Raw genomic sequence first — 56,270 nt, forward strand, 5'->3', positions numbered from 1 at the left:
GGTTACATTCCGAACCCGGAAGCTAAGCCTCACAGCGCCGATGGTACTGCAGGGGGGACCCTGTGGGAGAGTAGGACACCGCCGGACTTCTTTTATCGAAATGGCCACCCAATGTTGGGTGGCCATTTCGCGTTAACAGGAAGTGGGAGAGAGCAGAGGATCATGCCGGAAGAGGAAGAGCGCCGTCCGCGGCGCAATGACGACCGTTCGAGTTCGCGAGAGGGACGTCAGGATCGCCCGCGCAACGATCGTTCCGGCTCCTCCGATCGCTCTCGTCCCAACTACCGTGACAGCAGCTCTCGTCGTGAGGGCGGCTACCAGCGTCGTGACGGCGAGCGTGGCTATCAGCCGCGTGAGGGTGGTCAGCGCCGCGAGGGCGGCTATCAGCGTCGTGATGGTGACCGTGGGTTGCCGTCCCGTGACGGTGGTCAGCGTCGTGAAGGCGGCTACCAGTCCCGCGAGGGCGGTCAGCGCCGTGAAGGTGGCTACCAGCGTCGTGACGGTGACCGTGGGTTCCAGTCCCGTGACGGTGGTCAACGTCGTGAAGGCGGCTACCAGCCGCGCGACGGTGGTCAACGTCGTGAAGGCGGCTACCAGCCGCGTGATGGTGGTCAGCGCCGTGAAGGCGGCTACCAGCCGCGTGATGGTGGTCAGCGCCGTGAAGGTGGCTACCAGCGTCGTGATGGTGACCGTGGCGGCCAGCCCCGCGAAGGCGGCCAGCGCCGTGAAGGCGGATATCGACGGGATGATCGCGACGACCGTCAACGGAAGTCCTACCCGCAGCGGGGCGGCAGCGACCGCATCCGCGACCCGCGTGCCACGGACGATCGACCGCGCCATGACGCGCCCTTCATCCCCGAGGACATCACCGCGAAGTCTCTGCACCCCGCCGCTCGCAACGAGCTCAAGACCCTCAGCAAGGAGAACGCCGAGCAGGTGGCCCGCCACCTCGCGATGGCCTCTCAGCTGATCGACGAGGATCCGGCCCTCGCGCACGAACACGCGCTTGCTGCCTCCCGGCGGGCCGGCCGCATCGCCGTCGTCCGCGAGACCCTCGGAATCACGGCGTATGCGATCGGCGACTTCGCGCTCGCGCTGCGTGAGCTGCGCACCTATCGTCGCATCTCCGGTAACGAAGACCAGATCGCGCTGATGGTGGACAGCGAGCGGGGCATCGGGCGTCCGGACCGTGCGCTCGAGACCGGCCGATCCGTCGACCGCGCGGCCCTGGACACCGAGGTGCGCGTCGCACTGGCGATCGCGATGTCCGGCGCGCGTCTCGATCTCGGCGAGACGGAGCTCGCGCTCGGTGAGCTCCAGATCCCCGAGCTCGATCCGGATCGTGCGTTCAGCTGGAGCCCAGCACTTTTCGCGGCGCGAGCCGCAGTCCTCGAAGACCTCGGACGTGACGACGAGGCCGAGTTCTGGGCGCGTCGTGCAGAGGTCGCCTTGGAGGCCCTCGGACTGGATGAAGCCGGCGACGAGGAGATCCTCATCGAGGACGCCCTGATCGAGGACGAGACGGATGCTGAGCACGTCGTCGCGTCGGTGGAGTCGACGTCGACATCGGTCGACGAGGCCGTGACCGATGATGCATCCGCGGAGGATGAGATCGCAGCCGAGGTCGCAGAGCTCCTCGGTGAAGGCGAGGAGAAGGACGAACAGGAGCGCACCGACTGATGGGTCTGTTCTCGAAGAAGCGCCCCACGCCCCTGGACGGGATCGACGTGGTCCTCGCCGACCTCGACGGCGTCGTGTATGCGGGACCGGGTGCGCTCCCGCACGCGGTCGAGAGCTTGAACAGGATCGCGGAGACGCGTCGACTGGGATACATCACCAACAACGCCTCCCGCACGGATGCCTCCGTCGCCGCCCACCTCACGGAGCTCGGTCTCACCGTCGCACCGCACGAGGTCGTGACCAGCCCGCAGGCGGCCATGCGTCTGCTCGCGTCCGTCGTCCCTGCCCCGGCCACCCTGCTGATCGTCGGGGGAGAGGGCCTTGTCGTCGAGGCCGAGAAGGCCGGATACACCGTAACCAGGAGCGCAGAGGACGACCCTGCCGCCGTCGTCCAGGGCTTCGCGCCCGAGGTCGCCTGGACCGATCTCGCAGAGGCTGCGTTCGCTCTCAAGGTGCCGCAGGAAGAAGGCGGGATCCCCTGGATCGCGACGAACAGCGACTGGACCATCCCGCGTGAGCGCGGCGTGGCGCCGGGCAACGGCACGCTCGTCTCCGCGGTGCACACCGCCGTAGGACGCCTGGCCACGGTGGCGGGCAAGCCGGAGGTGCCGATCTTCGAGGAGGCGATCGCCCGCTTCGGGGGTGCGCAGACGCTGTTCATCGGCGACCGGCTCGACACCGACATCCTCGGCGCGAACCGCGCCGGCATCGCCTCGGCTCTCGTGCTCACCGGCATCGATCGTCCCAAGCACGTGCTGGCGGCGCCGGAGGGGTCGCGTCCGACCTTCGTCGTCGGCGACCTGCGCGAGCTCCACGAGCCGTATCCTGAGGCGACCCGCAAGGACGGTGCCGTCACCGTCGGCGATGCGACCGTACGCGTGAACGGCGGCGACGTCGAGATCCTCGCGGAGGGAACACGACAGATCGACCTGCTGCGCGCCGGCGCGCAGGCCGTCTGGGAGTCTGGAACGCCGATCTTCGTCCTGCGCGTGCCAGAGCGCCTCTACGAGGATCCGTTCCACCGCCCGTAGGCTTGAGGATGTGAGCGACGAGAGCACGAGCAGCCCCGAGGACGGTCTCTGGAGCCGTCTGCGCCTGATCGAAGGGCAGCCCCTCTCCGCACGGGCGGATGCCTATGCGTCGCTGCACGACGATCTCTCGCGCCGCCTCGAAGCGGGTGCGAGGCTCGAACATCGAGAGAAGACCACGGAACGGTGACGCGCCTCGACGCCGCTCTCGCCGCTCGCGGGCTGGCACGCTCTCGCACCCACGCCGCCTCCCTCATCGCGGACGGTCTCGTCTGCGTCGATGGACGGCCGGTCGTGAAGGCATCCTTCGCCGTGGACGATGCGGCGGAGATCACCGTCGCCGGAACGGACCACTACGTCAGCCGAGCGGCGCACAAGCTGATCGCGGGCCTCGATGGATTCGAGATCGCGGTGGACGGACGCCTCGCCCTTGACCTGGGCGCATCCACCGGCGGGTTCACCCAGGTGCTGCGCGAGCGCGGTGCGGCGAAGGTGCTCGCCGTCGATGTGGGGCATGATCAGCTCTCGCCGTCGATCTCCGCCGATCCGGGGGTCGTCGCTGTCGAGGGCTTCAACGTCCGCTACATGACGCCTGCGAATCTCGCGGAGGCGACCGGCGTCGACACAGCCCCCGATCTCGTGGTCGGCGACCTCTCGTTCATCTCGCTCGACCTCGTGATCCCCTCGATCGTCGCGGTGGCGGCATCCGACGCGGATATCGTGCTCCTCGTCAAGCCTCAGTTCGAGGTCGGACGCACGGCCGTCCGCGGGGGGCTGGTCACGGATCCTGCGACGAGGGCGGATGCCGTCGCCCGCATCGCGTGGACCGGCTGGGACAACGGCCTGGGCATGCACGGCATCCTGCCGTCCCCGATCCTCGGCACGCACGGCAACGCCGAGTACCTCATCCACATGTCGCCCGGGCGGGGGAGGTCTCCGGCAGAATGGACGAGACGGATCGACGAGCTGGCAGGAGGACGATGAACGAGCGCAGCATCCTGGTCGTCGCGCACGCCGGCCGGGACGATACGGTCGCCGCCGCCCGAAGGGTCATCGACTCCCTTCGCGATGCCGGAGCGCGTCCGGTGCTGGCGCACGACGATCTCGTCGAGCTCTCCGCCGTCGACGGCCACTTCAGCGATGTCGACGAGCTGGGCGGCGCCGTCCCCGTGGACGCCCTCGAGCTCGCCATCGTCCTCGGCGGCGACGGCACGATCCTGCGCGCCGCCGAGCTGGTGCGCGACAGCGGCGTCCCCGTGCTGGGCATCAACATGGGGCACGTCGGCTTCCTCGCGGAGATCGAGCGTGACGACATGGACGACGCGGTGCGCCGTGTGATCGACCGCGACTACGAGGTCGAGGAGCGCCTCGCGTTGGCGGTGCGCGTCAAGGACGCGGCAGGCGAGGTCGTCTACGAGACGTGGGCGCTCAACGAGGCGACGGTCGAGAAGGCCAGCCGAGAGCGCATGATCGAGGTGGTCGTCGAGATCGATGGACGACCTCTCACCAGTTATGGTTGCGACGGCATGGTCGTGTCCACGCCCACGGGATCCACCGCCTACAACTTCTCCGCCGGCGGCCCGGTCATCTGGCCGGGTGTGGAAGCGATCTCCGTGATTCCGCTGTCGGCCCATGCCCTCTTCGCGCGTCCGCTGGTCGTCAGCCCCGGAGCGTCAGTGGCGATCGAGATGATGGAGCGCACCTCGGGCACGGGGATCCTCTGGTGCGACGGACGCCGCTCGCACGAGCTGCCGCCCGGTGCGCGGGTGGTCGTACGCCGCTCGTCCCGCCCCGTGCGCCTGGCACGTCTGCATCCCGCCGCGTTCACCGACCGGCTCGTACGGAAGTTCCGTCTTCCCGTCGACGGGTGGCGCGGCGGCGCCGGGGGAGGTGCATCATGATCGAGGAGATCCGGATGCAGCAGCTCGGCGTGATCGCGGATGCCGTCCTGCCGCTCGGCCCCGGATTCACGGCCATCACGGGCGAGACAGGCGCGGGCAAGACGATGGTGGTGACCGGTCTCGGATTGCTCCTCGGGCAGCGAGCGGACTCGGGAGCGGTCAGGGCCGGCGCCGCGCAGGCCGCGGTCGCGGGCGTCTGGATCGTCCCCGACGAGGGCGCGGTCGCCGAGATCGTGACCGATGCCGGCGGCGAGCTCGAACCCGCCGGAGCAGGCATGGCCGAGCTGTACGTGTCGCGGTCGCTGAGCTCGGAAGGGCGTAGCAGGGCGAGCGTCGGAGGCCGCGCGGCCCCGGCCGGGGTGCTCTCCGCCCTGGCGGACGAGCTCGTCGTCGTGCACGGGCAGTCCGAGCAGCTGCGTCTGAAGTCGTCGGCCGCCCAGCGCGACGCGCTCGATCGCTTCGGTGGCACCGTGGTCGCGGACGCGCTGGAGCGCTATTCGATCGCCTACGAGCGTTGGCGCGCACTCGACACGCAGCTCGGCGAGCTGATCGGCAACCGCGATCGCCGCGCGGAAGAGGCTGTGCGCCTGCGCGAGGCGCTCGCGTTGATCGAGGGCACCGCACCGGAGCCCGGCGAGGATCAGGTCCTCGCGGAGCGCGCGGAGCGCCTGGCCAACGCCGAGGAGCTGCGCCAGGCCGCGGCACTCGCCCATGGTGCGCTGTCGGACGAGGACGGCGGTGCTGATGCATCCTCGCTCCTGGCCGAGGCGCGTCGCGTGCTGGAACGGGTGCCGGACCCGCAGCTCACCGGAATCGCGGACGCCCTCGCAGAAGTCGGCTACCGCGTGAGCGATCTGGCCGGTCAACTCGCCGGGTATCTCGCCGACCTCGATGAGACGGGGCCGCACGAGCTCGCGGCCGTCGAGGAACGCCGCGCAGCGCTCGGCACACTGGTCCGCGCCCACGGGTCTCTTGATGAGGCGCTCGCGCTCTGGGAGACGGGATCCGCGCGTCTTGCGGAGCTCGAGGACGACGGCGACCGCGTGGAGCGGTTGGAGGCCGAGCGCTCCGAGGCGCGCGAGGCGCTCGATGCCGCAGCCGATGCGCTGACCGAGGCGCGCGCCGAAGCGGCGTCCCGTCTGGGAGCCGCGGTCTCCGAGGAGCTTCACGCCCTCGCGATGCCGGACGCCAGGATCGAGGTCGCCGTCTCGCCGGGAGCGGAAAGCGCCCACGGGCGGGACGACGTCGCCATCCTGCTGGCACCGCATCCCGGTGCCGAACCGCGCTCCGTCGCGAAGGGGGCCTCCGGTGGCGAGCTCTCGCGCGTCATGCTCGCCATCGAGGTGGTCATCGCCGGGACCGATCCCGTCCCCACCTTCGTCTTCGACGAGGTGGACGCCGGCATCGGCGGGGCCGCGGCGATCGAGGTCGGGCGGCGACTCGCCCGGCTTGCGGAGAACGCCCAGGTGATCGCGGTGACGCATCTCGCGCAGGTGGCCGCCTTCGCGAACAATCACCTGTCCGTCGTGAAGTCCCATGACGGCGCGGTGACCGCCTCGAGCGTGCGCCGCCTCGACGGCTCCGAACGCGAGGCGGAGATGGCAAGACTGCTGTCCGGACTCGCGGATTCGGATGCCGCTCTCACCCACGCCCGCGAACTCCTCGCCCTCGGCGCCTGATCGAACTGTTAGGATAGAAGCCCGTGATGAACTCTTCTTCCGCGGGGCCCAAGAACGACACGACCAAGCACATCTTCGTGACAGGTGGTGTCGTTTCGTCGTTGGGCAAGGGGCTCACGGCCGCGAGCCTGGGCAACCTCCTCACCGCCCGCGGACTGCGCGTCGTCATGCAGAAGCTCGATCCGTATCTGAACGTCGATCCGGGCACGATGAACCCGTTCCAGCACGGCGAGGTGTTCGTCACCGACGACGGCGCGGAGACCGACCTCGACATCGGGCACTACGAGCGCTTCCTCGACATCAACCTCTCGCAGGCGGCCAACGTCACCACCGGTCAGATCTACTCGCAGGTGATCGCGCGAGAGCGCCGCGGCGAGTACCTCGGAGACACCGTGCAGGTGATCCCGCACATCACCGACGAGATCAAGCGGCGCATGCGCCTCCAGGCGCACGAAGAGCCCCGCCCCGACGTCATCATCACCGAGGTCGGCGGCACCGTCGGCGACATCGAGTCGCAGCCCTTCCTCGAGGCCGCGAGGCAGCTGCGGCACGAGCTCAGTCGCGACAACGTCTTCTTCGTGCACGTCTCGCTGGTCCCCTTCATGGGCGCCTCCGGCGAGCAGAAGACCAAGCCGACGCAGCACTCCGTCGCGGCGCTGCGTCAGGTCGGCATCCAGCCCGACGCCCTCGTGCTCCGCAGCGACCGCCCGGTCAGCGAGTCGAACCGCAACAAGATCGCGCTGATGTGCGACGTCGACGCCGAGGGCGTCATCAACACCGTCGATCTGCCCAGCATCTACGACATCCCCTCGACCCTCAACGAGCAGGGCCTGGACAGCTACATCGTGCGCCGGCTCGGGCTCGATGCCAAGGCGGCCGACGTCGACTGGACGCGCTGGAACAAGGTGCTGCACGCAGTGCACAACCCGAAGCACGAGGTCACCATCGGCCTCGTCGGCAAGTACATCGATCTTCCGGACGCCTACCTGTCGGTGACCGAGGCGCTCAAGGCCGGCGGCTTCGCCCAGGAGACCAAGGTCAACATCCGCTGGATCCCCTCCGACCTCTGCGAGACGCCGGAGGGAGCGAAGGCGCAGCTCGGCGCCCTGGACGGCATCTGCGTGCCCGGCGGCTTCGGCATCCGCGGCATCGAGGGCAAGCTCGGTGCACTGCGGTTCGCCAGAGAGCAGGGCATCCCGACGCTCGGCCTGTGCCTCGGTCTGCAGTGCATGGTCATCGAGTACTCCCGCAACGTCGCGGGCATCGCGGATGCGTCTTCCAGCGAGTTCGACCCCGAGACGACGGCTCCCGTCATCGCGACGATGGCCGAGCAGGTCGACATCATCGACCACGGCGACATGGGCGGCACCATGCGTCTCGGGCTGTATCCCGCCAGGCTCGCAGAAGGATCCATCGCGGCAGAGGTCTACGGATCCACCGAGGTCCAGGAGCGTCACCGCCACCGCTACGAGGTGAACAACGCGTACCGCGCGCAGATCGCCGACGCGGGCATGCTGTTCTCGGGCCTGAACCCGGAGCTCGACCTCGTCGAGTTCGTCGAGCTCCCGCGCGAGGTGCACCCGTACTACATCGCCACCCAGGCGCATCCCGAGCTTCGCTCGCGTCCCACCGATCCGCACCCGCTGTTCCGCGGTCTCGTCGGCGCGGCCATCGAACGGCACCGCTCCAGCGAGCTGTTCGACGTCGAGTCCGATGACTGACCTGCGCGACGAGCCGTTCGAACCCGAGATCCTCGACAGCGCCTTGGCGTTCGAGGGCGCTGTCTGGGATATCCGCGACGATCGCGTCCGGTACGGCGAGGGGGAGATCCGACGCCAGTACACGGATCACACCGGCGCCGTCGCGGTGGTGGCCCTCGACGATGACGACCGCGTGCTGCTGATCCAGCAGTACCGGCATCCGATCAGGCACCGCGACTGGGAGCTGCCCGCCGGCCTGCTCGATGTCGAGGGGGAGGAGCCCCTGGACGCAGCACGGCGAGAGCTCGCGGAAGAGGCGGACCTCGTGGCGGATGCCTGGGAGCCGCTGCTCTCCACCTTCACCACCCCGGGTGGCAGCAACGAGATCGTGCACTTCTTCCTCGCCACCGGGCTCTCGTCCGCGCCCGTCGTGCACGCGCGGGAAGACGAAGAGGCGGACATCCGCGTGGAATGGGTGCCGCTCGATGAGGTCGTCGCGGCGGTGCTCGCCGGTCGCATGCGCAACGCCCTGCTCGCGAACGGTGTGCTCGCGGCGGCCGTGAGGCGCACCGGAGTCTGACGTGCAGCCGGATCGTGCGGTCGAGATCTACCTCAGACACATCACGATCGAGCGCGGCCTGTCCACGCACACGGTCGACGCCTATCGTCGGGACCTCGCCGAGTACGAGCGCTGGTTGTCCGAGGTCGGCATCGACGACACCTCGGCGGTGACCGGATCGATCGTCAGCCGGTTCATCGCCGATCGGGCGGGAGCCGTTCCGCCGCCGGCGGCCACCAGCCTCGCACGGCTGCAGTCGTCGGTGCGGGGCCTGCACCGGTTCCTCGTGCGTGAAGGGGTCGAGGCCGAGGACCCGACGGGGCGGCTGCGTCCGCCCAAAGCGCCGCAGCGGCTCCCGAAAGCGCTCACGATCGATCAGGTCGAGCGCCTGCTCGCGGCCCCCTCCGCCGACGAACCTGTGGGCATCAGGGACAGGGCTCTGCTCGAGCTGCTGTACGCCACGGGCGCGCGCGTCTCAGAGGCGGTGGGTCTCGACGTCGACGACCTGTCGCACGGCGAGGTGCTGAGGCTGCGCGGCAAGGGATCGAAGGAGCGCATCGTCCCGGTCGGCTCGTACGCCAGAGCGGCCGTCGACGCGTACCTCACCAGGGTGCGCCCTTCGTGGGCGTCGAAGGGGAAGGCGACGTCGAAGCTCTTCCTCGGCGCACGCGGAGCGCCGTTGTCCCGCCAGAGCGCCTGGCTGGTCATCCGATCGGCCGCAGAACGCGCACAGCTCAGCGTCGAGGTCTCGCCGCACACGCTGCGACACTCCTTCGCGACGCACCTTCTGCAGGGCGGGGCGGATGTCCGTGTGGTGCAGGAGCTCCTCGGGCACGCATCCGTCGCCACCACGCAGATCTACACGCACGTCTCCGTGGACACCCTGCGTGACGTCTACGCGACGTCCCACCCGCGGGCGAGGTGAGGGATCGCCGCCGCGGCACGCCGATCCGGCCCGTGTTCTCGCTAGAATCGACCGAGCACGAAGGAGCAGGAGAATCGGTGGCTGACAACGCGGCGAAGTCCAAGGGCAAGACGTCGAAGGGCGACGGGACCCCGATCGGACCCACCGGGCGTCCCTATCACGGCTTCGCGACTCCTGCGCCGCTCGAATCCCACGGCCCCGCACGAATCATCGCCCTCTGCAATCAGAAGGGCGGTGTCGGGAAGACGACCACGTCGATCAACCTCGCCGCGGCGCTCGCCGAGTACGGACGCAAGGTCCTCGCCGTCGACTTCGACCCGCAGGGTGCCCTATCGGCAGGCCTCGGGATTCAGACGCACGACGTGCCGACGATCTACGATCTGCTGCTGGACATCAAGCGTGACCCGCGTGAGGTGATCGTCCAGACCTCGACCCCTGGTCTCGACGTGATCCCGGCGAACATCGATCTGTCCGCTGCCGAGGTGCACCTGGTCAACGAGGTGGCGCGTGAGACGATCCTCTCGCGCGTGCTGCGGCAGGTCGCGGACGACTACGACGTCATCCTCATCGACTGCCAGCCCTCGCTCGGTCTCCTCACGGTGAACGCTCTCACCGCGAGCCACGGGGTGCTGATCCCGCTGGAGTGCGAGTTCTTCGCGCTGCGCGGCGTCGCCCTGCTCATCGAGACCATCGACAAGGTGCGCGACCGGCTGAACCCGGCGATCACGCTGGACGGTCTGCTCGCCACCATGTACGACCCCCGCACGCTGCACTCGCGCGAGGTGCTGGAGCGCGTCGTCGAGGCCTTCGGCGATGATGTGCTGGAGACGGTGATCGGTCGGACGGTCAAGTTCCCGGATGCCTCGGTCTCCGGCGTCCCCATCACCGAGTTCGCGCCCGAGCACGCCGCCGCGCAGGCGTACCTCCGACTGGCGCGGGAGCTGGTCGCCCGTGGCGCCGTCGCGTAGCGACGGCGCCACCCCGCCGGAGGCGGGAGAGGGCACTGCGCCTGAGGTCGTCGGCTCGGCCGACGAGTTCCCTGAGCTCGTCGAAGGGGATGACGCCGTGAGGAGGTCCGCTTCGACAGGCTCAGCGAGCGGTGAGGAGTCTCCTGAGTTCCCTGAGCTCGTCGAAGGGGATGACGCCGTGAGGTCCGCTTCGACAGGCTCAGCGAGCGAGGCGGGCTCAGCGAGCGAGGACGGCGACGGCGACGCCGACGACAGCGGGTTCCGCGTCTCGCTGGACGGTTTCGATGGCCCGTTCGATCTTCTCCTCAACCTCATCTCCAAGCATGAGCTGGACATCACGGAGATCTCCCTCAGCAAGGTCACCAACGAGTTCATCGCCTATCTCAAGGACCTCGATTCCGCGGAGGAGCTCGATCAGGCATCCGAATTCCTCGTCGTCGCGGCGACCCTGCTCGACATGAAGGTCGCGGGGCTCCTCCCGCAGGGCGAGCTCGTCGATGCCGAGTCGGTCGCGCTCCTGGAGGCGCGCGACCTGCTCTTCGCCCGTCTGCTGCAGTACCGCGCGTTCAAGGAGGTCTCGGCGTGGTTCGCGCGGAGCATCCAGCGCGAAGATCGCAGGCACGTGCGAGCCGTCCGGCTCGAGGAGAAGCACCGCAGGCAGACGCCGGAGCTGGTCTGGTCTCTGAGCGCCGACGACTTCGCCGCTCTCGCGCTTCTCGCGTTCGCGCCCAAGGAGCTCCCGCATGTGGGGCTCGACCATCTGCACGCGCCCTTGGTCAGCATCCGCGAGCAGGCGGCGATCGTCGTCACGCTGCTGCGCAACACCGAATCGCTGACCTTCCGTGAGCTCGTCGCAGGCACGACCGAGCCGGGCATCGTGGTGGCGCGGTTCATCTCGGTGCTCGAGCTGTACCGGCACGCGGCGCTGTCCTTCGAACAACTGGAACCGCTCGGCGAGCTGACGCTGCGCTGGGCTGCCGACTCCTGGTCGGACGAGATGCTTGCGACCCTGGGGGCCGACTATGACCGATGACATCGCACCCGACGGCGCCGCGGAGGAGACCGCTCCGCGGGCGCCGCTGACGGAGAGGCTCGAGGCGATCCTGCTGATCCTGGAGGAGCCGCTCGGGCTCGTGGCTCTGGCCGCAGCCGTCGGTGCACCCGTGCCCGCGGTCCGTCAGGCGATCGAGACGCTGGTCGACGACTACGACGGCCGAGGGAGCGGGCCCCGTCGCGGCTTCGAGCTGCGCGAGGTTGGTGGGGGATGGCGGCTGTACGTGCGGGACGACCACGACGGCCTCGTCGCGGAGTTCGTCGGCGGACAGGCTCCTGCCCGGCTGTCGCAGGCCGCCTTGGAGACCCTTGCGGTCATCGCCTACAAGCAGCCCGTCACCCGAGGACAGGTCGCCTCCATCCGCGCGGTCAATGTGGATTCCGTCGTGCGCACGCTCCTCGCCCGTGGGTTGATCACCGAGCTGTTCGCCGACTCCGAGACTGGAGCGATCAACTACGGCACCACCGACGCGCTCCTGCAGAATCTCGGCATCAACTCAATCGACGAGCTCCCCCCGATCTCTCCGCTGCTCGACGACGGGTCGAACGGCTTCGAAGAAAGCAGCATCCGATGACCTCTCCCGCCGGCACTCCGAACGACGAGGGCGTGCGCCTGCAGAAGGTCCTCGCGAACGCGGGCGTTGCGTCGCGCCGTGTCGTCGAGCAGTACATCGTCGAGGGCCGCATCCGGGTCAACGGCGTCGTGGTCATGGAGCTCGGTCGACGGATCGATCCGGAGAGGGACCTCGTGGATGTCGACGGCGTCGCCGTGCAGCTCGATGTCTCCAAGCGCTACGTCATGCTCAACAAGCCGACCGGCGTGGTCAGCACGATGCGGGACGAGCACGGTCGACCCGACCTCCGTCGCTTCACGAAGGACTACGAGGAGCGGCTGTACAACGTCGGACGGCTGGATGCCGAGACCAGCGGCCTGCTCATCCTCACGAACGACGGCGAGCTGGCCCATGTGCTCGCGCATCCTTCCTTCGGTGTCACGAAGGTCTACATCGCCAAGGTCGAGGGAGCCGTGACGGCGCAGACCATCGCGAAACTGACCAAGGGCATCGAGCTGGAGGACGGCCCGATCGCCGCGGACAAGGCTCGGCTCCTGGACTCCTCGCGCGGAGCGAGCCTGGTGGAGCTCACGCTGCACTCCGGACGCAACCGGATCGTCCGGCGGATGCTCGCGGCGGTGGGGCATCCCGTCACCGAGCTCGTGCGTCGGCAGTTCGGGCCCTTGCACCTGGGAACGCTCCCGGCGGGGAAGTCCAGGGAACTGAGTAAAATCGAACGCGGTGCGCTGCTGACTCTCGCGCGCCAGGATGCCCCTGCGGATGCGACGCCGGGAGACGTGCAGGAGAAGCAGTGAGCGAACAGGTCCGTGGTGCCTTGGTGCCGCCTCGGCTCTCGGGGACGGTCCGCATCGTCGGTTCCGGCCTGCTGGGGGCGAGCATCGGTCACGCCCTGCGCGCCAAGGGAGTCGACGTGGTCCTCGCGGACGCCTCGCCCGCGCAGCTGCGGCTCGCGATCGACTACGGCGCCGGACGCTCCGAGCAGCCGGATGACGCTCCGTCGCTCATCGTCGTATCGGTCCCGCCGGACGTCACGGCCGATGTGATCCAGGCCGAGCTGGAGCGGTTCCCCGAGGCTGTCGTCACGGATGTCGCCAGTGTGAAGCTCGAGCCCTTCCGTGCTCTCCAGGAACGCGGCGTCGACCTCACCCGCTACATCGGCTCGCACCCGCTCGCCGGGCGCGAGCGGGGCGGTGCGATCTCCGCCAGAGCCGACCTCTTCGTCGGTCGCCCCTGGGTGGTCTGCCGCGATGAGGAGACCCGGCCCGCCGACCTCGCCCTCGTCGAGGCGCTGGCGCTGGATGTCGGCGCGATGCCGCTGGAGATGACCCCGGAGGAGCACGACCGCTCGGTCGCGCTCACCTCGCACGTGCCGCAGGTCGTCGCGAGCCTTCTCGCCGCACGCTTCGCCACCGCCGATGAGGGCGCGCTGCGCCTGGCCGGCCAGGGCGTGCGCGACACCACGCGCATCGCAGCCTCCGCCCCTGAACTGTGGGTGCAGATTCTCGGAGCGAACGCGCAGCCGGTGGTCGACGTCCTCGACGCCCTCGCGGAGGACCTTCGCGAGGTGTCCGAGGCGCTGCGCGCCCCCGCTTCGCCCGGTGCCAGGCGGACGATCGCGGATGCGATCCGTCAGGGCAACGAGGGCGTCGAGCGCCTCCCGGGCAAGCACGGCCAGAACCGCAGATTCGAGCAGCTCGTCGTCATGGTCGACGACACCGCAGGACAGCTCGGACGACTCTTCGGCGAGCTCGGCGAGCTCGGCGTCAATGTGGAAGACCTGCGCCTGGAGCACTCGCCGGGCGCACAGTTCGGTCTCGCCGAGATCAGCGTGGCCCCTGCCGCGCTGCACGGTGCGATCACGGGACTGCAGGAGCGCGGGTGGCGGATCGCGGGGATGACCAATGACTGACCACTCGACGAGCGGCGTGCGCGCACTGAAGTTCATCGCGATCGACGGCCCCGCCGGCTCGGGCAAGTCCAGCGTCTCGAAGGCGGTGGCACGTGCGCGCGGCTACGGTTACCTCGACACCGGAGCCGCCTACCGGGCGCTGGCCTGGCACGTCCTCGACAGGGGAGCGGACACGGCGGATGCAGAGGCCGTCCGCGCAGCGGCATCCGATTTCGACCTGCGCATCGGGCTCGACCCAGACGACCGTTCTGTGCGGGTCGGCGACGTCGACGTGACGGCGGCGATCCGCGAGAGCCGCGTCTCCGGCGCGGTCAGCGGCGTCGCGCGCGTGCCAGAGGTGCGGGCTCAGGTCAATGAGCTGTTCCGATCGCTCGTCGCCGAGGCGCCGTTCCCCGCCGTCGTCGTCGAAGGCCGCGACATCACGACCGTCGTCGCCCCCGACGCTCCCGTACGGATCCTGCTCACGGCGGCGCCCGAGGTGCGTGCCGCCCGTCGCGCAGGAGAGCTCGCCGGAGAGAACGCCGCGGCCGTCGCCGAGGCGCTGCACCGCAGGGATGCCGCGGACAGCACGGTCGTCGACTTCCTCAACGCCGCAGAGGGCGTGGAGGTCGTGGACTCGACCGCCCTCGATTTCACCCAGACCATCGACGCCGTGCTCGCGGTGATCGACCGAAAGCAAGGAGCGGAACATGGCCGCTGATCACGAATACCCCTCGACAGGGCCGGGGAACGACGAGACCGGCGAGTACATCGCGGGTCCCGACAACCTCGAGGAGACCCTGAGCGAGCTGGACGAGGAGCTCGCCGATCAGCGGGCCGAGGCGCTGCGCGCCGGTCTCGCCGACTACGACCTGGACGAGGAGGATGCTGCGCTCCTCGCCGGGCTCGCGGAGGGGGAGGACGGGATCGAGTTCTCGCCCGCTCTGCCCGTCATCGCGATCGTCGGGCGGCCGAACGTCGGCAAATCCGCCCTCGTGAACCGCATCCTCGGGCGTCGTGAGGCCGTGGTCGAGGACACCCCCGGCGTCACCCGCGACCGCGTTACGTACAAGGGCGAGTGGAACGACCGCCGCTTCTCGCTCGTCGACACCGGTGGCTGGGAGCCGGATGCACGCGGCATCGACCGTTCGGTCGCCGCGCAGTCCGAGATCGCCATCGATCTCTCCGATGTCATCCTCTTCGTCGTCGACGCGATGGTCGGCGCCACCTCGACCGACGAGCACGTCGTGCGCCTGCTCCGCAAGAGCGGCAAGCCCGTGTTCCTCGTCGCGAACAAGATCGACGACGCCCGCCAGGAGCCGGAGGCCGCGGCGCTGTGGAACCTCGGTCTCGGCGAGCCGCACCCGGTCTCGGCGATCCACGGCCGTGGCGTGGCCGACCTGCTGGATGCGGTGCTCACCAAGCTCCCCGAGGTCTCTGCCGTCGCGAAGCAGGAGATCGGGGGCCCTCGTCGCGTGGCGATCCTCGGCCGACCGAACGTCGGCAAGTCCTCGCTGCTGAACAAGGCGGCGGGGGAGGAGCGCGTGGTCGTCAACGATCTCGCCGGCACCACTCGCGACCCCGTGGACGAGGTCGTAGAGCTCGGCGGCAAGCTCTGGCGCCTCGTCGACACCGCGGGCATCCGCCGCCGCGTGCACCTGCAGCAGGGCGCGGACTTCTACGCCTCGCTGCGCACTTCGGCGGCGCTGGAGAAGGCCGAGGTGGCCGTCGTCGTCATCGATGTCTCGCAGCCCATCAGCGAGCAGGACATCCGCATCATCGATCTGGTGCTGGAATCGGGTCGCGCGCTCGTCCTGGCGTTCAACAAGTGGGACCGCCTCAACGACGACGACATGGAGAACCAGGACCGCCGCCGCTACCTCGAACGCGAGATCGAGCAGGATCTCGCGCACGTCGCCTGGGCGCCGAGGGTGAACATCTCGGCGAAGACCGGACGCCACCTCGACAAGCTGGTGCCGGCGCTGGAGACCGCGCTGGAGAACTGGGACCGCCGGATCCCCACGGGCAAGTTCAACGCCTTCCTCTCGGAGCTCGTCGCGGAGCACCCGCACCCGCTTCGAGGAGGGAAGCAGCCGCGCATCCTGTTCGGCACGCAGGCCTCGACCCGCCCCCCGACGTTCGTGCTCTTCACCACCGGCTTCCTGGACCCCGGCTACCGCCGCTTCATCCAGCGTCGCCTGCGGGAGATCTACGACTTCGAGGGCACTCCGATCGTCATCAACATGCGCGTGCGGGAGCGCCGCCAGCGGTGACTCCCCGTTCGCTGAGCCTGCGTCCCGCTCGCTGAGCCTGTCGAGGCGATCGCTCGCTGAGCCTGTCGAAGCGATCCCGAGCGCAGTCCTCGCTCGCTGAGCCTGTCGAAGCGACGCCGTTCGGCCTACGATGGAGGCGGATGCCGCAACCGCGCGGCATCCGCCTTCCTGTGCCCACAAGGCCCGCCGAAAGAGGATGCGATGACGCACACCCTGCCCCTGCCCGACTTCGCCCACGAACGCGTGGAGGTGATCACGGGACGGCGCAGCGGACTGTTCATCGCCGTCGCCCTGCACTCCTCCGTGCTCGGCTCCGCCCTCGGCGGGGCGAGGCTCTGGAGCTACCCGCACTGGAGCGACGCTCTCGGCGATGCGCTTCGACTCTCGGCGGCGATGACGTTGAAGAACGCCGCGGCCGGTCTTGACGCGGGAGGCGGGAAGTCCGTCATCGGGCTCGATGCGGGAACCGTCCTGGATGCCGAGCGACGCCGCGCGGCGTTCCTCGATCTCGGTGACGCCGTAGAGTCGCTCGGCGGCCTGTACCGAACGGCGGAGGACGTCGGCTCGACGACCGAGGACATGCTGACGGTGAGCGAGCGCACGGCTCATGTCGTGGGGCTCCCCGATGCGGTCGGTGGATCCGGGGAGCCGGCCGGCCCGACGAGCCTCGGCGTGTACGAGTCGCTCAGGGCGGTGCTCGAGCGCGTCACCGGTTCGCCAGACGTGGCGGGCCGGCGCATCACCATCTCCGGCCTCGGCCAGGTCGGCGGCAGGCTCGCCGTGCGGCTGTCCGCAGAAGGCGCCGTGCTGACCGCGACGGACGTCAACCCGTCTCGTCGTCAGTTCGCGAACGACCTCGGAATCACCTGGGCGGAGCCGGGGACGGAGCATCTCGTCGCCGGCGACGTGTTCGTGCCGGCGGGAATCGGGGGTCTGCTCACGAACGAGGTGATCGACGCGCTCGACGTCGCGGCCGTCTGCGGGCCGGCGAACAACCCGCTCGCCGCGCACGACGGCGCGGATCGGCTCGCCGCTCGGGGCATCCTCTACGCACCCGACTTCGTGGTCAACGCGGGTGGCGTGATCTACCTTGACCTCGAGGCGAAGCAGCTCGGCACGCGGGCGGAGATCATGGAGCGCGTCGCGGGCATCGGCGGCACCGTGCGCAGCATCCTCAGCGATGCGGAGGCGCGGGCGATCACCCCGCTGCAGGCCGCCGAGGAACTCGCCGAGGCGCGTCTGCGCGCCGGAAGCGCGAGCGAGAGCGTGCTCTCCTAGGCGTCGAGCTCGGTCTGCAGCCGCTCCCAGAGCTGGCGGCTGCAGACCGCGACGGCCTGTTCCCAGGTCTGGTTCGCGCCGTCCTGGGCGGAGTCCGAGACGGCCTTCCAGATACGGATCGGCACCCCGAACTGGCCGGCGACCCAGGTGTACACGTACGCCTCCATATCGACGAGCCGTCCGCCGAGCGCACGGATCGCGAGGACGGTGTCCGCGTCGTCGACGAAGCTGTCGCCGGTGGCGATCACGACATCGCCGCCGCCGAGCGTGAGGCTCTGCGGCATCGACACGTGGTGTCCGGCGATGCCGTTGTCGTCGATGACGTCGTACTGGAAGGCTTTATCGATCGAGTGCACGCCGACGGCGATATCCGGGTCGATGGCGCCTGCCGTGCCGACCACGAGGATCTCGTCGTAGTCGCCGGCGTCGAGTGCGCGGGTGAGTGCGTAGGCGGCCTTGATCTTGCCCGGTCCCGTGATCAGGCGCTCGTAGCCTGGCACTTCGGCGGGGAAGGCGACGAGTTCGGATTCGAGGGCGGCGACGAGGAGCTTCACCCGACCATCCTCGCAGACGTGTGACGTCGCGCGTCGTCGCGCGTGCCATCGTTGGCCCGCTGTGAAAGGCTGGATCCGTGACGATCGTGCCTCCGACCCCCGGCGAACCGCGTCGCCCCGATGGGCCGCGCAACCCGGGCGACGCCTGGGTCGTGGCCGACTCGGGTGAGCGCTACTGGGGCCGTTTCGGCGCCGCCGGTCTGCTCGCGGTCGATGCTGCCCGCGGCATCCTGCTGCAGCATCGGGTGTCCTGGAGCCACTTCGGTGGAACCTGGGGGCTGCCGGGAGGCGCGCTGCACGAGGGGGAGACGGCGGTCTCCGGCGCGTTCAGGGAGGCCGCGGAAGAGGCGGGGATCCCCGACGGCGCCGTGCGTGCCCGGTTCACGAGCGTGCTCGATCTCAGCATCTGGTCGTACACCACCGTCGTCGCCGACGTCGTACACGGCTTCGAGCCGGTCATCAGCGACCCCGAGAGCGTGGCGCTGGAGTGGGTGCCCGTCGACGAGGTCGCTGAGCGGCCACTGCATCCCGGATTCGGTGACGCATGGCCGATTCTGCGAGACCTGCTCGATGTGCGTCCGGCGCTCGTGGTCGACGTGGCGAACGTCGTCGGTTCAGTGCCTGACGGCTGGTGGCGCGACCGGGCAGGCGCTGCCGGCCGGCTGCATGAGTCCCTGATCGACCTCTCTGTTCCGGCATCCGAACTGGGACTTCCAGGGAACGCCTGGCGGCCGGAGGTCTCCTTCGTCGTCGAAGGCGCGGCGAAGGCCTTCGAGACGGACTCGGATGCTCTGCGCGTCGTGCGCGCGCCCGCAGCCGGCGATGATGCGATCGTCGACGAGGCCCGACGCCGCGCCGAGGCGGGGCACGTCGTGACGGTGGTCACCAGCGATCGGGCCCTGCAGGCGCGCGTCGAGAGCCTCGGCGCGAGTGTGCGTTCTGCCGGCTGGCTGCGCGCACTCGTCGGCTAGTCGCGACCGCGCAGGCGATCGATGTCGCGGCGTTCTCGCTTGGTGGGGCGCCCTGCTCCGCGGTCTCGAACGCCGATCATCGCCTGGGGCTCACGCGGTGGTGTGCGCTCCTCGTAGGCGAGAGCGGCCAGGGGTGCGCCGACGCGCTTCACGAGCGTCTGGCGGACGATGAGGATGCGGTCGAAGCCGCTGACCCTGACGCGCACCTCATCGCCGGGCTTGACGGTCTGGGCGGCCTTGACCTTGTCGCCGCCGACGCGGATATGCCCCGCGCGGCATGCGGTCGTCGCCGCCGACCGGGTCTTGTAGATCCTGATCGCCCACAGCCAGCTGTCGATGCGGACGGGCTTGGTCTGACCCGCGGCTTCCGTCATGGCGTCGCCTTCCTCGCCCGCAGCGAGAGCAAGGCTCCGGCCACGATCATTCCCTGCCCGAGCGTGTACGTGAGCATCACGGCGGGACTGGTCCACGCGGGCATCGCTTCAGGCACGAACAGCCGGAACGCCAGGATGGTGTCGCTGAGCAGGAAGAACACGCCTCCCGCGGTGACGAGCGGATGACAGCGTGCGGCGGTCGCCGCGGTGCCGCCGAGGACGAGACCGTACAAGGCGACGGCGATCAGCAGCTCGCCGGTGTGCGGTCCGAGCACGACGATCATGGCGATCCACCAGACCGCATACACGAGGGTCCACCAGGGCAGCCGGCGCTGCGGCAGCACGCGCAGGAAGAGCACGATGTACGCGAGATGGGCGAGACCGAAGAAGCCGAGCATGAGCGGCAGCTCCGGCCCGCCGGGGAAGAACGCTCCCGCGCCGTCGCCGAGCCAGGAGAACAGCAGCGCGGCGCCGAGGACGATCAGCGCCCAGAGGGGGCGGAGCCGGAGGCACAGGAGCACGGGCACGGCGAGCAGCGGCATGAGCAGCAGCTTGGTCGGCGCCGCGAGCCCGCTGCCGATCGCCAGCGCCACGACGTGCACGATCGAGACGGCGATGTAGGGCAGGAATCCCCAGAGCATCCGGCGACGTTGCATCCCTCCATCGTAGGTTCATGTCGGCTGCGGCATCCGCTATGGTGGCGTCGTGCCCGTCGCCGAAGACCTCGCCCCGCCCGTCCGGGAGCGTCGCCTGCGTCTGATCCGCGACGGCTGGGGAAACGGGCCGGAGGCCCACGAGCATCGACTCCTCCGCGCGGCGCGGCCCGCGCTTCCTGTGCTGAACTGGCTGGGCCAGTTCGCCCGTCCGCTCCTGAAGGTGCCCGGCCTCGGCTGGATCACCGCAGACCCTCGTACGGCCCGCTCGCTTCTCAACGATCCAGAGCACCTCACCCTGCTCAGCGAAGGCGGGGTGGGCCATCTCTGGGCGCAGATCCTCGGCGACTGGGTCACCGATCTCTTCGACGGCCCAGGACATCACGATCTCCGCACCCGCAGTCGCGAGCTGTTCACCGAGAAGAACAGCCGGGCGTTCGTCGAGCACGCCTGGGGAGACCGGCTCGCCGACGCCAGGGCCGCGTTCGAGGCAGGGGAGGATCTCGATCTGGCCGACCTCAGCCGCGTCCTCGTCGGCCAGATGGTCTGCGCGCTGCTGGGCACGCCCGTCGACGAGGAACGCGGAGACGATGCGTACCGGGAGATCTTCCGCACGGGGGAGGAACTCGCGAGCATCGCCCTCGGCACCACGTCTGACACCCGCCTGCCCCCGCACAAGATCGCCGCAGCCCGATCGATCGTCGAACGACTCACCGGCCACGTCGACGCCGCTTTCCCGACGGCGCCGGCGAACACGGTGATCGGGCGATGCCGCGAACTCGGACTGACGCTGCAGGAGACCAAGGGCCTCGCGACGCTGCTCATGGTCGCCGGCACAGAGACCGCCGCCTCCGCAATGGCGCGGATGGCGGCCCTTCTCTTCGACAGCGGGGAGCAACATCGACTGCTCGCCGCTCCCGAGCACGGGGACGATGCCGTGCGCGAAGCGTTGCGCGTCACGAGTCCTGCGCCGCTCATCGGTCGAGCGGTGCTCGCGGATCTCGAGATCAGCGGGCGCATGCTGCGGGCGGGGGATCGGGTGATGGTCCTCACCTGGACGGCCAACAATCTGGTGGGCGGATTCCGGATCGACCGGCCGTACGCCCCGCAGAACCGCCAACTCTGGTTCGGTGCCGGCCGTCACCTGTGTCTGGGCGGTCCGTTGGCGAAGGCGGAGCTGGCGGCGGTGCGTGATCTGCTGCTCGGAGACGGGCGGCCGTTCGAGATCGTCTCGCGGCGCTACGGGAAGCGGGTGCTCATCCCCGCCTACGCCTCCCTCGTGGTCCGCAAAGCGCGGTGAGCGGTCACCAGGTCTCGGCGCCTGCCAATGTCGTGGCGAGGGGTGCGTAGCCGAGGCTGTGTCGCGCGGCGGTCAGATCGAACGTCCGCTCGACGCCCAGCTGACTGACCGCGTAGCGGGTGAGGCGCGGTCGGGTGCGGCGCAGACGTGCGGATGCTTCGGAGGCGCCCGCGAGCGCCGAGGCGAGGGGTGTCGGGATGCCGACGATGCGGGCATCGACGCCTCGCCGCCGGAGGAAATCCGAGAGGACGTCCGCGAGCAGCACCGGTTCGGCGTCCGCGATGTTGTAGACGCCGGCGGGGCCGGTGAGCGAGAGCCGGACGGCCTGAACGAGGTTGTCGATGCGGGTGAGCGAGTGCCGGACCTCGCCGCCCGCGGGCAGGACGAGACGGCCGCGCCGCACCGACTGGACGACGCGGGGCAGGAGCGTGGTGTCACCGGGGCCGTACACCGCATGAGGGCGGAGGATGACGGCATCCGCGTCTTCGAGCTCTCGCTCGGCCGAGGCCTTGGACGCCGAGTAGCTGCTGAGGAAGCGCTGGGGCATCGGAGCGCCCTCGCCGAGCATCACGCTGGGGGAGAAGGCGTCGTAGACGCTGGAGGTGGACAGGTGTACGAGGCGTGCGTCGCGGAACGCCGCCCTGACGTGTCGGGTGCCGTCCCTGTTCACCCGCAGCGCCTCATCGTACGGAGCCCAGTCGTCGGCGAGGGCCGCGCTGTGCACGACGGCGTCGAAGGGCTCCGGCTCGCGCGGTCTCGCGGTCAGGTCCCACCGGCGGTACACGGCTCGCGGATGCGTCCAACCGTCGACGCGGCGCCCGAAGCCGGTGACGTCGTGGCCGTCGTCGGCGAGGGCTGTGGCGACGGCGCCGCCGATGAAGCCGCTCGCGCCGGTGACGGCGATCTTCACAAATACTCCCGGAAATGCGCGGCGAGCTGCCCCGCCAGGGCTCGCCGATCGAGCTTGCGTGCGCGACCGGAGCGCGGCAGGGCGCCGGTCGTGAGGATCAGATCGGGGATGACGCCCGCATCGATCAGGCCGGGCAGCGCCGAACGGACGGAGGCGACCAGCGGATGCGTCTCGGTGAGCCCTGTGGGCGGATCGTCGGCGGGGACGAGCACGAGGACGATCCTGTCGTCGCCGATCTCGTCTGGCACCCCGCTCAGCACGACGTCGTCGACGCCGGGCAGCCCCGCGATGATCGGCTCGTACAAGCCCGGGTACACGTTCTGGGTGCCGCGGATGAACATGTCCTTCTTCCGGCCGCGCAGGGTCAGCGCACCGTCGTCGATGCGGGCGAGGTCGCCGGTGCGGAGCTCGGTGAGCGGATGCTCCGGCAAGTCGGCCAGGTAGCCGCGAGCGAGACCGGGACCGGCGAGGACGAGCTCCCCGTCGTCGATGCGTGCCGTGACGCTTCCGACGATGCGGCCGACGGCATCGCCGCCGTCCGGAGCGACACCCGCCTCGAGCTTGGCGACCCCGTCGGCGATCGCGACGGGGAGGATCTCGGTCATCCCGTAGATCGCGCGGATGCGGGAGGTCGGGAACCTCCGGTGGATGCGCTCCAGCAGCGGGCGCAGCACGGGCGCGCCGCCGAGGACGATGGTGTCGAGGTGCGGCGGGGCGAGGGTGGGGCGGGCGTCGATCGCGCGCAGGATCGCGTCCATCGCGGCGGGCGCGGCGAAGAGCAGTTCGGTGTCGGGGAGCAGGGCCAGGTAGTCATCGGGCCTCGCGCCGGGATTCGCGCCGACCGGCGGCATGCTCCAGTGGGCTCCCGCGATGAGAGCGGGGACGCCGACCATGAGCTGATCGGTCAGCACGCGGTGTCCGCGGCGGATGCCGACGCCGTCCGCGAAGTCGCTGAGGCCGGCGCCGAGAGAGCCGCGCGAGTGCACGACGCCCTTCGGTGCGGCGGTCGTGCCGCTGGTGAAGACGATGAGCGCCTCGTCGTCTTCATGGTCCGGTGACGGGGTGGTCGCGTGAGGCGTGGACGGCGTCGGATGATGCGCGAGGGCGTCCAGGGACAGCGCGCGACGCGGGACCCCGGGCAGCCACCGTCCGGCACGGATGTGCGTGGCATCGGGCACCAGCCTGGCGTACGGGGCCAGCTCGAGGCCACGGCGCCGGGCGATGCCCCGCAACGGAGCGCTCGATGCGAGGTAGAGCACGGACTCGGCGGCCACCCAGCGCGGGGAGGCGAGTCGTGTTCGTGACCGGAAGAGGGCTTCGCCGGCTCCTGGATCGGCGAAGACGACCGTGCCGCGGGCGAGGACGATGCCGAGGGCGAGCACGACGGCATCCGCGCCTGGTCGTACGGAGAAGAGCACGCGATCGCCGGGGGACATGCCGTGGGCGCGCAGCGCTGCGGCGGTGGAGCGGATCCGCGCGCCCAGCTCGCCGTAGGTGAGCGTCGTGCCGGCGACGGTGAGCGCGGGCTCGTGGGGGTGGGCGTCGGCACTGTCGAGCACGGCCTGCACGAGGTCGGTCATCTGCGCTGCACCTCCAGGTGGGAGTACGCCGGGATGAGGACGTGGCGCGTCGCGCGCCGTCTGTTGACGCGGAGGTCTGGCGCGGCGAGCAGCGGCGCGAGCAGGGCGCGGATCTGCGCCATGGCTAGAGGAGCACCGATGCAGAAGTGCACGCCCGCGCCGAACCAGAGCTGTTTGAGCTGGGCGGACGGGTTCGTCTTCGGATCGAACTCGCCCAGGGCGCGGTTGGCCCAATACGTCCCGAGCAGGATGCGCTCGCCGGCGCGGATCTCGACATCGCCGATGCGCGCCGGTCGGGCGGCGGAGCGGATCATCATCGGTGTGGGCGTCGTGACGCGCAGTGCTTCGGCGACGGCGGCCTCGGTCAGCGAGGGGTCTGCCGCGAGCCGGGGAAGCCACCCGGTGTCGATGAGGATGGCGGCGAGGCGCGGGAGGAAGGAGACGAGCGTCTCGGTGCCGGTGAGGACGAAAGCGCCGACCGCGCCGAGAGCCTCGGACTCGTCGAGGCCGAGCGCGCGCATGCGACCGGGCACCGTCGACTCGTCGCCGGCGTAGGCGCGGGAGGCGTGGACGTCGAGCTCCTGCAGCACCCGCTTCGCGTGGGCAAGCTGGCGAGGGGCGAGGGATGGGCGTGCCAGCGAGACGTAGCCGGTGATCTCGGCCGAGCGCCGGAAGAAGTCGTCGTCCACGACGTCGGTGTCGAGTCCGACGAGGCGGCTGATCACCGCGCTCGCCGCCCACCGGGCGTGGGCCACGAGGTCGACGGGCTCACCCGCGGCGAGGCGTGCGGCGAACCGGGCGGTGCCGGTGCCGATGGCATCGGAGACGAGAGTGTCGACGAAGGAGGGGGAGAAGAGCGGAGCGAGCTTGCGACGCAGTTCGCGATGGTCCTCGCCCTCCATGTTCAGGAGGACCCGCGGGCCGAGCACGGGTGTCCACAGTTCGCCGGAGGAGCCGGGGCCGGTCTTGCGGAACGCGTCGGTGTCCATCAGGGTCTCGCGCAGCAGCGAGGCGTCCTTGACGATCACGCCGAGGCCGGGGAGGCGCCGGACGGGGCCGGGGACGGCGTCGACGATCGGGAACGCGACGGGGTGGGCGGCGCGGAGCAGCCGGCGCTCGTTCTTGCGGGCGAGGGCGATCGAGGTGCGGGGCGGGCGGCTGACGCTCGCGGGGTCGCGGATATCGACGATCGCCGGGCGGTAGGCGTGGTCCTTGTACCAGAGCAGGGTGTTGGCGAGGCCCCAGGCCTGCACGCGGCGGCTGGAACCGTAGACGACGACGTCGCCGCGGCGTGCGTAGGCGCGGGTGAGGCGCCGGACGGCATTGACGAGGGCGCGGTCCTCGTGGAGGTCTTCGATGCGAGTACGGGGGAAGCCGCCGGCACGCTCGTAGAGGTCGGCGGTGATGCCCACGTTGCAGCCGGCCGCCATCATGTACGGGCCGAGGTAGGCGTCGTCCTGGTTGCCGGGGCGCACACGGCCGAAGGCCTCGGCGACGTGCACGGCGCCGCGCAGCGCCGCGCGGCTCGGCCAGCCGAGCCCTTCGTCGCGGCGGGGGACGAGCTCTCCGCCGACGAGCTCGAGTCCGAGGCCGCCCCGGTTTCGAGGGCTGAGGGCACGACGGACGGACGCGGTCCAGTCCGCGCGGGGGAGGCAGTCGGCGTCGGTGCGGGCGAGCAGTTCGGCACCCGAGGCGATGGCTGCCCGCATCCCTGTGTCGGCGGCCGCACCAGTGCCCTTCTCCGGCTCGTGCACGATCGTCCAGCGGGTCATCCCGTACTCGGAGATGAACGCGCGGATGACGTCGGCGGAGGCATCCGTCGACGCGTTGTCGACGAAGACCGCATCGAAGTCGTCGTCGTCCTGGAACGCCAGCGCCTGGAGCGTCGGGCGGATGCCTGCGGCCTCGTTGAAGACGGGGACGACGACGGCGAGGCGGCTCACAGCTGCACCACCATGAGGCCGAGGCTGATGCCGCCGGCGAGGCCGATGAGGAGCACGCGGCTGCCGTCTCCGATCATGCTCCGTTCGCGGGCGAGCTGGAGCTGAAGGGGGAGCGTGACGGAGGCGAGGTTGCCATGTTCGGCGACGGTGATGATCGTGCGGTCAGCGGGAACGCCGAGGCGCTCGAAGATGGGCGGCAGGTAGGGCACGGCGACCTGGTGGATGGCGACGAGGTCGAAGTCGGCGGGAGTCAGCCCTTCGCGGCGCAGCAGAGCGAGGACGGGCTCCGGGCCGAGGTCGAGGAAAGCGCGCTGCAGGCCGGCGCCGTCCATGTCGAAGTAGGTGCTCTCGGGGTCGTGTCCGCCCATGGTGCCGCCACCCGGCAGCGTGCCGATGCGCCAGTGCTCGGAGACCGCGTGGAAGGCGGATGCCTGGATCCCGCGCTCGCCGGAGTCGTCCGCTTCCAGGATGACGGCCGCGCCGCCGTCGCTCATCACGTAGCCGGGGAAGGAGCGGATGAACTGGTCGCGGTCGCGGAGCTGCCACCGGACTGCGGCCGTCGGCGCTTCGCCGCTGGCGATGAGGATGCGGCGGTGGACGCCTGATCTGATGAGGCCGTCGGCGACCTGCATGGCGTTGAGGACGGAGTTGCAGGCGTTCTTGACGTCGAACACCGGGACGCCGAGATCGAGCTTGGCGTTGACGATGTGGCTCGTCGCGGGTTCTACGAGGTCCTGGCTGGCGCTGGCGAAGATGAGGAGGTCGACGGGGTCCGGGGATTGCGACAGCGCATCCCGTGCCGCGGCGACGGCGAGATCGGATGCCTGCCAGCCGTCCGGGCGCTCGTGGACGTGCGTGATGCCCGTCATCCGTGCGATCAGCCCCGTGGGTAGGGCCAGCCGACGGTTCAGGCGACGGAGTTCGGCTTCGGTGTCGGTCGTCGAGCGCGTGCGCTCAGGCAGGTGCGTGGCGACGGCGGCGATGTGAGTGGAGCGCACGTGATCGACCATAGTGCGGGGTGCGCCGCGATCCCGGTAGCGAGCGCGTCAGGCCTCGACGGTGACGTCGCGGACCTCGCCCTGCGGGCTCAGGTGGGCGGCGGGCCAGTAGCCTTCGGGGAAGTGCGCGCCGCAGGTGTCGACGAAGTGGAAGACGATGGTCCCCTTTGCGGATGCCTCCAGCGCCTCGAGCTGAAGGTCGGCGGCCGCTTCGTCGAGCTCGTGGGCTGGGGGCTCCTGCTCGCTGAAGCGGTGCACGACGGCGTCCGTGGCGATGCGGACAAGGGCGGGCAGAGCGTCGAGCACCGCGTGCAGCCCGGGGAGGAGGGCGGCCGACGATGCGGGGTCGGTGGCATCGACCATGAGCTCGACGGTGGTGTCGCCGTGCGGGATCGTGGTGGCGAACCAGTCGTGGGTGAGCACCGAGCCGTCGGTGAGGGTGCTCGTGGCGCGGGGGAGTTCGCCGAGGCGGTCGTCGTGCAGCGAGTCGTGCGTCATGCGTCCCAGGCTACGGGAGTCGAAGGACCGCGAGCGGGCGCTCGGGCTTCACGCTCGGGCGGGTCGTGAATCCGGCGGCGAGGAAGGTCGAGAGTGCCCCGTGGAAGAGGTTGTTCGCCGAGGTCGTGGTGCGCGCCGTGTCGACGGGATAGCCCTCGATGACGCGGGCGCCGGATGCGCGCGCGTACGCGACGGCCGCGTCGAGGAGGACGGCGTTGATCCCTTTGCCTCGGTGTTCTCGGCGCACGACGAAGCAGGAGACCGCCCAGACGGAGGCGTCGTCGAAGGGCTCATCGGTCGCGGCGGCGATGAGACGTGTTCGAGCGAGACGCTTCTGAAGCGGTCGTGGCCCGATGCGGATCCACCCTGCGGGGTCGCCGTCGGCGTAGGCGACCAGGCCCGGCGCGGGGCCTGCGGTGATCTCGCCGTGGAGCAGGTGCTCGCGCTCGTCGCGGGTGGTCGACTCCCATTCCTTGTTGATCAGCATCGGCCAGGCGCACTGGCAGCTCGCTCCGTCGCCGCCGCCGGTGAGGGCGTGCTGCACGTCGTCCCACCGGTCTGGGGTGGCCAGGGCCGTCGTGATGTCGGTCGTCTTCGTCGCCATGCCGGGCACGCTACGCCGGGGTTCCGACACGGGCAAGGGGGTTGGTTCGCGCCGGGCCGATCGTGCGGCTAAGATAGTGGAGTTGCCTGCGCGAGAGCGAAGGACAACGGGCTGTGGCGCAGCTTGGTAGCGCACTTGACTGGGGGTCAAGGGGTCGCAGGTTCAAATCCTGTCAGCCCGACCACATAGAGGCTCGGAATCACGCGGACGTCGCGAGGTTCCGAGCCTCTTGTCGTGCATCCTCGTCCGAGGATGTCGCGTCGTCGAGGAACAGACGACAATGGAGGCGTGGCAGACAGCTCGGGTGATTTCGTATTGACCGACGGCGAGTTGCGTGAGGTCGTGACGTACGCCGTCGAAGCCGCGCAGGATGTCTTGGGTGTGGTCGAGCTCGCCCGTCCTGGAGATGCTCGCCCCAGAGACGCCGTCGCTGCCGCCCTGGACTTCGTGCGCGGAGCGCCGCGGAACAATCGGCAACGCGTGACCGCGCGGGATGCACACCGCGCCGCGAAGGAATCTATGGATGAGGCGGTCGCCTGTGCCGCCCAGGCAGCGGGAGATGCCGCTGCCGCCGCGTACCTGCATCCGATCGCCAAGGCCACCCAAGTGGGGCACATCCTCCGCGCCGCGGCCAACGCGGCGCGGGTCGCGGAGCTCCAGGCGGGGGACGATCCCGTCGCTGGGGCGGCCTCGATCGATCGGGCTGTTGAGCGGGCGAGCCCGCTTCTCGTCGACGTGCTGTGTCGATATCCGCGTGCTCCGCAAGGCCGGAGCCCCGTCGCCCGATTGATGGCCGATCTCGACGCCCGGCTGCGGCTCGCGCGGTAGGCGCGGCTATCGCGCGACGGGCGCCTCGGCCACCACGAAGGTCGCGATCTCCGGCGCCAGCGCGATCAGACGATCGTTGGCCTCTGGTTCGGCGATCGTCGCGCGCAGGCCCTCACCGGCGAACGGACGCACCAGCAGCCCGTTCCGTTCCAGAAGATCGGCCACGGTGCTCGTGTGCGAACCGAGCGGGAGCCACACGAAGTTGCCCTTGCTCTCGGGCAGCTCCACTCCTGCATCGGCGAAGGCAGTGACGACGCGCTCGCGCTCCGCGACGAGTTCGGTGACCCGCTCGGCCAGCTCGTCCTCGGCGGCAAGCGAGGCGACCGCGGCAGTCTGGGCGAGGTCGGTGACGCCGAACGGGATCGCCACCTTCCGCAGCGCGATCCCCAGCTGCTCCGGCGCGATGGCATAGCCGATGCGCAGTCCGGCCAGCCCGTACGCCTTCGAGAACGTGTGTGCGACCGCGACGTTCGGGTACCGGCGGAAGTACTCGATGCCGACGGGGGAGTCCTCTCGATCATTGAACTGGACATACGCCTCGTCGATGACCACGACGATGTCAGACGGAACGCGGCTGAGGAAACGGTCGAGGTCGGCGTCGCCGATCGTGGTGCCGGTCGGGTTGTTCGGGTTGCACACCAGGATCAGACGAGTGCGCTCGGTGATCGCGGCCAGCATTGCGTCGAGGTCGTGCCGGTGGTCGTCCGTGAGCGGCACCATGACGGGAATCGCGCCTGCGGCTCTCGCGAGCATCGGATACGCCTCGAAGGAGCGCCAGGCGAACAGCACCTCGTCGCCTTCTCCGGCGGTGGCCCGCATGAGCTGCGACACCACCTCCACCGAGCCGCTTCCGAGAACGATGTTCACCGGCTCGACGCCGAACCTCTCGCAGAGAGCGGTCGTCAGTGTGGACGCAGCAGTCTCCGGATAGCGATTGACGCGGGAGAGCCTGGCTGCGATGGCAGCGGTCACGGACGGGAGCGGGGGATAAGGGTTCTCATTCGACGAGATCTTGTGCACCGACAGGGACGTCTCGGACTGCGGTGCGGCCTTTCCCGGCTTGTAACCGGGGATCGCGTCCAGGTCTGCTCGCATCCTCAGCTCCGACATCCGATGGCCTCTCTCTCGTGTCCGTCCGTATGGGCCTGTCTGTTTGACAGCCCGTGGTGGTTGTTCATACTATCGCAATTGAATATAAAGAATGTTGACATTCCGGTCCGTGGTGACCGGAGGAGTTGGAAGGAGCGGAGCGACGGTGCCCGACACTGCGGTCGAATTCCCCGAACAGCGCCTCATCCTGCGGGTGCGCGCCATGCGCAGGGAGGCGCAGGATGTGCTGTCCCTCGAGCTCGAAGACCCCACTGGCGCCGACCTGCCCGTCTGGACCCCAGGTGCGCACATAGACCTCCGCTTCGCCAATGGCGTCGAACGACAGTACTCGCTGTGCTCCGACCCCGACGACCGCAGCGTGTGGCGCGTTGCCGTCCTCGCCGAGAGCCCGAGCCGCGGCGGATCCCGCTACGTGCACCAGACCCTGCGCGTCGGCGACATCGCCAGCGCCTCTGCCCCCATCAACCATTTCGAGCTCGCACCGGCCGCGGAGTACCTCTTCATCGCCGGCGGCATCGGCATCACGCCCATCCTCCCGATGCTGGGCGAAGCAACGCGGCGCGGCGTGCCCTGGCGCCTCGCTTATCTCGGAACCACCGGGGAGCGGATGGCGTTCCGGTCCGCTCCGCAGCTCGCTGCGGGTCGGACTCTGCTCGTGCCAGGCGACAGCGGGCCCCGTCTCGACCTCGGCAGCTGGATCGGCGCCCTCTCCGCGGAGACGGGCGTCTACGCATGCGGCCCGGAGCGGCTGCTCGACGCGTTGGAAGACCTCAGCGCGGACTGGCCCCGTGGGGCGCTGCACGTGGAGCGCTTCCAAGCCAGGTCGTTCGGCGAATCGCAGGGCGCGGAGTCGTTCGAGGTGGTCGCCAGCCGCTCCGACCTCGTCGTCACGGTGGACCGCGGCTGCAGCATCCTCGAGATGCTCGAGAACGCAGGCATCGGCGTGCCGAGCTCGTGCCTCGAAGGCGTGTGCGGCACCTGTGAGACCGCGGTCGTCGATGGCGCGCCAGAGCACCGCGACTCGATCCTCACCCCCGACGAGCGCGAGAGCAACGAGACGATGATGATCTGCGTCTCGCGGTCGCTCGGCGACCGCCTCGTCCTCGACATCTGACTGCGAACGGAGCGAACATGGACACCGGAACCGCCTACGGGCTGCGCCTCGGCCAGCCCCTCAACGAACTCGCCCAGGTCGGCCCTGGCACGCCCTACGGCGAGGTGCTGCGCCGCTACTGGCATCCCGTCGCGAAGGTCGAGGACGCGACGACGCGCCCCGTCTCCCTGCGCGTGCTCGGCGAAGAGCTCGTCCTGTTCCGCACCAGGAAGGGCAAGCCGGGCCTGCTGCACCCGCGCTGCATCCACCGCGGAGCCTCGCTCTTCTACGGCGGCGTCGAGGATGAAGGCATCCGCTGCTGCTATCACGGCTGGGTGTTCGACACCGAAGGGCATTGCCTCGAGCAGCCGTGCGAACCCGAGCTCGGTCTGCACCGGGACCGGGTTCGCCAGCCCTGGTACCCGGTCGAGGAGCAGTACGGGCTCATCTGGGCCTATATGGGCCCGCCAGAGAAGAAGCCGGTCCTGCCGCGCTACGACACCCTCGAAGAGCTGGCCGCGGACGAGCAGCTGATCGTGAACGACCAGGGCGTCGGGGGAGGAGGTCCGGCGCAGCTCGACTTCAACTGGCTGCAGCACTGGGAGAACGTCATGGACCCCTTCCACGTGCCGATCCTGCATGCGCGGTTCAGCGGCAACCAGTTCACGCCCGAGATGGCGCTGATACCCGAGGTCGAGTACGAATACACACCGCTGGGCGTGCGCAGCATCCAGATGCGCGACCTCGGCGACGGACGTCAGCTGCGCCGGGTGACCGAGGTGATCTTCCCGAACCTGCGCGTGGTCGCGAGCCCCAAGCTCGCCTCGGGTCAGACGAACATGATCGGCTGGGTCGTGCCGATGGACGACACGAACTTCCGGATCTTCACGGTCGCGCGCGACAGCGACCCGGACTTCCTCGCGAAGCTGCGGTCCACCCATGAGGGAAAGCCGTGGAAGAAGCTCACGGACCTCGAGCACCAGCGTCTTCCCGGCGACTATGAAGCTCAGAAGTCGCAGGGGCCGATCTCACTGCACTCCGAGGACCATCTCACGACGACGGACCAGGGCATCGCGATGATCCGCCGCATGATGGCGAAGCAGCACAGAGCGGTGGCCGCCGGCGGTGATCCGGTCGGCGTGTTCTTCGACGAGTCCGAGCGGGTGGTGCGCATCGAGGGCGGTAACTACTTCGAAGGCGCGCCGGATGCCCCCCTGCTCGCCGACGCCGTGGACGACTGACATGGCCAAGTACACGGCGCGGCCGCCGCGCGGAGACCGTCCGGTCCTCGTGCTGGGGATCAGCGACGTGGTCGTCCTCGAGGGTGAGGCCGCGGTTCCCGTGACGATGCATCACCTCTCCGCCTGGGGGCGGTGGGTGCGCGATGTCGCCATCCCCGATGCCGCCGCAGAGCGGTTGCATGCGCTGTCGGAGCACTTCGACATCGTCTGGGCATCGGAATGGGGGCACAACGCCCATACCGCCTTCCGAGAGCCGCTCGATCTGCCGGAGGAGCCCTGGCCCTTCCTGCCTGTGCAGTTCGACAAGCTCGCCCACATCCGCCGATACGCCAACGGCCTGCCGTGGATCTGGGTCGACGATCCGCTCGTCGACCTCGGCGGCCAAGCGCCGGAGTGCGATGACGGCATCGTGGTGCGCGTCGACCCGTCCGAGGGCATCCTCGGCGTGGAGCTCGATGACCTGCTCGCGAAGACGCGGGAACTGATCGAACGCCGAACGAAAGAGGAACTCACATGACGGACGCCGTGGCGATCGTGGGAGGACGGGTGGTCACCGGCCTGGGCGAGGAGTTCGACAGGGGTGTCGTGCTGCTGTCCGGCGGTCGGATCCAGGCAGTCGGCGCCGACGTCGCCGTGCCAGAGGGTGGGCGGATCATCGACGCTGCCGGATGCTGGGTGCTGCCGGGGCTCATCGATCCGCACAGTCACATCGGTGCGCACGAGGAGGCGAACGGACCGGCAGGATTCGACGGCAGCGAGGTCTCCTCGCCGGTGACCGCCGGAGTGCGGGCGATCGACGCGATCAACATCGAGGACATCGCCTTCCGCGACGCGCTTGCAGGCGGCATCACGACCGTCGTCGTGAAGCCGGGCTCCGGCAACCCGATCGGCGGGCAGAGCGTCGCGATCAAGACCGCGGGCGGGCGCACCGTGGACGAGCAGGTGATCCGTGCGGCGCTCGGCATGAAGTCGGCGCTCGGCGAGAACCCCAAGCAGGTGTATGGCGAGCGCAAGCAGACGCCGTCGACCAGACTCGGCATCGCGCTCGTCATCCGCCAGGCGCTGCGGGATGCGCAGGACTATGCGGCCCGGCGAGACAGGGCGCAGGCCGAGGGTGCACCGTTCGCCGTGGATCTGGGGAAGCAGGCACTCGCTGAGGCGCTCGATGGGACGCTCGCCTGGGAGCAGCACGCGCACCGGCACGACGACATCGCGACAGCGTTGCGCATCGCCGAGGAGTTCGGGCTGCGTCTCGTGCTCAACCACGGCACCGAGGCGCACAAGCTCGCGAGCATCCTCGCTGAGCGCGACGTGCCGGTGATCTTCGGCCCGATCCTGTCCAGCCGTTCCAAAGTGGAGGTCCGGGAAGCCGACCCCGCGAACCTCGCCGTGCTCGCGGCGGCGGGCGTCCGAGTGGCGCTCACCACGGACCACCCCGTCGTTCCGATCGGCCTGCTCGCGTTGCAGGCGGCGGTGGCGGTACGTGCCGGCCTGCCGCGGGAGACCGCGCTCGCGGCGATGACTTCGGCCGCGGCCACCATCGCTGGCATCGATGACCGTGTCGGTGCACTCGCGCCGGGCAGAGACGCCGATATCGTGCTGTGGAGCGGAGACCCGCTGGACGTCGCCTCGACCGTGCGCGAGGTGCTCATCGAGGGCCGCACGGTCTATACGGCGCTGGCCTCCCGTACAGGGCCTGAAGCCGCCCAGGAGGAGCAATACGGATGACACTGCAGGACGACGCCGCGCGTCTGCTGCCTGACCTGGTCGATCTTCGCAGACGGCTGCACCGCATCCCCGAGCCGGGATTCGATCTGCCGTTGACCCAGCGCGTCGTGCTCGATGAGCTCGAAGGCCTGGGGCTGGAGGTCACGACGGGGTCGGATCTCACCTCGGTCACCGCGGTGCTTCGCGGATCGATGGATGGTCCGTCTGTGCTGCTGCGCGGCGATATGGACGCGTTGGCGATCGAAGAGCAGACCGGGCTCGACTACGCCTCGACGAACGGCGCGATGCACGCGTGCGGGCACGACCTGCACGTCGCGGGGCTGGTCGGCGCTGCGCGGTTGCTCGCTGCACGACGGGAGCGCATCGCCGGGTCGGTCGTCTTCATGTTCCAGCCCGGCGAGGAGGCCGGGGGTGGTGCGCCGCTGATGATCCGTGACGGGGTGCTCGACGCGGCAGGAGTGCGCGTGGAGGCCGCATACGGCATCCACGTCGGCCCGGGGGAGCGCGGACGATTCCAGCTGAAGTCGGGCACGATCATGGCCGGTGCGAACGTGCTTCGCGTACGCGTGCACGGCCGAGGCGGGCACGGCTCGCGGCCGCATCAGGCCGTCGACCCCGTTCCGGTCGTCGCGGAGCTGATTCTCGCGCTCCAGGCCTGGGTCACGCGCCGCGTCGACGTCTTCGACCCGATCGTGCTGTCGGTCACCACGATGTACGCGGGTGAGATCACGAACGTCATCCCTGAGGACGCCGGCTTCGCGGCGACCCTGCGGACGCTGTCCGAGGCGTCGATCGCACAGGCGCAGCGTGAGCTGCCGGAGCTCATCGCACGGATCGCCGCGGCCCACGGGTGCACGGCAGACGTGGAAGTGATCGTCGGCTACCCCGTCACGGTCAACACGTCTGCGGAGACCTCGGCGGCCATGGCGGTGCTGCGCGGCGAGTTCGGTGCGGAGCGCGTCGAGGAGATCCAGACGCCGTGGATGGCGTCTGAGGACTTCTCGTTCGTGCTGCGAGAGGTTCCTGGCACGTTCCTCTTCCTCTGCGCGACCCCGCCCGACGTCGATCCGGACGACATCCCGATGAATCACTCGCCGCACGCGCGTTTCGACGACGCGGTCTTGGGAGATCAGGCCGCGGCCCTCGCTGCCCTCGCCTGGCGGCACGTCGGAGCAGGGGAGATCTAGCGGGCGGTGCTCTTCTCGTGGCGACTGCGGGCAGTGGTCAGCGGCCCAGCGTGCGGTGGTCCAATACGGCCTTGCGGCCGATCTCGACATCACCCGAACGGATCGCGTCGATCAGCGCCTCGTGGATGCGCAGGCGCTCATCCGTGTCCTGTCGGAAGCCGGGCACGGCCAGTGCATCCTCGTTCGACGCGCCAGCCGTCTCGCCCTCGATGTAGTCGACGAGGTTGAGGTAGAACGTGCGCAGCACGGCGTTGGGTGAGATCTCGGCGATCCGCCGATGCAGTCGCCAGTTGCCGTGCAGACCCTCGACCGGGTCGTGCCAGTGCTCGGTCAGATCGGCCATCACGGCCTCCAACTCGGCGATATCGGCATCCGTGCGGTTCTGCACCGCATCCTGCATCACGGCCTCGTCCAGTGCGTCGAGGACCTTGATGACGTCGTTCACCGGTGCGCCGGTCTGTCGAAGGCGCAGCACGCTGTGCGCGAGACGGATCAGCGGTGACTGGTCGGCGACGAAGATCCCTCCGCCCGGCCCAGGGCGGAGATCCACCGAGCCCCGCGCGCGAAGCACGCGCAGCGCCTCGCCGAGCGTCGCCGGCGCCACCCCGAACTGCTCGCACAGCTCCTGACGCGTTCCGATCCGGTGCCCCGGCTCGAGGCGCTGCTCCTTGATCATCGCCTCGACCTCGGTCACCACGCGGTCGGCGACGGACTGCGCGGGTGCGACGCGCTGGAAGGTGCGCGCTTCATCCTGTGTGGTGGCCACGGAGATCCTTCGGTCGAGGTGGAGCAGGGAACGGATGATTCACATCCTAAGGAGCGGACGCTCGGCCGACGCGGTGCAGGCAGGCGATTCTCCTATTTGCGGTAATTGAATGTATCTAATACAGTCAATCACGCAATGCTGCTCACGAGAGGAAACAGATGACCGACCCCACCGGTGGCGATCTGCTCGCAGACTCCCTCATCAACCAGGGAGTCTCACGGATCTTCGGCATTCCGGGCGTCCAGCTCGATGCCGCCGCAGACGCCCTCTATGCCCGTGCCGACCAGGTCGACTTCATCTGCGCCCGCAACGAGCAGGCCACCACGTACATGGCCGACGGCTATGCGCGCAGCACCGGGGATGTCGGTGTCGCGATGGTGGTGCCCGGCCCCGGCGTGCTCAATGCCCTCTCCGGTGTCGCCACCGGTTACTCGGCCAACTCGCCCATGCTCCTCATCGCCGGACAGATCGACTCGCACGCGATCGGCCGAGGCCTGGGCGCCCTGCACGAGATCCCCGACCAGACCGGCATCCTGCAGCGGCTCACCAAATGGACCGGAACCGCCCGCTCCGCCGACGAGATCCCCGCGCTCGTTCGTGAGGCGTTCACCCAGCTCCGCAGCGGTCGCCCGCGCCCCGTCGCCATCGAGGTTCCGCCCGACGTGCTCGCCGCGACTTCGCGTATCGCAGCCGCTGAGCGGGTGGCAGAGGCGCCGCTGGGCCCCGACGAGCAGCAGATCCGCGAGGCGGCCGCACGCCTCATCGCCGCGAAGCGCCCGATGATCGTCGTCGGTGGCGGAGTGCTCGCCGCGAACGCCTCCGTCGCGCTGCAGGCGCTCGCCGAAGCGCTCGAGGCCCCGGTCCTGATGACCGAGAACGGACGGGGTGCGATCGACGCCCGCCATCGCCTCGCCTTCGACTCGCTCGCGCTCCGCGCCTTCCGAGAGGATGCCGATCTCGTGCTCGCCGTCGGCACCCGATTCGTCTCCACCTTCGGCACCCAGGTCGACACGAATGGTGCGCCGGTCATCCTCGTGAACGCCGAGGCGGCCGATCTCGAAAGCCCCCGAGCCTCTGTGCAGGCACTGCACGCCGACGCCCGCCTGGCCCTTGCCGGGCTGGCGGCGGAGGTCGGAGCGCCGGTGCGAGAATCCCGCGAGAGCGAGTTCGCCCGCGTGCGCACGTGGCTGTCGGAGCAGTTCTCCGACATCGCGCCGCAGCGCGAGTACCTCGGCGCGATTCGCAGCGTGCTCCCTGAGGATGGCGTCTTCGTCAGCGAGTTCACCCAGGTCGGGTACGCGGCGAGCGCCTGTTATCCGGCCTACCAGCCGCGCACCTACATCGGCCCCGGCTACCAGGGAACCCTGGGTTACGGGTTCGCCACGGCGCTGGGCGTGAAAGCGGCAGACCCCGCCAGGGCCGTGGTGTCGGTGAACGGCGACGGCGGGTTCTCGTGGACGATGCAGGAGCTGTCGACGGCCAAGCGCTACGGACTGGGACTCGTGACGATCGTCTTCCACGACGGCTTCTACGGCAACGTCCGACGCATTCAGAAGAACCGCTACGGCGCGCGCTACTTCGCCAGCGACCTGACGAATCCCGACTACGGCATGCTCGCGGATGCCTTCGGCATCCGCTCGGCCAGAGCGACCACGCCGAAAGAGCTTGCTGGCGTGCTCGCCGATGCGGTGCCGGCGAACGAGCCGATCCTGATCAACGTCCCGGTCGGCGAGTTCCCCTCTCCGTGGCACCTGATCCATGAAGGGGTGCCGCGCCCGGTTCCGCTCGCGCCCGATGCGCATCTCGTGCAGCAGGCAGGGGCCTGACATGGTCATCGGGCACGACATCGACGGCATCAGAGAGGATGCTGAGGGGCGGACGCGGATCGATGTCGTCAGCCCGGCTGACGGATCCGTGGTCGGTACGGTCGTCGCAGGCGTCGCTGCGGACGTCGATCGGGCCGTGGCGGCCGCTGTCGAGGCCTTCCGCGGATGGTCCGCGACGCCGATGCCGACGCGGATCGGGTATGTCGAGGCGCTGGCCGAGGGGCTCGCCGGCCACCGCGAGCTGCTCGCCGAGACGCTGTGCGCCGAGATGGGCTCACCGATCGCATTCGCGCGTGCCGCTCAGGTGGGGGTAGCGATCGCCGACCTGGCGCGACTCATCGATGCCGCCCATGCGCATGTCGAGCGCGAGGCGGTCTCGAACTCGCTCGTCGTGGCCGAGCCGGTGGGCGTCGTCGCCGCGATCACGCCGTGGAACTTTCCGCTGCATCAGATCATGCTCAAGGTCGGTGCGGCGCTCCTCGCCGGTTGCACTGTCGTGCTCAAGCCCAGTGAGGTCGCACCGCTCAACGCCGCGATCGTGGGAGACATCCTCCGCGAGATCGGGCTGCCGGCGGGGGTCGTGAACATCGTGCACGGAGATGGTGCGGGCGTCGGCGCACGTCTGGTTGCGCACCCCGATGTCGACATGGTGACCTTCACCGGATCGCGTCAGGTGGGCGAGCAGGTGGCGCGCGCCGCCGCCGCCACCATCAAGAAGGTCGCTCTGGAACTGGGCGGGAAGTCGGCGGCGATCGTGCTGGACGACGCCCCGCTCGAGGACTCGGTGCGCGGCGTGCTGGCGTCCTGCTTCGCGAACGCCGGACAGACGTGCGCCGCGCAGACGAGAGTGCTGGTGCCGCGGGCGCTGCAGGATGCCTGGCAGCGAACCGCCATCGAGGTGGCTGCCGCCTGGGCGCCAGGCGACCCGCGCGAGGAAGGCACAGCGACCGGCCCTGTGGCGTCGGTCCTCCAGCAGGAGCGGGTGCGTGCACACATCACCGCTGCGATCGCCGAGGGAGCGCAGGTTCTCACGGGCGGCCTCGATATCGTCGAACCGACGGCCGGCGGGGCGTACGTGCAGCCCACCATCTTCACCGAAGTGACGTCGGACATGCGGATCTTCCACGAGGAGGTCTTCGGTCCGGTGCTCACGATCACTCCGTACGCCACCGTCGACGAGGCTGTCGAGCTGGCCAACGACAGCGTGTACGGGTTGTCGGGCGGTGTCTGGTCGAGCGATCCTCGACGCGCCCTCGACGTCGCCCTGCGCATGCGCACGGGAACCGTCGGCATCAACGGCGCCGGGCTCGATGTGGGAGCCCCCTTCGGGGGATACAAGCAGTCGGGCGTGGGGCGTGAATGCGGCGTCCACGGGTTCGAGGAGTTCCTCGAGCTCAAGTCGGTGATGGGCGCCGCCGCCCTTCTCGACGATCCATCGTGACCGGTAACAATCCCGAAACACCGCGGACACGAGTCAATAAAGAGCAATTCATAACATTCAATTAGGTGGACCCGCCCGAGGGTTCCGTGAAGAGAGGACACCCATGAGACGCAGCATCGTTGCCGCAGTCGTCGGCGTGACGGCACTCGCCCTTACCGGCTGCGCCGGCGGGGGAGAACCAGCCGGCGCAGGCGCGGTAGAGAACGCGAGCATCGCCATCGCCGCGGACCCGGGGTCGCTCAACCCGATCACGAATGCGACGCAGGCCGGTCAGGAGATCTCCGCATACCTGTACGAGACGCTCATGTCGTTCGCCCACGGCAAGGACGCCGAGGGTCTGCTCGCCGAGAGCTGGACGGAGTCGACGACCGAGGTGTCGTTCGTGTTGAAGGAGGGAATCGTCTGCACGGACGGTTCCGAGCTCACCGCGTCCGATGTGAAGGCATCCTTCGACTACGCGGCCGACCCCGAGACCGCGTCGCCGTACTCCGGCGTGTACTTCCCTGCCGAAGGACTCACCGTCGAGGCGGACGACGCCTCCCGTACGGTCACTTTCACCAGCGCGCAGCCGCAGAGCTTCCTGCTCAGCAACATCGGTCAGATGCCGGTCGTCTGCGCCGCGGGCGTCGCGGATCCGGCGTCGCTCGACACGACGCCGGTGGGTACCGGCATCTACGCCCTCGAGGACTCGTCGCCAGGGCAGACGTACACGCTGGCGCTCCGGGACGACTACACGTGGGGCCCCGGCGACGTGACCAGCGACACTGAAGGCCTGCCGAAGACGGTCGAACTCGAGGTCGTCGACACCGAGCCGACCAGGGCCAACATGCTGCTGTCGTCCGAGGTCAATGTCGCCGAGGTCGGGGGCACGGATCGCGACCGGCTCGAGAGCGGCGACCTGTTCACGATCGACGTGCCCGCCCGCCCCGGTCTGATGTTCTTCAACCAGGCGGATGGCCGTCCGACCAACGACCTCCTGGTCCGAGAAGGCATTGCCGCCGGCATCGATCGTGACGAGGTCGCCTCGGTCTCCACAGGTGGTCGCGGCGAGCTGATGACCTCGCTCGTCTCCTCCTTCACCGCGGTGTGCGTCGGCGCGGATGCGACGACCTCGCTCATCGGCTTCGATGCCGATGCTGCCGCAGCGTCGCTCGACGAAGCGGGCTGGGTCCTCGGGGCAGATGGCGTGCGCGAGAAGGACGGTGCGAAGCTTGCACTGAGCTTCGTGTATCCGTCGACCGAAGCGCAGTCGGTCGTGGCCGGCATCGAGCTCATTCAGCAGCAGCTGGGGGAGATCGGTGTCGAGGTCACCCCGAGCCCGTCGTCGTCATACACCGACGTCATCTTCCAGGGCGGCGACTGGGACCTGATCTGGGCCCCGATCTCCACCACGCTGCCCTCCACCTGGGCGGGCATCCTGTCGGGCGATTTCCCTCCGAACGGCGGCAACTGGACATACAACACGAACCAGGAGTTCTTCGACCTGACCGCCGAGGCGCAGCAGCTCGCCGGGGAGGAGAGCTGCGAGGCCTGGACCGCGGCGCAGGCCTCGGCGATCGGTAACCTCGAGGTGATGCCGTTCGCGGAGTCCACCAGCACGCTGTACGGCGCGGGCGTGGAGTTCGAGGTCACGACCAACGGACTGCTGATCCCGACGAGCCTCCGAGGCTAGGAGCCGCATGCTGGACCACGCGTCCGCCAGGACGGATACCGTGGCGGTGTTTCTTCGGAAGCGCCGCCACGGCAACCCCTGGCTGAGATTCCTCCTTCGCCGGGCGTTGCGGATGCTGGTGGCGATGTTCGTGATCATCACGGTCGCGTTCTTCGTGCTCCGAGCATCCGGCGGCGACCCTGTGCGCGCCGCACTCGGCGCGACGGCCGACGAGGCCGTGGTCCAGGCCCGTCGCGACCAGCTGGGCCTGAACGACCCGCTGATCGTGCAGTTCTGGAACTACCTGACGGGGATCCTTCAGGGCGACCTCGGCGCGTCGCTCATCACCGGTCGATCGGTGTCCGAACTCGTGCAGAACCGGTTGCCGGCCACGCTCGAGCTCGCCGGCATCTCGTTCGTCATCGTGCTGCTCGTCGCCGTCCCCGTCGGGCTCGGTATCGCGATTCTCACCCAGGGCAATCGGCGACGCGGCGTCGAGGTCGGATTCACCGGGATCACCGGTCTCATCGCCGCCATCCCCGAATACCTCCTCGGCGTCGCGCTCGTGGTGGTCTTCGCCGTCACGCTGCACTGGTTCCCCGTCGCAGGACGCACCGGTCCGGCGTCCTACATCCTTCCAGTGCTCGCGATGACCGTCGCATCGTGGGCGTCGCTGTCCCGCATCGCCCGCGTCGAGGCGCTGAACACCCTTTCCGACGACTACGTGCGCACGGCCAGGTCCAAGCGCATCCCGGCGGCATGGGTGTACTTCCGGCATGCCCTTCCCAACATGCTCACCGCCACGCTCACCATCGGGGGGACGCTGCTCTCCACCATGGTCGCCTCCAGTGTGCTCGTGGAGAAGGTGTTCAACTGGCCTGGTCTCGGGTCGGCGTTCGTCGACGCGATCGCCACCAAGGACTACGGCATCGTGCAGGGGCTCGCCCTGGTCTACGCGGCGATCATCCTCGTCATCACGCTCGCGGTCGACATCGTCCTGTCGCTCCTCGACCGGCGCACGACCCTCTTGGAGACGACCTGATGCGCTCGATCCTCACCTTCCTGCGCAACCCGCTCGGCGCGGTCAGCGCCGTCATGGTGCTTGTTCTCGTGTTCCTCGCCCTGTTCGCGCCGCAGATCTGGGGTGCGCAGGCCTCGCAGACCGACACCTCCGCGCTCCTGCAAGGACCGAGCGACGCGCATCCGCTGGGCACAGACGGCCTCGGGCGTGATCTGCTGATGCGGACGCTCGTCGCCACCCGTCTCTCGCTCGGCATGGCCCTTGTCGCCACCGTCATCGGGCTGGTGTTCGGCCTGCTCCTCGGCGCTCTCCCCTCGGTGCTCGGCCCCCGCGTGCAGCGGCTGTTCAGCTCCGTGATCAGCACGTGGCTCGCGTTCCCCGTGCTCCTGGTCGCGATGCTGACCGTCATCCTCCTCGGCCCGAGTTCGACCTCCGCTGTCATCGCACTCGGGCTGACGATGGTGCCCTCCTTCGCACGTCTCGCGCAGACCCTTTCGTCGCGCGTGGGCGGATCGGAGTACCTCGCTGCCGCTCGCATGATGGGAGTGTCGCGCGGACGCCAGTTCACGCGATACGTGCTCCCCAACATCGCAGAGCCGATCATCGTCAACGTCACCCTGTCGATCGGCGGCGGTCTGCTGGCCTTGTCGAGCCTCAGCTTCCTCGGGGTGGGTGTACAGCCGCCGGATTACGACTGGGGGCGGATGCTCAGCGAGGCGTTCGATCAGGTGTACACCACTCCGACGGCGGTGGTCGGCCCCGGCGTGGCCGTGGTGTTCGCCGGCGTCGCGTTCGGGACGCTCGGCGAGTCGCTGGCAGCGCACCTGCGCAGTCATGGAAAGGGCGACGTGCTGTCCCGTCGCAGGCTCGGCCCCGCACCACGGGTCGCAGCGCGCGACAGCGTGGCCGATGACGGGGCTCTGCTCGTCGTCGACGGCCTCTCCGTGTCGTTCCCTTCGCCGACCGGCTGGGTGCGCCCGGTGCAGGACGTGTCCTTCTCCGTCGCCGCCGGAGAGATCGTCGGCGTGGTCGGGGAGTCCGGCAGCGGCAAGTCCGTCGCGCTGATGGCGGTCGCCCAGCTGTCGGCCCCAGGTGCGGCCGTGACCGCACAGCAGCTCCGGTTCGACGGTGACGACGTGCTCGATCTGCCGCCCGCCGTGATGAAGAGGAGACTCGGAACGAAGATCGGAGTCGTGTTCCAGGATTCGCTCACCGCGCTCAATCCGGCGCTGCGCGTAGGAACGCAGCTGGCCGAGATCCCTCGCTTCCACGCGAAGGATGCGCACGCCACGGCGCACCGCAAGGCCGTCGATGCGCTCAAGGACGTCGCGATCGATGAGCCGGAGCGGCGCTCCCGGCAGTTCCCCCACGAGTACTCCGGAGGCATGCGCCAGCGAGCCCTCATCGCGATGGCGCAGATCGGCAAGCCACGGCTCATCATCGCGGACGAGCCGACCACCGCGCTCGATGTGACGGTTCAGCAGCGCGTGCTCGCCCTCCTCCGCCGCGAATGCGAGGAGACCGGGGCCGCGGCGATCGTCGTCTCGCACGACATCGCCGTGCTCGCCGAGCTCTGTCAGCGCATCCTGGTGATGTACGCGGGACGCATCGTGGAGGACGTCGACGTGCGTCTGCTCGCGACGCCGGAGAAGCTCGCGCATCCCTACACGCGCGCTCTCGCCGAGTCGCTCCCCGATCTCGACACCGACCGTGCCCAGCCGCTCGCCACCATCCCCGGCGAGCCGCCGGACCTCTCGGTGCCCCTGGTGGGTTGCGGGTTCGCCCAGCGGTGCCCGTTCGCCACGGATCAGTGCCGCACCGCGACGCCGGAACCCGTGGTGCACGGTCATGGTGGACGTGTCGCGTGCTGGCATCCACAGGACGGCGTTCCGATCGAGGGAATCCTCGGTGAGCCGGTCGTGCTGACCGGTTCTGTGGACGTGGGGACCGCGACGACGCAGGAGGTGCGCTGATGGCTGAGCTCGTGGTGGACGACCTGGTGGTGACGTTCGGACACGGTGACGCGTCATTCAACGCCGTGGACGGCGTCTCGCTCAGAGTGCCGCACGGCAGCATCGTCGGGCTGGTGGGCGAGTCCGGATCGGGGAAGTCGACGATCGCGAGGGTGATCGCCGGACTCCAACCCGCGACCGCAGGCCGGCTGCTGCTCGATGGTCAGGAGCTGCGGCCGGCCACGGGCAGGCAGCGTCTGGCGCGCGCACGCGATGTGCAGATGATCTTCCAGGATCCGTACTCCTCGCTGAACCCGCGCATGACCATCGGCGCCACGCTCGACGAAGCGCTCGCGCTGCACGGCGGCGGCAACGCCCGGGAGCGGGCAGCGGGCGTGAAAGAACTCCTCGGCCTCGTGCGGCTGAAGCCGAGAACGGTCGACCAGTACCCCTCGCAGCTGTCCGGCGGCATGCGTCAGAGGGTCGCCATCGCCCGGTGCCTTGCCGTGAAGCCGCGGTTGATCATCGCTGACGAGATCACCTCTGCCCTCGACGCGTCTGTGCAGGGAGCGGTGCTGAACCTCGTCCGCGAACTGCAACGCGAGCTGGAGCTTTCCGTCCTGTTCATCACGCACAACCTGGCGGCGGTGCGCTACATCGCCGACACCACGGCCGTGATGCGCAAGGGGCGCATCGTCGAGCACGGAGATGCCGACGCGATCGTCTCGAACCCGCAGCACGCGTACACCCAGGCCCTCGTGGCTGCGATCCCACGCATCCAGAACGCGGGAACCGACCACCTCCTGCACACGATCGGATCCTGAATGACCCTGCTCGATACCACGACCGTCCTGCTCGATGACGCTCGCGCCGTGCTGCCGAGGCTCGTCGCGCTGCGCCGCGCGATCCACGCCGACCCGGAGCTCGGCCTCGCCCTGCCCCGCACGCAGCGCCGGATCCTCGACGCACTGGAGCCGCTGGGCGCAGAAGTCACCCTCGGCGACGGACTAAGCTCGATCGCGGCAGTCATCCGGGGGACGCATCCCGGCCCGACAGTGCTTCTGCGCGCCGATATGGACGCCCTGCCTCTCACCGAAGAGACGGACCTCGAGTATGCGGCCACGGGCGAGGTCATGCACGCGTGCGGGCACGACATGCACGTCGCGGGTCTCGTGGGTGCCGCTGAGCTGCTCGCGAACCGACGTGATGAACTGCACGGCGACGTGCTGTTGATGTTCCAGCCGGGGGAGGAGCTCGGCGACGGTGCCAGCCGGATGCTCGCGGAGGGTCTGCTCGACGTCACGGGTTCCCGGCCCGTCGCCGCCTACGGCATCCATGTCGTCCCTGGTGAGTATGGCGTTTTCTCGACGAGAGCGGGTGCGCTGATGGCCGGCGCCGTCGAGGTCGAGGTGACGATCACCGGCTCCGGAGGTCACGCCTCAGCCCCCCACCTGACACGTGACCCCGTCCCCGTCGCGGCTGAGCTCGTGATGGCGCTGCAGGCGTATGTCACGAGGCGCTTCGACGTCTTCGACCCCGTCGTCCTGAGCGTGACGCAGCTGCACGCGGGTGGTCCTGCCCGCAACATCATCTCCGACACGGCATCCCTGGTCGCCTCCGTGCGGGTGCTGTCGCACGAGAGCAGTGCGCGTGTGCAGGGCGAGATCCCCGGGCTCGTGCGGGAGATCGCCGCGGCGCACGGGTGCACGGCGGACGTCACCGTGACGGTGCTCTGCGCCCCCACGGTGAACGACTCGGACGCGGTGGCACACGTCCGCTCGACCCTTCAGGGGCTGTTCGGCGACGAGCGCGTGTGGGAGACCGCGCATCCGGTGATGGGATCCGAGGATTTCTCCTTCGTGCTGGAGCAGGTCCCCGGTGCGTTCCTCTTCCTGCGTGCGACCCCCGCGGAGATGGATCCGGCGGCGGCGTCGCCGAATCACTCGTCGACGGTCGTCTTCGACGACACGGTGCTCGCGGACCAGGCCGCCGCTCTCGCAGCGCTCGCGCTCGGTCGGCTGCGAGCCTGACGGCGCGCTGCTCGCCTCAGTGCGTCAGGAAGGCGCGCAAGTCGGCGTTCAGCTCGCCCGCGACCTCCGCATCGCTGTACATCATGTGTCCGGCGCCGTATCTGCGCGACGTGATGCGCTCGCGAGGCAGGTCGAAGTGGCGCAGCAGATGGTCGGCGGCGCCGACCGTCGTCAGGGCGTCGTAGATACCGGTACCGATGAACAGCCGCGCCTGCGAGTTCTGCTTCATCCAACGGGACAGGTGCGCGGGGTACGGGTAGGTGTGGAACGGTGAAGGCCGACCATAGGTGGGGAAGGCGGCTCCGCCTCGCTCTTGCCATTCCCAGTCGCGTCCGGCCTCCGGGTCGACGAAACGGTAGGGCTGCCCAGGAACCGATCCGAGCGCCTCGATGAGCAGCCGGGACAGTCCGCTCACGTATCGGGGGGAGAGGGCCGTATCGGCGGGGTCGTGGTCTTGTTCGCCGAGGCGGCGGTCGGCGGCCGGTGCGCAGTAACGGCTGTCGGTGACGCCGAGCGTCCGCCCGGGGAGCAGCCGCGCGCGGAAATCGTTCTTGCTGATCCAGAGTCGATCGCGGACGAGCTCATCGGCGGGAATCCCGATCATCGCTGACAGACGTGCGGCGATGTGCTCGCGCTCGTGTGCCGGCAGGCCGTCGCCCTGCAGCATCGCGAGGGCGAGGTCACCGCCTGCGAACGCCAGCGCGGACGCGATCGCGTCCTCGACGGACGCGTGCTCCCTCGATCCGAGGCCGTGGTACCACGCGGTGGCCGCCTTGTACGGCAGATTCGCGAGGGCGCCGACGATGCTCCCGGGCCTGTCCTGGGTCTCCTGAATGTTCACAGCCTGGCCGAGCAGCGCGATGCCGCTGAGCGGCGCCGTGTCCGTCCCGTGCCCGGAGGTCGCCAGGAATGCGGCACGCAGCGTGCCGTAGCTCTCACCGAGGAAGTAGGTGGGGGAGTCCCAGCGGGCGTGGCGGTCACGCCAATCGCCGATCGCGGCCGAGATCGCATCGGCGTCACCCTCCACGCTGCGGAACAGCGAGCGATCCGCACCATCGGCGAACACGCCGAATCCGGTGCCCGGGGCGTCGAGGAAGACGAGATCGGCGACATCGAGGATCGTCGATGGGCTCTCCTCGATGTCGTAGGGCGGGAGCCCCGAATCCTCGAGATCTGTCGGGATGCGCGCCCGCCATGGGCCGATCCCGCTCAGATGCAGGTAGGCGGAGGAGACACCCGGTCCGCCGTTCATGAGGAACATCACGGGGCGCCCTGGGGCATCGACCATGTAGCTGAAGGCGGAGAGCATCCCCTGCGGCTCGCCGTCCGAGCGCCGCAGGGGGAGCTCCTCGTGGCGGAGGACGAAGTCGAGGTCTCCGATGCGATGGGCCGCCTCCTTGAGCACCATCAGCGTGCGGTGGCGTGGCGGTAGAAGTCGTCGAGGTCGTTCTTCATCCGTGTGACAGCGTTCTCATCCACGAAGGTCATGTGGCCGGATTCGTAGAACGTGAAGCGGATGTTCTCCCGCAGCGTCGGTGCGAGATAGAGGTGCGCCACATCGACCTCGGGGCCGAAGAAGGGGGTGGCGAGGTCGTAGAAGCCACCCATCACGAAGACCTGCAGGTGAGGGTTGCGACGCACGGCGGCGGACAGATCGAGTGAGACGTCCGGCACCAGTTGCGGGGTATCGATGCCGGGGGCCTTATGCCGCCAGTCCCAGGCGCGAGAGATCGGCATGTTGTGGAGGTGACGGTAATGCAGATCGCTCGTGTAGCCGATGTCATCGACGAGGTGCGCCCGGTAGGTGGAGAGATGGGCACTGTTCACCCCGGCGGTCGCGGCGTCGTCTGTGGCCGGATCGTGTGAGCCACCGCCGACCACATACTGATGCTCCGCGGTGAATCGGGTGTCGAAGCGACCGATCACGCGGCCCTCGTCGGCGAGCAGCGCGTAGCGGTACTGCTCCATGCCGATGCGGAAATGGTTCTTGGCGAGCAGTTCCGCATCGAGCCCGACCAGGGCGCTCATGCGCTCGGCGACGGACCTCTCCTCGTCCGCTGGCAACAGGTCGCCCTGCAGCAATGCAGCCGCGAACGGCCCCATCGCGAACTCTCGTGCCTCGACGAGGAACGGCTCGAGCTCGCGGTGGTCCGTGCGGGCCTTGCCGTGATACCAGGCTGTTGCGGCGAACGAGGGAAGCAGGTTGATGTATTCGCGCGGCCCGCCGAGATTGCTCTCGCCCCAGTTCAGCACCGTCGACAGCAGCACGACGCCGTTGAAATCGAGCCCCTGGTTCTGCAGCCGGTGCACGAGAGCAGCCGCCCTGGTGGTGCCGTACGACTCCCCGAAGAGGAAGCGCGGTGCGTTCCAGCTGTTCGTGATCGTGAGCCAGCGGGTGATGGCCTTCGCGAACGCGTCCACGTCCTGATCGACACCCCATACCTGCGCGGGTGTGGTGTCGCCGATGAGGCGCGAGTAGCCGGTGCCGGGTGCGTCGATGAACACGAGGTCGGATTCCGTGAGCAGCGTGTGGGGGTTGTCGCCGGAGACATAGGGTGCCGGCGGCGTGGCCTTCGGCGTGCTCGTGGGGGTGCGCCTGGGGCCGAATCCGCCGATGTTGAGCCAGAGGCTCGCCGAGCCGGGGCCGCCGTTGAAGAGGAAGGTCACCGGTCGCGGCGGCGCTCCTTCCGCTCGATCGGCGATGTAGGAGGTGTAGAACACGCTGGCGAGAGGGGTGTTGTCGTCATCCCGGACGATGACGGTGCCGGCTCCTGCCTGGTACTCGAGCGTGCGGTCGCCCGTAGTGAGGCGGTGTCGCCGGGAGGTGAACGTCTCGACATCGTACGTGCCCTGCAGCTCTGGTTCGTTCACGGCACTCCTCGCGAATAATGTAATTCAATACAGTTATTTCTATCAGGATTGCATCATGCTCGACAACCTGACGTGCGCGACAGGGGCTTCGAGTGCCCGCCGACCTGTGGTTCGCCCGGGAGCCGGAGAGATCTCGCGCTCAGCGGTGATCCTATCCAGATCCGCTCAGCCGGTCCTTCGCGTACGACCGATGGTGTTCCTGTCCCGGCACAGCTCGGCCATCTCTGTCTCGCGAGAGGCGCTTCAGAGGTTCTCCGCGATCTCTTTGATGGCAGAGAGACGGCGATCCCATTCCGCCGCGATGGCGTCGAGGCGACGGGCCATGGCGTTCAGTCCGCTTCCGATGACCCGGTACCGCACTTCGCGTCCCACCTGAACCGTCTCGGTGAGCCCGACCTCGTGCAGCACGGCGAGATGCTTGGCGATGGCCTGCCGTGTCACCGGCAGGCGCCGGGCGAGGGCGGATGCCGAGGCATCGCCCTCGCCGAGGGCGGTGAGGATGCTCCAACGGGTCTCGTCGGCAAGTGCACTGCACATGGCGAGCACGGTCCTGTCCCGCATCGCCGTGTCGTTCACGCGCGTTCCTCGAGCAGGGCGACGAGCTTGTCGAGCTCGGCATCCCAGCCGTCACGATGATCGGCCATGTGCGCCGCCGGATCTCCGCTGCGCTCGAACCCGGTCTCCACGACCGTGAGCAGGGTGCCGCCGTCATCCTCGAGGAGCGAGAACGTGAAAACCGTCGAGTGCTCCTCGTCGATCGTCTCCGGGACGCGGTCGTCTTCGTTGCACCAGCGGTAGGACACTGTCGTCGGTGGGTCCATGGACTCCACGCGCAACGGCATGAGCTGCCCGCCTGGCCATCCGATCGACCCGGTCGCGCCGGCACCCGTACCGGTGAGGGTGACGTGGCCGAACCACTGCGAGATCAGCTCGGGTTCGGTGACGGTGCGCCACACCTTCTCCCGCGGCGCGGCGATGCGGATCGTGCGACGTACGGCGAAGTCGTCGGCGTCGACGACCGCCTGGGGATTCTGCGTGTTGCTCATCGTGTTCCTCTCTCTCGTGCGGAGTCATCGGCCGGCGGCCGGCTCCGGTCGTTCCGATGCGGATATCCGGGCTGATGCCGACGGGCGCAGGGCGCGCGTGGCGATCGCTATGACGACCGACACTGAAGCGAGGATCGCGGCCGCGCCGATCGCTGCGGGGATACCGCTGACGTCGATCGCCTGTCCGCCGGCGAAGGCGCCTGCGGCATCGCCGAGGTTCGACGCCGACGCAGGCAGAGACGCAGCGAACACGGCGCCAGGCCCGGCGAGGTGCTCGACCCGATGCTGCCACGGGCTCGCTATGCTCGCGGCGCACGCACTCAGCACCAGAAGAGCCCCGACCGCGATGATCGCGTTCGATCCCCAGAGCACCAGTGCGAGAAGCGCAGCGGTGACGAAGGCCGTGCCGAAGATCAGTGCACGCGCCGCCCCGGCATCCGCGAATCTGCCTCCTGCGAAGGACCCGACCGCGGCGGCGATCCCGACTCCTGCGAGGCAGACTCCGATCTGCGCCCCCGAGATGCCGGCCACGCCCTCCAGGAACGGCACGAGGTAGGTCTGAGCCGCCGAGGACCCGGCGAACAGCAGCGTGCCGACGGCGAGTGCGGCGAGGACGCGCGGTGCGAGCGCGGATCGCAGTTGGTCCCGCATCCCGACCTCGCGCTGCGCCGGCACGCGCGGGACGACGAAGACCGCCAGCAGGAGGGCCGCGGCGGATGCCAGGAAGACGGCCATGAACGATGCCCGCCAGCCGACGCTCTCGCCGAGCACGCGGCCCAGCGGCATCCCGACGGCGCCGGAGACGGCGAACCCGGAGATGACCACCGCCATGGCGCGCCCCACCCGATCCCTGGGCACGATGGATGTCGCCGTGGTGATGGCCGCTGCGATGAACACCCCCTCTGCGGCGCCGATCACGAAGCGGGCGGCGGCAAAGATCTCGAGGCTCGCGCCGAGCGCAGGCAGCAGGTTCAGCACGATGAACACGGCCAGAGCGCTCAGCAGGACAGGGCGGCGCCCGAGGCGAGCCGTCAGGATCGTCAGAAGCGGGCCGCCGATGCCGATCCCGAGCGCATTGGCCGACACCAGTGCTCCCACCGCGGAGAGCGGGACGGCCAGGTCCGCGGCGATCAGGTCCAGCATGCCTGCGACGAGCATCTCGGCGCATCCCATCACGAACGTCCCCGCGAACAGCACGCCGAGCGCGGCACGCGTTCGGCGTGCTGTCCCAGGACCGTACGATCGATCGGACATCGGAACCTCCTGACTGCAACTGCAGGGTTGCTAGTCAGCATGTCACGATCCTCCACAACCTGCAACCCGGTGGATGCACAATGCGGGCGGATCGGCAGGGCCTTCCTATGCTCGATATCAAGGGGCTGTCGATAATCAGGCCATGCAATAGGCTCTCCCTATGCCCAGAGAAAGCGCTCCCGCCCGCGGGATCACCCTGCAGCAGCTGCGGTACTTCATCGAGGTCGCCGCTGAAGGCTCGATCAGCGCGGCCGCCGACCTCCTCTATGTCGCGCAGCCCACCATGTCCGCCGCGCTGAAGGATCTCGAAAGTCGCACGGGCTGCACGCTCTTCACTCGTTCGTCGCGGGGGGTGACGCTCACCGAGGACGGCGCCGAGTTCCTCGGCTACGCGCGCCAGGTGGTCGAGCAGGCCGAGCTCCTCGAGCAGCGCTATCTCGGACGCCCGCCCTCGCGCCGGCTCCTCGGCGTCTCCGCACAGCACTACTCCTTCGTCGTTGACGCGTTCGTGCGGATGGTGAAGGCCTCGGATGCCGCGGAGTACGCCTTCAGTCTTCGCGAGACTCGCACCTGGGAGATCATCGAGGACGTCCGCACGCTGCGCAGCGAGCTGGGGGTCCTGTATCGCAACGACTTCAACCGGAACGTCATCGACAAGCTACTGCGCGACTCCGGTCTCGTCTTCACGCCGCTGTTCCTCGCGACGCCGCACATTTTCATCGCCCGGTCCAACCCGCTCGCGCAGCGAGCATCCGTCACTCTCGACGACCTCGAAGACCTGCCCCGCCTCACCTTCGACCAGGGCGCGAACAACTCCTTCTACCTCGCGGAGGAGATCCTCTCGACGCGCTCGTCGAAGCAGGACATCCGTGTGAGCGATCGGGCGACGATCTTCAATCTCATGATCGGTCTCGGGGGATACACCATCTCCACCGGCATCATCTCCGATGACCTCGACCCGTCCATCATCGCCGTCCCGCTCGACATCGACGAGCGCATTGAGATCGGCTGGATCGGGCAGTCCTCGATCGCCCTGTCCGGCCAGGCCCAGCGTTTCGTCGACGAGATGGGTCACGTCGTCACCGATTTCGGGGTCGAGCTTCTGGCATAGCTGATTCCTCTGACGGGGCCCATGAAATGCTGATGGGGCTATGGCCGATGGGTCGGAATACGCTGATGTCTCGATCGCCCCGCGCGATTCCGAGGATCCCGAGACACCGAGGCAGCACATCACCATGACCGAGGCATGCGCCTTCCGCATCAGCACGACCCGCTTCGACGAGGACTACTCGCCGTCCGCGAGCTCCCGGACGACGACGAACTTCGCGAATCTCGCGCGCGGTGAGAACCGCCAGCAGAACCTCCGCACGGCGCTCGCGATGATCGACAACCGCTTCAATGAGCTGGTGCACTGGGACAATCCTCGTCGGGACCGCTACTCCGTCGAGCTCGACATCGTCTCGGTCGACCTGCAGATCGCCGCCGCTGGCGACGACACGGCGTTTCCGATCATCGAGGTGCTCGATGTGCACGTCCTCGATCACCAGTCGGGCGCGCGCATCGACGGGATCGTCGGAAACAACTTCTCCTCCTACATCCGCGACTACGACTTCAGCGTGCGTCTCCCCGCGAGTGCGCCAGGTACGGGCATCCCGAGCGACTTCGGCGACCTGCACGGTCAGGTGTTCGAGAGATTCCTCGATTCGGATGCCTATCGTGAGCGCTTCGCTCAGCTCCCTGTGATCTGCATCAGCGTGTCGACGTCGCGCACCTATACGCGCCTCGTGAACGAGCATCCGATCCTCGGAGTCGAGTACCAGCAGGACGCGTACTCGCTGACCGATCAGTACTTCGGGAAGATGGGCCTGAAGGTCCGCTACTTCATGCCGCCCGGATCCGTCGCTCCGCTGGCCTTCTACCACCGCGGCGACCTGCTGGCCGACTACACCCCGCTCGCGCTGGCGGGGACGATCGCCACGATGGAGACGTTCCAGAAGATCTACCGCCCAGAGATCTACAACGCGAACGCCTCGGCCGCCGATGTCTATCAGCCGAGCCTGGAGAACAACGGTCATTCCGTGACGCAGGTCACCTACGACCGCGAGGAGCGCAGCCGCCTGGCCGTCACGCAGGGCAAGTTCACCGAGGTGAGCCTGATGGAGCCGTACGGCGCCGTCATCGAGCAATGGGCCGCTCGGCAGCCCGCCTGATCGCAAGAAACTCCTGAGGAAACATCGATGAGCGCACTCCTGCCCACCTCCATCGTCGGCAGTCTTCCCAAGCCTTCCTGGCTCTCGGAACCGGAGAAGCTGTGGTCGCCGTGGAAGCTCCACGATGACGAGCTGGTCGAGGGCACGCACGACGCGCTCGCCCTGGCGGCGGATGAGCAGCGCCGCACGGGGCTGAGCATCATCAGCGACGGCGAGCAGACCCGTCAGCACTTCGTCACCACCTTCATCGAGCACCTCGACGGCGTGGATTTCGAGCGCCGCGAGACCGTGCGCATCCGCGACCGCTACGACGCGAGCGTCCCGACCGTCGTCGGCGCGGTCGGGCTCGAGAAGTCGGTTTTCGCCGAGGACGCCAAGCGGCTTGGCGCGCTGACGGACCAGCCGATCAAGTGGGCTCTGCCTGGCCCCATGACGATGATCGACACGCTCTACGACGATCATTACAAGAGCCGCGAGAAGCTCGCCTGGGAATTCGCGACGATCCTGAATCAGGAGGCTCGGGCGCTCGAAGCGGCGGGCGTCGACATCATCCAGTTCGATGAGCCGGCTTTCAACGTCTTCTTCGACGAGGTCAAGGACTGGGGCGTCGCCGCCCTGGAGCGCGCGACCGAGGGGCTCCGCTGCGAGACCGCGGTGCACATCTGTTACGGCTACGGGATCAAGGCGAACACCGATTGGAAGGCGACGCTGGGGGAGGAGTGGCGCCAGTACGAGGAGTCGTTCCCCCTGCTGCAGCGTTCGACGCTCGACATCGTCTCCTTGGAGTGCCACAACTCGCATGTGCCGGTCGGGTTGACGGAGCTGCTGCGCGGCAAGAAGGTCATGCTCGGTGCCATCGATGTCGCCAGCAACACCATCGAGACGCCTGAAGAGGTCGCCGCGACCCTGCGCAGCGCGCTTCCGTACGTGGATGCCGACAAGCTCCTCCCGAGCACCAACTGCGGGATGGCGCCGCTGCCCCGCGGCGTCGCACGGGACAAGATGATCGCGCTCGAGGCGGGGGCAGCGCTCCTGCGTGCCGAGCTCTCCTGAATCCATACTCTGAAACTCGGGTGCAGGGCAACCCCCTGCCATCGCGCGATGCTTCTGCATACGGTCGGGAGGGTGGTACCGGAGGAACCGTCTCGGCGGGGCCTCGGGAGGAGGGTGCCCGATGCGCCGGCGGTCTCCGATTCCCCCATCCGTGGAGACCGCCGGTCACAACCTCTCGCATACGCAGGGCGACGGGCGTAGCGTGCCTGCATGGGGAAGTTGATCTATGACGGAGAGGATCGCCCGATCGTTCTCGACGACCGGGCGCTCGCGCACCTCAAGCTGGTGATCACGACGAAGCTGCGCCGGCAGGAGTCCTTCACCCTGTCCTGGATCCATCCCGAGGAGCAGCCGCCCGGTCGGTCGACCATCTGGCTGCACCCTTCCATCCCGATCCAGTTCGTGTTCGACGAGCCCGAGCCGCCACAGTTGAACGAGGCATGGATCCACGCGCTCATGAACTCCGCGAATTCCAGCGGCGGCATCTGCCTCGTCGACGAGGTGACAGACGCCCCGGAGTGACGGGGCGGCGAACCCGCCGTCACGCCGCAGGCGGGATCTCGCTGATATCCGTGTAGACGGGGAGACCCTTGATGCGTGCGATCCGCACGTCCTCGTCGGCCCCGGTCGATGCTCCTGGCAGGCGAAGCACGGCATCGCAGTGCTCGAGCAGGCGCTGAGCGGTCGGGTACATCACCTCTTTCGCGAGCGGGTCGAGCGGGCCGGATGCTCCGGCGCTGGACAGCACGGGGAGGGCGACCCATTCGCCGATCATGGGGACGTGTCCCGCCTGGAAGATCGGCCACGCCGCCTCTTCGAGACGGCGCAGGTTCTCGGCCATACGGGCGGGATCGTCATCGGTGCCGGAGCGGTAGGGGCCGGCGATCAGAATCATCTGCGGTTTCGTGGTCATGGCGTATACTTCATCACAACATGCACAAGCGTGCAATTTCATGCATAAACCGGAAGGCAGTTCATGCTCGCTCCCGAACGCAGAGACCTCATCCTGCAGCGTCTGCACGCGGATGGGCGCGTCGTCGCACGCGATCTCGCCATCGAATGGAACCTCTCCGAGGACAGCATCCGCCGAGACCTGCGCGACCTCGCCGCTGCGGGGCTCTGCCAACGGGTCTACGGGGGAGCGCTCCCGGTCTCTCCTGCCGTGGCGGATTACGTCACGCGCACGGCGATCGCCGCGGAGGGCAAGCACAAGGTCGCCGCGCGGGCCGTCGAGCTTCTTGCGCCCTCGGCGACCGTCTTCTTTGACGGCGGGACGACGACGCTCGAGGTGGCCAGGATGCTGCCGCGCGATCGTCCGATGACCGTCATCACCCACAGCCCGGCCGTCGCCCTCGCGTTGCTGGATGCGCCTGCGGTGGATGTCCAGATCATCGGGGGCCGACTCTTCCGGCACTCCGCCGTGGCAAGCGGCGCCGCGGCCGCCGACGCCGTGCAGCGGATCCGGGCCGACGTGTTCCTCCTGGGGGTCACCGGCGTGCATCCGGACCAGGGCCTGACGACCGGCGATGCGGACGACGCGGCGATGAAGCGCATGATCGCCGCACGTGCTGCGGACACGTACGTCCTCGCCAGTCACGAGAAGGTCGGCACGGCCTCGCCCTTCACCGTCCTCGGCATCGACGAGGTCGCCGGCATCATCACGGATGCTCCCTCAGAGCATCCCGCGCTGCAGGCGATCGCCGAACGCGGAACGCCTGTGCTCACCGCCTGACCGAGGCCCCGGTGCAGGCTCAGGGAACGAGGATCGCCCGCCCCTGGACCTTGCCGGCCTCGAGATCGTCGAACGCCTGGATCCCATCGTCCAGCGCGTAGGTGACCGTGTCCACCGACACCCGGCCGAGCCGCGCGAGGTCGAGGACCTGGCGCTGATCGGTGCGGGTGCCGCCGAAGGAACGCCGGATGTCCACACCCCAGGGGATTGTCATCGTGTCGGAGTCGGCCGCATAGGGGAACGTCCCGCCGCCGAGGCCGACGAAGCGCAGCGCGCCGTCCGGCGCGATGATCGAAGTCGCCAGGTTCACCGTGGGCTGTACGCCGACGAAGTCGAAC

56 protein-coding genes, 1 tRNA gene and 1 rRNA gene (1 of these 58 running past the window's edge) are annotated in these 56,270 nt (G+C 69.0%); 39 read left to right on the forward strand and 19 right to left on the reverse strand.

The annotated features are described in order from the left end of the window. Positions 1-87, forward strand: a 5S ribosomal RNA gene (gene rrf / locus ACWGJP_RS09325); the annotation flags it as partial. 45 nt (positions 88-132) lie between these two features. Here the strand turns inward: rrf and ACWGJP_RS09330 are convergent. Beyond that, entirely contained in the window at positions 133-948 is an 816-nt protein-coding gene (locus tag ACWGJP_RS09330) for a hypothetical protein (protein ID WP_452329514.1), read from the reverse strand. Between ACWGJP_RS09330 and ACWGJP_RS09335 the strand changes: the two genes are divergently transcribed. The 17 genes from ACWGJP_RS09335 to ACWGJP_RS09415 all read left to right on the forward strand — a co-directional run bounded on the left by ACWGJP_RS09335 (position 937) and on the right by ACWGJP_RS09415 (position 17,507). Continuing rightward, entirely contained in the window at positions 937-1,680 is a 744-nt protein-coding gene (locus tag ACWGJP_RS09335; RefSeq protein ID WP_452329515.1) for a hypothetical protein, read from the forward strand. The two genes, ACWGJP_RS09330 and ACWGJP_RS09335, sit on opposite strands and share 12 nt — an antisense overlap. Continuing rightward, positions 1,680-2,711 (forward strand): HAD-IIA family hydrolase, encoded by a 1,032-nt coding sequence (locus ACWGJP_RS09340; RefSeq protein ID WP_452329516.1) that lies wholly within the window; start codon positions 1,680-1,682, stop codon positions 2,709-2,711. Before ACWGJP_RS09335 ends, ACWGJP_RS09340 begins: the two co-directional genes overlap by 1 nt. Positions 2,712-2,721: 10 nt before the next feature. Further along, the gene (locus ACWGJP_RS09345; protein WP_452329517.1) at positions 2,722-2,898 is read left to right on the forward strand and encodes a hypothetical protein; all 177 of its coding nucleotides are present in this window, start codon (positions 2,722-2,724) and stop codon (positions 2,896-2,898) included. Further along, entirely contained in the window at positions 2,895-3,692 is a 798-nt protein-coding gene (locus tag ACWGJP_RS09350) for a TlyA family RNA methyltransferase (RefSeq protein WP_452329518.1), read from the forward strand. The genes ACWGJP_RS09345 and ACWGJP_RS09350 overlap by 4 nt, the downstream gene beginning before the upstream one ends. After that, positions 3,689-4,609 carry an NAD kinase gene (locus ACWGJP_RS09355; protein WP_452329519.1) on the forward strand — a complete coding sequence of 307 codons (921 nt, stop codon included), beginning with the start codon at positions 3,689-3,691 and terminating at the stop codon, positions 4,607-4,609. The genes ACWGJP_RS09350 and ACWGJP_RS09355 overlap by 4 nt, the downstream gene beginning before the upstream one ends. Next, the gene (recN, locus tag ACWGJP_RS09360) at positions 4,606-6,288 is read left to right on the forward strand and encodes a DNA repair protein RecN (RefSeq protein WP_452329520.1); all 1,683 of its coding nucleotides are present in this window, start codon (positions 4,606-4,608) and stop codon (positions 6,286-6,288) included. Before ACWGJP_RS09355 ends, recN begins: the two co-directional genes overlap by 4 nt. 26 nt (positions 6,289-6,314) lie before the next feature. Further along, positions 6,315-8,009: a CTP synthase gene (locus ACWGJP_RS09365; RefSeq protein ID WP_452329521.1), complete on the forward strand. Its 1,695-nt coding sequence runs from the start codon at positions 6,315-6,317 to the stop codon at positions 8,007-8,009. Then, a complete protein-coding gene (locus tag ACWGJP_RS09370) occupies positions 8,002-8,568 on the forward strand; it encodes an NUDIX domain-containing protein (RefSeq protein WP_452329522.1) in 567 nt (188 codons plus the stop codon). The genes ACWGJP_RS09365 and ACWGJP_RS09370 overlap by 8 nt, the downstream gene beginning before the upstream one ends. Before the next feature lies 1 nt (position 8,569). Further along, a complete protein-coding gene (gene xerD / locus ACWGJP_RS09375) occupies positions 8,570-9,472 on the forward strand; it encodes a site-specific tyrosine recombinase XerD (protein WP_452329523.1) in 903 nt (300 codons plus the stop codon). A gap of 77 nt (positions 9,473-9,549) precedes the next feature. After that, positions 9,550-10,440: a ParA family protein gene (locus tag ACWGJP_RS09380; RefSeq protein ID WP_452329524.1), complete on the forward strand. Its 891-nt coding sequence runs from the start codon at positions 9,550-9,552 to the stop codon at positions 10,438-10,440. Positions 10,441-10,618: 178 nt separating this feature from the next. Further along, on the forward strand, positions 10,619-11,473 hold the full coding sequence (locus tag ACWGJP_RS09385) for a segregation and condensation protein A (protein WP_452329525.1): 855 nt from the start codon (positions 10,619-10,621) through the stop codon (positions 11,471-11,473). Next, on the forward strand, positions 11,463-12,068 hold the full coding sequence (gene scpB, locus ACWGJP_RS09390) for an SMC-Scp complex subunit ScpB (RefSeq protein WP_452329526.1): 606 nt from the start codon (positions 11,463-11,465) through the stop codon (positions 12,066-12,068). The genes ACWGJP_RS09385 and scpB overlap by 11 nt, the downstream gene beginning before the upstream one ends. After that, on the forward strand, positions 12,065-12,862 hold the full coding sequence (locus tag ACWGJP_RS09395; RefSeq protein ID WP_452329527.1) for a pseudouridine synthase: 798 nt from the start codon (positions 12,065-12,067) through the stop codon (positions 12,860-12,862). Before scpB ends, ACWGJP_RS09395 begins: the two co-directional genes overlap by 4 nt. Beyond that, entirely contained in the window at positions 12,859-13,977 is a 1,119-nt protein-coding gene (locus tag ACWGJP_RS09400) for a prephenate dehydrogenase (protein WP_452329528.1), read from the forward strand. Before ACWGJP_RS09395 ends, ACWGJP_RS09400 begins: the two co-directional genes overlap by 4 nt. Then, complete coding sequence (gene cmk, locus ACWGJP_RS09405; RefSeq protein ID WP_452329529.1) at positions 13,970-14,677, forward strand: (d)CMP kinase; 708 nt, start codon at positions 13,970-13,972, stop codon at positions 14,675-14,677. Before ACWGJP_RS09400 ends, cmk begins: the two co-directional genes overlap by 8 nt. Then, complete coding sequence (gene der, locus ACWGJP_RS09410; RefSeq protein WP_452329530.1) at positions 14,667-16,229, forward strand: ribosome biogenesis GTPase Der; 1,563 nt, start codon at positions 14,667-14,669, stop codon at positions 16,227-16,229. The genes cmk and der overlap by 11 nt, the downstream gene beginning before the upstream one ends. 201 nt (positions 16,230-16,430) lie before the next feature. Beyond that, a complete protein-coding gene (locus ACWGJP_RS09415) occupies positions 16,431-17,507 on the forward strand; it encodes a Glu/Leu/Phe/Val dehydrogenase dimerization domain-containing protein (RefSeq protein WP_452329531.1) in 1,077 nt (358 codons plus the stop codon). On the opposite strand, the gene ACWGJP_RS09420 is transcribed toward ACWGJP_RS09415, so the two are convergent. After that, the gene (locus tag ACWGJP_RS09420) at positions 17,504-18,061 is read right to left on the reverse strand and encodes a phosphorylase family protein (RefSeq protein ID WP_452329532.1); all 558 of its coding nucleotides are present in this window, start codon (positions 18,059-18,061) and stop codon (positions 17,504-17,506) included. The genes ACWGJP_RS09415 and ACWGJP_RS09420 overlap by 4 nt on opposite strands. Positions 18,062-18,138: 77 nt before the next feature. On the opposite strand from ACWGJP_RS09420, the gene ACWGJP_RS09425 reads away from it, so the two are divergent. Continuing rightward, the gene (locus tag ACWGJP_RS09425) at positions 18,139-19,032 is read left to right on the forward strand and encodes an NUDIX domain-containing protein (RefSeq protein ID WP_452329533.1); all 894 of its coding nucleotides are present in this window, start codon (positions 18,139-18,141) and stop codon (positions 19,030-19,032) included. On the opposite strand, the gene ACWGJP_RS09430 is transcribed toward ACWGJP_RS09425, so the two are convergent. Continuing rightward, positions 19,029-19,406 carry an RNA-binding S4 domain-containing protein gene (locus ACWGJP_RS09430; RefSeq protein WP_452329534.1) on the reverse strand — a complete coding sequence of 126 codons (378 nt, stop codon included), beginning with the start codon at positions 19,404-19,406 and terminating at the stop codon, positions 19,029-19,031. The genes ACWGJP_RS09425 and ACWGJP_RS09430 overlap by 4 nt on opposite strands. Next, positions 19,403-20,062 (reverse strand): lysoplasmalogenase family protein, encoded by a 660-nt coding sequence (locus tag ACWGJP_RS09435; RefSeq protein ID WP_452329535.1) that lies wholly within the window; start codon positions 20,060-20,062, stop codon positions 19,403-19,405. The genes ACWGJP_RS09430 and ACWGJP_RS09435 overlap by 4 nt, the downstream gene beginning before the upstream one ends. Before the next feature lie 49 nt (positions 20,063-20,111). Between ACWGJP_RS09435 and ACWGJP_RS09440 the strand changes: the two genes are divergently transcribed. Beyond that, the gene (locus ACWGJP_RS09440) at positions 20,112-21,359 is read left to right on the forward strand and encodes a cytochrome P450 (RefSeq protein WP_452329536.1); all 1,248 of its coding nucleotides are present in this window, start codon (positions 20,112-20,114) and stop codon (positions 21,357-21,359) included. A gap of 4 nt (positions 21,360-21,363) precedes the next feature. On the opposite strand, the gene ACWGJP_RS09445 is transcribed toward ACWGJP_RS09440, so the two are convergent. Genes ACWGJP_RS09445 through ACWGJP_RS09470 form a run of 6 tightly spaced genes read right to left on the reverse strand, consistent with a single transcriptional unit; the run spans position 21,364 to position 27,892 of the window. Continuing rightward, a complete protein-coding gene (locus ACWGJP_RS09445) occupies positions 21,364-22,269 on the reverse strand; it encodes an NAD-dependent epimerase/dehydratase family protein (RefSeq protein ID WP_452329537.1) in 906 nt (301 codons plus the stop codon). After that, entirely contained in the window at positions 22,266-23,849 is a 1,584-nt protein-coding gene (locus tag ACWGJP_RS09450; protein WP_452329538.1) for a class I adenylate-forming enzyme family protein, read from the reverse strand. Before ACWGJP_RS09450 ends, ACWGJP_RS09445 begins: the two co-directional genes overlap by 4 nt. Then, a complete protein-coding gene (locus ACWGJP_RS09455; RefSeq protein ID WP_452329539.1) occupies positions 23,846-25,792 on the reverse strand; it encodes a cytochrome P450 in 1,947 nt (648 codons plus the stop codon). Before ACWGJP_RS09455 ends, ACWGJP_RS09450 begins: the two co-directional genes overlap by 4 nt. Further along, positions 25,789-26,790, reverse strand: a complete 1,002-nt coding sequence (locus ACWGJP_RS09460; RefSeq protein WP_452329540.1) for a 3-oxoacyl-ACP synthase III family protein — start codon at positions 26,788-26,790, stop codon at positions 25,789-25,791. Before ACWGJP_RS09460 ends, ACWGJP_RS09455 begins: the two co-directional genes overlap by 4 nt. 48 nt (positions 26,791-26,838) lie before the next feature. Then, entirely contained in the window at positions 26,839-27,288 is a 450-nt protein-coding gene (locus ACWGJP_RS09465) for a hypothetical protein (protein WP_452329541.1), read from the reverse strand. Between the two features lie 10 nt (positions 27,289-27,298). Continuing rightward, the gene (locus tag ACWGJP_RS09470; protein ID WP_452329542.1) at positions 27,299-27,892 is read right to left on the reverse strand and encodes a GNAT family N-acetyltransferase; all 594 of its coding nucleotides are present in this window, start codon (positions 27,890-27,892) and stop codon (positions 27,299-27,301) included. A 107-nt stretch (positions 27,893-27,999) separates the two neighbouring features. Between ACWGJP_RS09470 and ACWGJP_RS09475 the strand changes: the two genes are divergently transcribed. Both ACWGJP_RS09475 and ACWGJP_RS09480 read left to right on the forward strand, forming a co-directional pair. Then, positions 28,000-28,076: transfer RNA gene (locus tag ACWGJP_RS09475), tRNA-Pro, on the forward strand. A 104-nt stretch (positions 28,077-28,180) separates the two neighbouring features. Beyond that, positions 28,181-28,720, forward strand: a complete 540-nt coding sequence (locus ACWGJP_RS09480; protein ID WP_452329543.1) for a putative immunity protein — start codon at positions 28,181-28,183, stop codon at positions 28,718-28,720. A gap of 6 nt (positions 28,721-28,726) precedes the next feature. Here the strand turns inward: ACWGJP_RS09480 and hisC are convergent, their stop codons facing one another. Further along, positions 28,727-29,815: a histidinol-phosphate transaminase gene (gene hisC, locus ACWGJP_RS09485; protein ID WP_452329544.1), complete on the reverse strand. Its 1,089-nt coding sequence runs from the start codon at positions 29,813-29,815 to the stop codon at positions 28,727-28,729. 160 nt (positions 29,816-29,975) lie between these two features. Between hisC and ACWGJP_RS09490 the strand changes: the two genes are divergently transcribed. Genes ACWGJP_RS09490 through ACWGJP_RS09510 form a run of 5 tightly spaced genes read left to right on the forward strand, consistent with a single transcriptional unit; the run spans position 29,976 to position 35,079 of the window. Then, a complete protein-coding gene (locus ACWGJP_RS09490) occupies positions 29,976-30,944 on the forward strand; it encodes a PDR/VanB family oxidoreductase (protein WP_452329545.1) in 969 nt (322 codons plus the stop codon). Between the two features lie 17 nt (positions 30,945-30,961). Then, positions 30,962-32,164: a Rieske 2Fe-2S domain-containing protein gene (locus tag ACWGJP_RS09495; protein ID WP_452329546.1), complete on the forward strand. Its 1,203-nt coding sequence runs from the start codon at positions 30,962-30,964 to the stop codon at positions 32,162-32,164. A 1-nt stretch (position 32,165) separates the two neighbouring features. After that, complete coding sequence (locus ACWGJP_RS09500) at positions 32,166-32,681, forward strand: hypothetical protein (RefSeq protein WP_452329547.1); 516 nt, start codon at positions 32,166-32,168, stop codon at positions 32,679-32,681. After that, entirely contained in the window at positions 32,678-33,892 is a 1,215-nt protein-coding gene (locus ACWGJP_RS09505; RefSeq protein WP_452329548.1) for an amidohydrolase, read from the forward strand. Before ACWGJP_RS09500 ends, ACWGJP_RS09505 begins: the two co-directional genes overlap by 4 nt. After that, positions 33,889-35,079 (forward strand): M20 metallopeptidase family protein, encoded by a 1,191-nt coding sequence (locus ACWGJP_RS09510; protein ID WP_452329549.1) that lies wholly within the window; start codon positions 33,889-33,891, stop codon positions 35,077-35,079. Before ACWGJP_RS09505 ends, ACWGJP_RS09510 begins: the two co-directional genes overlap by 4 nt. A gap of 37 nt (positions 35,080-35,116) precedes the next feature. Here the strand turns inward: ACWGJP_RS09510 and ACWGJP_RS09515 are convergent, their stop codons facing one another. Next, a complete protein-coding gene (locus ACWGJP_RS09515; RefSeq protein WP_452329550.1) occupies positions 35,117-35,845 on the reverse strand; it encodes a FadR/GntR family transcriptional regulator in 729 nt (242 codons plus the stop codon). 158 nt (positions 35,846-36,003) lie between these two features. Between ACWGJP_RS09515 and ACWGJP_RS09520 the strand changes: the two genes are divergently transcribed. From ACWGJP_RS09520 to ACWGJP_RS09550, 7 genes are all read left to right on the forward strand, one after another. Continuing rightward, positions 36,004-37,671, forward strand: coding sequence for a thiamine pyrophosphate-dependent enzyme (locus ACWGJP_RS09520; RefSeq protein ID WP_452329551.1), 1,668 nt, complete (start codon positions 36,004-36,006; stop codon positions 37,669-37,671). 1 nt (position 37,672) lies between these two features. Beyond that, a complete protein-coding gene (locus tag ACWGJP_RS09525) occupies positions 37,673-39,112 on the forward strand; it encodes an aldehyde dehydrogenase family protein (protein WP_452329552.1) in 1,440 nt (479 codons plus the stop codon). A gap of 103 nt (positions 39,113-39,215) precedes the next feature. After that, positions 39,216-40,784: an ABC transporter substrate-binding protein gene (locus ACWGJP_RS09530; RefSeq protein WP_452329553.1), complete on the forward strand. Its 1,569-nt coding sequence runs from the start codon at positions 39,216-39,218 to the stop codon at positions 40,782-40,784. A 7-nt stretch (positions 40,785-40,791) separates the two neighbouring features. Continuing rightward, positions 40,792-41,805 (forward strand): ABC transporter permease, encoded by a 1,014-nt coding sequence (locus ACWGJP_RS09535; protein ID WP_452329554.1) that lies wholly within the window; start codon positions 40,792-40,794, stop codon positions 41,803-41,805. Next, a complete protein-coding gene (locus tag ACWGJP_RS09540) occupies positions 41,805-43,757 on the forward strand; it encodes a dipeptide/oligopeptide/nickel ABC transporter permease/ATP-binding protein (protein ID WP_452329555.1) in 1,953 nt (650 codons plus the stop codon). The genes ACWGJP_RS09535 and ACWGJP_RS09540 overlap by 1 nt, the downstream gene beginning before the upstream one ends. Then, a complete protein-coding gene (locus ACWGJP_RS09545) occupies positions 43,757-44,560 on the forward strand; it encodes an ABC transporter ATP-binding protein (protein ID WP_452329556.1) in 804 nt (267 codons plus the stop codon). The genes ACWGJP_RS09540 and ACWGJP_RS09545 overlap by 1 nt, the downstream gene beginning before the upstream one ends. Beyond that, positions 44,561-45,766 carry a M20 metallopeptidase family protein gene (locus ACWGJP_RS09550; protein ID WP_452329557.1) on the forward strand — a complete coding sequence of 402 codons (1,206 nt, stop codon included), beginning with the start codon at positions 44,561-44,563 and terminating at the stop codon, positions 45,764-45,766. It abuts the gene before it with no gap. Positions 45,767-45,782: 16 nt separating this feature from the next. Here the strand turns inward: ACWGJP_RS09550 and ACWGJP_RS09555 are convergent, their stop codons facing one another. The 5 genes from ACWGJP_RS09555 to ACWGJP_RS09575 form a co-directional block, all read right to left on the reverse strand. Next, the gene (locus ACWGJP_RS09555) at positions 45,783-47,174 is read right to left on the reverse strand and encodes a S10 family serine carboxypeptidase-like protein (RefSeq protein WP_452329558.1); all 1,392 of its coding nucleotides are present in this window, start codon (positions 47,172-47,174) and stop codon (positions 45,783-45,785) included. Continuing rightward, positions 47,174-48,637 carry a S10 family peptidase gene (locus ACWGJP_RS09560; protein WP_452329559.1) on the reverse strand — a complete coding sequence of 488 codons (1,464 nt, stop codon included), beginning with the start codon at positions 48,635-48,637 and terminating at the stop codon, positions 47,174-47,176. Before ACWGJP_RS09560 ends, ACWGJP_RS09555 begins: the two co-directional genes overlap by 1 nt. 243 nt (positions 48,638-48,880) lie before the next feature. Further along, complete coding sequence (locus ACWGJP_RS09565; protein WP_452329560.1) at positions 48,881-49,213, reverse strand: ArsR/SmtB family transcription factor; 333 nt, start codon at positions 49,211-49,213, stop codon at positions 48,881-48,883. Continuing rightward, complete coding sequence (locus ACWGJP_RS09570; protein ID WP_452329561.1) at positions 49,210-49,683, reverse strand: SRPBCC domain-containing protein; 474 nt, start codon at positions 49,681-49,683, stop codon at positions 49,210-49,212. The genes ACWGJP_RS09565 and ACWGJP_RS09570 overlap by 4 nt, the downstream gene beginning before the upstream one ends. A gap of 24 nt (positions 49,684-49,707) precedes the next feature. Further along, positions 49,708-50,937 carry an MFS transporter gene (locus ACWGJP_RS09575; RefSeq protein WP_452329562.1) on the reverse strand — a complete coding sequence of 410 codons (1,230 nt, stop codon included), beginning with the start codon at positions 50,935-50,937 and terminating at the stop codon, positions 49,708-49,710. 160 nt (positions 50,938-51,097) lie between these two features. Between ACWGJP_RS09575 and ACWGJP_RS09580 the strand changes: the two genes are divergently transcribed. The 4 genes from ACWGJP_RS09580 (at position 51,098) to ACWGJP_RS09595 (ending at position 54,722) form a co-directional block, all read left to right on the forward strand. Then, the gene (locus ACWGJP_RS09580) at positions 51,098-52,048 is read left to right on the forward strand and encodes a LysR family transcriptional regulator (RefSeq protein ID WP_452329563.1); all 951 of its coding nucleotides are present in this window, start codon (positions 51,098-51,100) and stop codon (positions 52,046-52,048) included. Between the two features lie 124 nt (positions 52,049-52,172). Next, positions 52,173-53,147 carry a putative oxygenase MesX gene (locus ACWGJP_RS09585; protein ID WP_452330360.1) on the forward strand — a complete coding sequence of 325 codons (975 nt, stop codon included), beginning with the start codon at positions 52,173-52,175 and terminating at the stop codon, positions 53,145-53,147. A gap of 27 nt (positions 53,148-53,174) precedes the next feature. Next, positions 53,175-54,200: a methionine synthase gene (locus ACWGJP_RS09590; RefSeq protein ID WP_452329564.1), complete on the forward strand. Its 1,026-nt coding sequence runs from the start codon at positions 53,175-53,177 to the stop codon at positions 54,198-54,200. Positions 54,201-54,410: 210 nt separating this feature from the next. After that, positions 54,411-54,722 carry a DUF7882 family protein gene (locus ACWGJP_RS09595; protein ID WP_452329565.1) on the forward strand — a complete coding sequence of 104 codons (312 nt, stop codon included), beginning with the start codon at positions 54,411-54,413 and terminating at the stop codon, positions 54,720-54,722. A gap of 19 nt (positions 54,723-54,741) precedes the next feature. On the opposite strand, the gene ACWGJP_RS09600 is transcribed toward ACWGJP_RS09595, so the two are convergent. Beyond that, entirely contained in the window at positions 54,742-55,113 is a 372-nt protein-coding gene (locus tag ACWGJP_RS09600; RefSeq protein WP_452329566.1) for a DUF4406 domain-containing protein, read from the reverse strand. A gap of 63 nt (positions 55,114-55,176) precedes the next feature. Here ACWGJP_RS09600 and ACWGJP_RS09605 point away from each other — a divergent pair, with 63 nt between their 5' ends. Continuing rightward, positions 55,177-55,932: a DeoR/GlpR family DNA-binding transcription regulator gene (locus ACWGJP_RS09605; protein WP_452329567.1), complete on the forward strand. Its 756-nt coding sequence runs from the start codon at positions 55,177-55,179 to the stop codon at positions 55,930-55,932. A gap of 19 nt (positions 55,933-55,951) precedes the next feature. On the opposite strand, the gene ACWGJP_RS09610 is transcribed toward ACWGJP_RS09605, so the two are convergent. After that, positions 55,952-56,270 carry the final stretch of an NAD(P)-dependent alcohol dehydrogenase gene (locus ACWGJP_RS09610; protein ID WP_452329568.1) on the reverse strand. Its footprint extends 722 nt past the window's final position, so only the last 319 of its 1,041 coding nucleotides appear in the window; its start codon lies off the right edge, out of view; it ends in the stop codon at positions 55,952-55,954.

Source organism: Microbacterium sp. NPDC055903, assembly GCF_053615555.1.

Excerpts from the sequence above, each read along its gene's own strand:
- ACWGJP_RS09340 (WP_452329516.1), top strand. The coding sequence starts at position 1,680 with ATGGGTCTGTTCTCGAAGAAGCGCCCCACGCCCCTGGACGGGATCGAC.
- ACWGJP_RS09355 (WP_452329519.1), top strand. The coding sequence starts at position 3,689 with ATGAACGAGCGCAGCATCCTGGTCGTCGCGCACGCCGGCCGGGACGAT.
- recN (WP_452329520.1), top strand. The coding sequence starts at position 4,606 with ATGATCGAGGAGATCCGGATGCAGCAGCTCGGCGTGATCGCGGATGCC.
- ACWGJP_RS09365 (WP_452329521.1), top strand. The coding sequence starts at position 6,315 with ATGAACTCTTCTTCCGCGGGGCCCAAGAACGACACGACCAAGCACATC.
- ACWGJP_RS09370 (WP_452329522.1), top strand. The coding sequence starts at position 8,002 with ATGACTGACCTGCGCGACGAGCCGTTCGAACCCGAGATCCTCGACAGC.
- scpB (WP_452329526.1), top strand. The coding sequence starts at position 11,463 with ATGACCGATGACATCGCACCCGACGGCGCCGCGGAGGAGACCGCTCCG.
- ACWGJP_RS09395 (WP_452329527.1), top strand. The coding sequence starts at position 12,065 with ATGACCTCTCCCGCCGGCACTCCGAACGACGAGGGCGTGCGCCTGCAG.
- cmk (WP_452329529.1), top strand. The coding sequence starts at position 13,970 with ATGACTGACCACTCGACGAGCGGCGTGCGCGCACTGAAGTTCATCGCG.
- der (WP_452329530.1), top strand. The coding sequence starts at position 14,667 with ATGGCCGCTGATCACGAATACCCCTCGACAGGGCCGGGGAACGACGAG.
- ACWGJP_RS09415 (WP_452329531.1), top strand. The coding sequence starts at position 16,431 with ATGACGCACACCCTGCCCCTGCCCGACTTCGCCCACGAACGCGTGGAG.
- ACWGJP_RS09430 (WP_452329534.1), bottom strand. The coding sequence starts at position 19,406 with ATGACGGAAGCCGCGGGTCAGACCAAGCCCGTCCGCATCGACAGCTGG.
- ACWGJP_RS09435 (WP_452329535.1), bottom strand. The coding sequence starts at position 20,062 with ATGCAACGTCGCCGGATGCTCTGGGGATTCCTGCCCTACATCGCCGTC.
- ACWGJP_RS09450 (WP_452329538.1), bottom strand. The coding sequence starts at position 23,849 with ATGACCGACCTCGTGCAGGCCGTGCTCGACAGTGCCGACGCCCACCCC.
- ACWGJP_RS09465 (WP_452329541.1), bottom strand. The coding sequence starts at position 27,288 with ATGACGCACGACTCGCTGCACGACGACCGCCTCGGCGAACTCCCCCGC.
- ACWGJP_RS09470 (WP_452329542.1), bottom strand. The coding sequence starts at position 27,892 with ATGGCGACGAAGACGACCGACATCACGACGGCCCTGGCCACCCCAGAC.
- hisC (WP_452329544.1), bottom strand. The coding sequence starts at position 29,815 with ATGCGAGCAGACCTGGACGCGATCCCCGGTTACAAGCCGGGAAAGGCC.
- ACWGJP_RS09495 (WP_452329546.1), top strand. The coding sequence starts at position 30,962 with ATGGACACCGGAACCGCCTACGGGCTGCGCCTCGGCCAGCCCCTCAAC.
- ACWGJP_RS09500 (WP_452329547.1), top strand. The coding sequence starts at position 32,166 with ATGGCCAAGTACACGGCGCGGCCGCCGCGCGGAGACCGTCCGGTCCTC.
- ACWGJP_RS09505 (WP_452329548.1), top strand. The coding sequence starts at position 32,678 with ATGACGGACGCCGTGGCGATCGTGGGAGGACGGGTGGTCACCGGCCTG.
- ACWGJP_RS09510 (WP_452329549.1), top strand. The coding sequence starts at position 33,889 with ATGACACTGCAGGACGACGCCGCGCGTCTGCTGCCTGACCTGGTCGAT.
- ACWGJP_RS09520 (WP_452329551.1), top strand. The coding sequence starts at position 36,004 with ATGACCGACCCCACCGGTGGCGATCTGCTCGCAGACTCCCTCATCAAC.
- ACWGJP_RS09525 (WP_452329552.1), top strand. The coding sequence starts at position 37,673 with ATGGTCATCGGGCACGACATCGACGGCATCAGAGAGGATGCTGAGGGG.
- ACWGJP_RS09530 (WP_452329553.1), top strand. The coding sequence starts at position 39,216 with ATGAGACGCAGCATCGTTGCCGCAGTCGTCGGCGTGACGGCACTCGCC.
- ACWGJP_RS09535 (WP_452329554.1), top strand. The coding sequence starts at position 40,792 with ATGCTGGACCACGCGTCCGCCAGGACGGATACCGTGGCGGTGTTTCTT.
- ACWGJP_RS09540 (WP_452329555.1), top strand. The coding sequence starts at position 41,805 with ATGCGCTCGATCCTCACCTTCCTGCGCAACCCGCTCGGCGCGGTCAGC.
- ACWGJP_RS09545 (WP_452329556.1), top strand. The coding sequence starts at position 43,757 with ATGGCTGAGCTCGTGGTGGACGACCTGGTGGTGACGTTCGGACACGGT.
- ACWGJP_RS09550 (WP_452329557.1), top strand. The coding sequence starts at position 44,561 with ATGACCCTGCTCGATACCACGACCGTCCTGCTCGATGACGCTCGCGCC.
- ACWGJP_RS09555 (WP_452329558.1), bottom strand. The coding sequence starts at position 47,174 with ATGGTGCTCAAGGAGGCGGCCCATCGCATCGGAGACCTCGACTTCGTC.
- ACWGJP_RS09570 (WP_452329561.1), bottom strand. The coding sequence starts at position 49,683 with ATGAGCAACACGCAGAATCCCCAGGCGGTCGTCGACGCCGACGACTTC.
- ACWGJP_RS09575 (WP_452329562.1), bottom strand. The coding sequence starts at position 50,937 with ATGTCCGATCGATCGTACGGTCCTGGGACAGCACGCCGAACGCGTGCC.
- ACWGJP_RS09580 (WP_452329563.1), top strand. The coding sequence starts at position 51,098 with ATGCCCAGAGAAAGCGCTCCCGCCCGCGGGATCACCCTGCAGCAGCTG.
- ACWGJP_RS09585 (WP_452330360.1), top strand. The coding sequence starts at position 52,173 with ATGACCGAGGCATGCGCCTTCCGCATCAGCACGACCCGCTTCGACGAG.
- ACWGJP_RS09590 (WP_452329564.1), top strand. The coding sequence starts at position 53,175 with ATGAGCGCACTCCTGCCCACCTCCATCGTCGGCAGTCTTCCCAAGCCT.
- ACWGJP_RS09595 (WP_452329565.1), top strand. The coding sequence starts at position 54,411 with ATGGGGAAGTTGATCTATGACGGAGAGGATCGCCCGATCGTTCTCGAC.
- ACWGJP_RS09600 (WP_452329566.1), bottom strand. The coding sequence starts at position 55,113 with ATGACCACGAAACCGCAGATGATTCTGATCGCCGGCCCCTACCGCTCC.
- ACWGJP_RS09605 (WP_452329567.1), top strand. The coding sequence starts at position 55,177 with ATGCTCGCTCCCGAACGCAGAGACCTCATCCTGCAGCGTCTGCACGCG.